This window comes from Lichenihabitans sp. Uapishka_5 (assembly GCF_033947565.1).
In the GTDB taxonomy this organism is placed as follows: Bacteria; Pseudomonadota; Alphaproteobacteria; order Rhizobiales; family Beijerinckiaceae; genus Lichenihabitans.
Window position 1 is genome coordinate 1 of the sequence record NZ_JARPVX010000015.1, and the last position, 55,800, is coordinate 55,800.

General features: G+C 64.9%; 53 protein-coding genes, 1 tRNA gene and 3 pseudogenes (1 of these 57 only partly in view). 30 read left to right on the top strand and 27 right to left on the bottom strand.

Features of this window, described 5'->3' with window-relative positions:
* Positions 1-181 (top strand): hypothetical protein (locus P7D22_RS08495; protein ID WP_319933796.1); only part of this gene is annotated, 181 nt, incomplete at its 5' end.
* Between the two features lie 125 nt (positions 182-306).
* Positions 307-396, top strand: a tRNA-Ser gene (locus tag P7D22_RS08500).
* A gap of 139 nt (positions 397-535) precedes the next feature.
* Here the strand turns inward: P7D22_RS08500 and P7D22_RS08505 are convergent.
* Positions 536-2,080 (bottom strand): sensor domain-containing diguanylate cyclase, encoded by a 1,545-nt coding sequence (locus P7D22_RS08505; RefSeq protein ID WP_319933797.1) that lies wholly within the window; start codon positions 2,078-2,080, stop codon positions 536-538.
* Positions 2,081-2,211: 131 nt separating this feature from the next.
* Here P7D22_RS08505 and P7D22_RS08510 point away from each other — a divergent pair, with 131 nt between their 5' ends.
* Positions 2,212-2,538, top strand: coding sequence for a hypothetical protein (locus P7D22_RS08510; RefSeq protein WP_319933798.1), 327 nt, complete (start codon positions 2,212-2,214; stop codon positions 2,536-2,538).
* Between the two features lie 177 nt (positions 2,539-2,715).
* Here P7D22_RS08510 and P7D22_RS08515 read toward each other — a convergent pair whose 3' ends face one another.
* Positions 2,716-3,414 carry a FadR/GntR family transcriptional regulator gene (locus tag P7D22_RS08515; RefSeq protein ID WP_319933799.1) on the bottom strand — a complete coding sequence of 233 codons (699 nt, stop codon included), beginning with the start codon at positions 3,412-3,414 and terminating at the stop codon, positions 2,716-2,718.
* A gap of 109 nt (positions 3,415-3,523) precedes the next feature.
* Here P7D22_RS08515 and P7D22_RS08520 point away from each other — a divergent pair, with 109 nt between their 5' ends.
* The 6 genes from P7D22_RS08520 to P7D22_RS08545 all read left to right on the top strand — a co-directional run bounded on the left by P7D22_RS08520 (position 3,524) and on the right by P7D22_RS08545 (position 10,095).
* Positions 3,524-4,534: a zinc-binding alcohol dehydrogenase family protein gene (locus P7D22_RS08520; RefSeq protein ID WP_319933800.1), complete on the top strand. Its 1,011-nt coding sequence runs from the start codon at positions 3,524-3,526 to the stop codon at positions 4,532-4,534.
* Between the two features lie 109 nt (positions 4,535-4,643).
* Entirely contained in the window at positions 4,644-5,630 is a 987-nt protein-coding gene (locus P7D22_RS08525) for an ABC transporter substrate-binding protein (RefSeq protein ID WP_319933851.1), read from the top strand.
* An 11-nt stretch (positions 5,631-5,641) separates the two neighbouring features.
* A complete protein-coding gene (locus P7D22_RS08530) occupies positions 5,642-7,120 on the top strand; it encodes a sugar ABC transporter ATP-binding protein (RefSeq protein WP_319933801.1) in 1,479 nt (492 codons plus the stop codon).
* The gene (locus tag P7D22_RS08535) at positions 7,117-8,058 is read left to right on the top strand and encodes an ABC transporter permease (protein ID WP_319933802.1); all 942 of its coding nucleotides are present in this window, start codon (positions 7,117-7,119) and stop codon (positions 8,056-8,058) included. Before P7D22_RS08530 ends, P7D22_RS08535 begins: the two co-directional genes overlap by 4 nt.
* Complete coding sequence (locus P7D22_RS08540) at positions 8,058-9,008, top strand: ABC transporter permease (RefSeq protein ID WP_319933852.1); 951 nt, start codon at positions 8,058-8,060, stop codon at positions 9,006-9,008. The genes P7D22_RS08535 and P7D22_RS08540 overlap by 1 nt, the downstream gene beginning before the upstream one ends.
* A 76-nt stretch (positions 9,009-9,084) precedes the next feature.
* A complete protein-coding gene (locus P7D22_RS08545; RefSeq protein ID WP_319933803.1) occupies positions 9,085-10,095 on the top strand; it encodes an alpha/beta fold hydrolase in 1,011 nt (336 codons plus the stop codon).
* A gap of 19 nt (positions 10,096-10,114) precedes the next feature.
* On the opposite strand, the gene P7D22_RS08550 is transcribed toward P7D22_RS08545, so the two are convergent.
* On the bottom strand, positions 10,115-12,154 hold the full coding sequence (locus P7D22_RS08550; protein ID WP_442916058.1) for an oxidoreductase: 2,040 nt from the start codon (positions 12,152-12,154) through the stop codon (positions 10,115-10,117).
* A 126-nt stretch (positions 12,155-12,280) separates the two neighbouring features.
* Here P7D22_RS08550 and P7D22_RS08555 point away from each other — a divergent pair, with 126 nt between their 5' ends.
* The 10 genes from P7D22_RS08555 to P7D22_RS23435 all read left to right on the top strand — a co-directional run bounded on the left by P7D22_RS08555 (position 12,281) and on the right by P7D22_RS23435 (position 23,742).
* On the top strand, positions 12,281-12,931 hold the full coding sequence (locus P7D22_RS08555) for a TetR/AcrR family transcriptional regulator (protein ID WP_319933854.1): 651 nt from the start codon (positions 12,281-12,283) through the stop codon (positions 12,929-12,931).
* 270 nt (positions 12,932-13,201) lie between these two features.
* Positions 13,202-15,163 (top strand): response regulator, encoded by a 1,962-nt coding sequence (locus P7D22_RS08560; protein ID WP_319933804.1) that lies wholly within the window; start codon positions 13,202-13,204, stop codon positions 15,161-15,163.
* On the top strand, positions 15,160-17,376 hold the full coding sequence (locus P7D22_RS08565) for an ATP-binding protein (protein WP_319933805.1): 2,217 nt from the start codon (positions 15,160-15,162) through the stop codon (positions 17,374-17,376). The genes P7D22_RS08560 and P7D22_RS08565 overlap by 4 nt, the downstream gene beginning before the upstream one ends.
* Positions 17,366-18,871 (top strand): PAS domain S-box protein, encoded by a 1,506-nt coding sequence (locus P7D22_RS08570; protein ID WP_319933806.1) that lies wholly within the window; start codon positions 17,366-17,368, stop codon positions 18,869-18,871. The genes P7D22_RS08565 and P7D22_RS08570 overlap by 11 nt, the downstream gene beginning before the upstream one ends.
* Positions 18,872-19,162: 291 nt before the next feature.
* Positions 19,163-19,537 carry a response regulator gene (locus tag P7D22_RS08575; protein WP_442916059.1) on the top strand — a complete coding sequence of 125 codons (375 nt, stop codon included), beginning with the start codon at positions 19,163-19,165 and terminating at the stop codon, positions 19,535-19,537.
* 338 nt (positions 19,538-19,875) lie between these two features.
* On the top strand, positions 19,876-21,036 hold the full coding sequence (locus P7D22_RS08580; protein WP_319933808.1) for a DUF2171 domain-containing protein: 1,161 nt from the start codon (positions 19,876-19,878) through the stop codon (positions 21,034-21,036).
* Positions 21,037-21,361: 325 nt separating this feature from the next.
* Positions 21,362-21,841, top strand: coding sequence for a YsnF/AvaK domain-containing protein (locus tag P7D22_RS08585; protein ID WP_319933809.1), 480 nt, complete (start codon positions 21,362-21,364; stop codon positions 21,839-21,841).
* On the top strand, positions 21,828-22,250 hold the full coding sequence (locus P7D22_RS08590) for a YidB family protein (RefSeq protein WP_319933810.1): 423 nt from the start codon (positions 21,828-21,830) through the stop codon (positions 22,248-22,250). The genes P7D22_RS08585 and P7D22_RS08590 overlap by 14 nt, the downstream gene beginning before the upstream one ends.
* 54 nt (positions 22,251-22,304) lie before the next feature.
* Positions 22,305-22,889 (top strand): PDZ domain-containing protein, encoded by a 585-nt coding sequence (locus P7D22_RS08595; protein ID WP_319933811.1) that lies wholly within the window; start codon positions 22,305-22,307, stop codon positions 22,887-22,889.
* Between the two features lie 529 nt (positions 22,890-23,418).
* Positions 23,419-23,742 carry a GCG_CRPN prefix-to-repeats domain-containing protein gene (locus P7D22_RS23435; protein WP_442916060.1) on the top strand — a complete coding sequence of 108 codons (324 nt, stop codon included), beginning with the start codon at positions 23,419-23,421 and terminating at the stop codon, positions 23,740-23,742.
* A gap of 16 nt (positions 23,743-23,758) precedes the next feature.
* On the opposite strand, the gene P7D22_RS08600 is transcribed toward P7D22_RS23435, so the two are convergent.
* From P7D22_RS08600 to urtA, 4 genes are all read right to left on the bottom strand, one after another.
* On the bottom strand, positions 23,759-23,947 hold the full coding sequence (locus tag P7D22_RS08600) for a hypothetical protein (RefSeq protein ID WP_319933812.1): 189 nt from the start codon (positions 23,945-23,947) through the stop codon (positions 23,759-23,761).
* A 70-nt stretch (positions 23,948-24,017) separates the two neighbouring features.
* A complete protein-coding gene (locus tag P7D22_RS08605) occupies positions 24,018-24,287 on the bottom strand; it encodes a hypothetical protein (RefSeq protein WP_319933813.1) in 270 nt (89 codons plus the stop codon).
* 79 nt (positions 24,288-24,366) lie between these two features.
* Positions 24,367-24,582, bottom strand: a complete 216-nt coding sequence (locus tag P7D22_RS08610) for a PsiF family protein (protein ID WP_319933814.1) — start codon at positions 24,580-24,582, stop codon at positions 24,367-24,369.
* A 699-nt stretch (positions 24,583-25,281) separates the two neighbouring features.
* On the bottom strand, positions 25,282-26,562 hold the full coding sequence (gene urtA, locus P7D22_RS08615) for an urea ABC transporter substrate-binding protein (RefSeq protein ID WP_319933855.1): 1,281 nt from the start codon (positions 26,560-26,562) through the stop codon (positions 25,282-25,284).
* A gap of 366 nt (positions 26,563-26,928) precedes the next feature.
* Between urtA and pdxR the strand changes: the two genes are divergently transcribed.
* On the top strand, positions 26,929-29,565 hold the full coding sequence (gene pdxR / locus P7D22_RS08620) for a MocR-like pyridoxine biosynthesis transcription factor PdxR (RefSeq protein WP_442916061.1): 2,637 nt from the start codon (positions 26,929-26,931) through the stop codon (positions 29,563-29,565).
* 450 nt (positions 29,566-30,015) lie between these two features.
* Here pdxR and P7D22_RS08625 read toward each other — a convergent pair whose 3' ends face one another.
* The 3 genes and pseudogenes from P7D22_RS08625 to P7D22_RS23440 form a co-directional block, all read right to left on the bottom strand.
* Complete coding sequence (locus tag P7D22_RS08625; protein WP_442916062.1) at positions 30,016-30,573, bottom strand: hypothetical protein; 558 nt, start codon at positions 30,571-30,573, stop codon at positions 30,016-30,018.
* Complete coding sequence (locus P7D22_RS08630; protein WP_319933816.1) at positions 30,567-33,428, bottom strand: hypothetical protein; 2,862 nt, start codon at positions 33,426-33,428, stop codon at positions 30,567-30,569. The genes P7D22_RS08625 and P7D22_RS08630 overlap by 7 nt, the downstream gene beginning before the upstream one ends.
* A gap of 69 nt (positions 33,429-33,497) precedes the next feature.
* Positions 33,498-33,692, bottom strand: a pseudogene (locus tag P7D22_RS23440) (adhesin); the annotation flags it as partial.
* On the opposite strand from P7D22_RS23440, the gene P7D22_RS08635 reads away from it, so the two are divergent.
* Positions 33,649-33,828, top strand: coding sequence for a hypothetical protein (locus P7D22_RS08635; protein ID WP_319933817.1), 180 nt, complete (start codon positions 33,649-33,651; stop codon positions 33,826-33,828). The pseudogene P7D22_RS23440 and the gene P7D22_RS08635 overlap by 44 nt on opposite strands.
* Positions 33,829-33,914: 86 nt before the next feature.
* On the opposite strand, the pseudogene P7D22_RS23445 reads toward P7D22_RS08635, so the two are convergent.
* Positions 33,915-34,484: pseudogene (locus P7D22_RS23445) on the bottom strand (adhesin); the annotation flags it as partial.
* Between P7D22_RS23445 and P7D22_RS08640 the strand changes: the two are divergent.
* Positions 34,401-34,607 carry a hypothetical protein gene (locus P7D22_RS08640; protein WP_319933818.1) on the top strand — a complete coding sequence of 69 codons (207 nt, stop codon included), beginning with the start codon at positions 34,401-34,403 and terminating at the stop codon, positions 34,605-34,607. The pseudogene P7D22_RS23445 and the gene P7D22_RS08640 sit on opposite strands and share 84 nt — an antisense overlap.
* 306 nt (positions 34,608-34,913) lie before the next feature.
* Positions 34,914-35,729, top strand: coding sequence for a sulfotransferase family protein (locus P7D22_RS08645; RefSeq protein ID WP_319933819.1), 816 nt, complete (start codon positions 34,914-34,916; stop codon positions 35,727-35,729).
* A gap of 3 nt (positions 35,730-35,732) precedes the next feature.
* Here P7D22_RS08645 and P7D22_RS08650 read toward each other — a convergent pair whose 3' ends face one another.
* The 7 genes from P7D22_RS08650 to P7D22_RS08670 form a co-directional block, all read right to left on the bottom strand.
* Complete coding sequence (locus tag P7D22_RS08650) at positions 35,733-36,515, bottom strand: hypothetical protein (protein WP_319933820.1); 783 nt, start codon at positions 36,513-36,515, stop codon at positions 35,733-35,735.
* A gap of 49 nt (positions 36,516-36,564) precedes the next feature.
* Positions 36,565-36,993: a hypothetical protein gene (locus tag P7D22_RS08655; protein ID WP_319933821.1), complete on the bottom strand. Its 429-nt coding sequence runs from the start codon at positions 36,991-36,993 to the stop codon at positions 36,565-36,567.
* 367 nt (positions 36,994-37,360) lie between these two features.
* Positions 37,361-37,516, bottom strand: coding sequence for a transposase (locus P7D22_RS23450; RefSeq protein ID WP_442916063.1), 156 nt, complete (start codon positions 37,514-37,516; stop codon positions 37,361-37,363).
* Complete coding sequence (locus P7D22_RS23455) at positions 37,471-37,761, bottom strand: transposase (protein ID WP_442916064.1); 291 nt, start codon at positions 37,759-37,761, stop codon at positions 37,471-37,473. Before P7D22_RS23455 ends, P7D22_RS23450 begins: the two co-directional genes overlap by 46 nt.
* Positions 37,713-38,141 carry a transposase gene (locus P7D22_RS08660; protein WP_319933822.1) on the bottom strand — a complete coding sequence of 143 codons (429 nt, stop codon included), beginning with the start codon at positions 38,139-38,141 and terminating at the stop codon, positions 37,713-37,715. Before P7D22_RS08660 ends, P7D22_RS23455 begins: the two co-directional genes overlap by 49 nt.
* Positions 38,142-38,750: 609 nt before the next feature.
* Positions 38,751-41,633: a MobF family relaxase gene (gene mobF, locus P7D22_RS08665; protein ID WP_319933823.1), complete on the bottom strand. Its 2,883-nt coding sequence runs from the start codon at positions 41,631-41,633 to the stop codon at positions 38,751-38,753.
* Complete coding sequence (locus tag P7D22_RS08670) at positions 41,630-41,908, bottom strand: hypothetical protein (RefSeq protein ID WP_319933824.1); 279 nt, start codon at positions 41,906-41,908, stop codon at positions 41,630-41,632. Before P7D22_RS08670 ends, mobF begins: the two co-directional genes overlap by 4 nt.
* A gap of 370 nt (positions 41,909-42,278) precedes the next feature.
* Here P7D22_RS08670 and P7D22_RS08675 point away from each other — a divergent pair, with 370 nt between their 5' ends.
* The 3 genes from P7D22_RS08675 to P7D22_RS08685 are packed head-to-tail and all read left to right on the top strand — an operon-like array spanning position 42,279 to position 44,085.
* A complete protein-coding gene (locus P7D22_RS08675; RefSeq protein ID WP_319933825.1) occupies positions 42,279-42,674 on the top strand; it encodes a hypothetical protein in 396 nt (131 codons plus the stop codon).
* A 5-nt stretch (positions 42,675-42,679) separates the two neighbouring features.
* Positions 42,680-43,420 (top strand): hypothetical protein, encoded by a 741-nt coding sequence (locus P7D22_RS08680; RefSeq protein WP_319933826.1) that lies wholly within the window; start codon positions 42,680-42,682, stop codon positions 43,418-43,420.
* On the top strand, positions 43,417-44,085 hold the full coding sequence (locus P7D22_RS08685; RefSeq protein WP_319933827.1) for a hypothetical protein: 669 nt from the start codon (positions 43,417-43,419) through the stop codon (positions 44,083-44,085). Before P7D22_RS08680 ends, P7D22_RS08685 begins: the two co-directional genes overlap by 4 nt.
* On the opposite strand, the gene P7D22_RS08690 is transcribed toward P7D22_RS08685, so the two are convergent.
* The 6 genes from P7D22_RS08690 to P7D22_RS08715 form a co-directional block, all read right to left on the bottom strand.
* Positions 44,027-45,733 (bottom strand): type IV secretory system conjugative DNA transfer family protein, encoded by a 1,707-nt coding sequence (locus P7D22_RS08690; protein ID WP_319933828.1) that lies wholly within the window; start codon positions 45,731-45,733, stop codon positions 44,027-44,029. The two genes, P7D22_RS08685 and P7D22_RS08690, sit on opposite strands and share 59 nt — an antisense overlap.
* A 159-nt stretch (positions 45,734-45,892) precedes the next feature.
* The gene (locus P7D22_RS08695; RefSeq protein ID WP_319933829.1) at positions 45,893-46,762 is read right to left on the bottom strand and encodes a hypothetical protein; all 870 of its coding nucleotides are present in this window, start codon (positions 46,760-46,762) and stop codon (positions 45,893-45,895) included.
* A 186-nt stretch (positions 46,763-46,948) separates the two neighbouring features.
* Complete coding sequence (locus P7D22_RS08700; RefSeq protein WP_319933830.1) at positions 46,949-48,031, bottom strand: LuxR C-terminal-related transcriptional regulator; 1,083 nt, start codon at positions 48,029-48,031, stop codon at positions 46,949-46,951.
* A 606-nt stretch (positions 48,032-48,637) separates the two neighbouring features.
* A complete protein-coding gene (locus tag P7D22_RS08705) occupies positions 48,638-49,168 on the bottom strand; it encodes a hypothetical protein (RefSeq protein ID WP_319933831.1) in 531 nt (176 codons plus the stop codon).
* Entirely contained in the window at positions 49,156-49,434 is a 279-nt protein-coding gene (locus P7D22_RS08710) for a hypothetical protein (protein ID WP_319933832.1), read from the bottom strand. Before P7D22_RS08710 ends, P7D22_RS08705 begins: the two co-directional genes overlap by 13 nt.
* A 26-nt stretch (positions 49,435-49,460) precedes the next feature.
* Complete coding sequence (locus P7D22_RS08715; protein WP_319933833.1) at positions 49,461-49,883, bottom strand: hypothetical protein; 423 nt, start codon at positions 49,881-49,883, stop codon at positions 49,461-49,463.
* Between the two features lie 126 nt (positions 49,884-50,009).
* On the opposite strand from P7D22_RS08715, the gene P7D22_RS08720 reads away from it, so the two are divergent.
* Positions 50,010-50,243, top strand: coding sequence for a helix-turn-helix domain-containing protein (locus P7D22_RS08720; protein ID WP_319933834.1), 234 nt, complete (start codon positions 50,010-50,012; stop codon positions 50,241-50,243).
* A gap of 18 nt (positions 50,244-50,261) precedes the next feature.
* On the opposite strand, the gene P7D22_RS08725 is transcribed toward P7D22_RS08720, so the two are convergent.
* On the bottom strand, positions 50,262-50,840 hold the full coding sequence (locus P7D22_RS08725; protein WP_319933835.1) for a hypothetical protein: 579 nt from the start codon (positions 50,838-50,840) through the stop codon (positions 50,262-50,264).
* 946 nt (positions 50,841-51,786) lie between these two features.
* Between P7D22_RS08725 and P7D22_RS08730 the strand changes: the two genes are divergently transcribed.
* Positions 51,787-52,113: a hypothetical protein gene (locus P7D22_RS08730; protein ID WP_319933836.1), complete on the top strand. Its 327-nt coding sequence runs from the start codon at positions 51,787-51,789 to the stop codon at positions 52,111-52,113.
* Positions 52,110-53,219: an ImmA/IrrE family metallo-endopeptidase gene (locus P7D22_RS08735; RefSeq protein ID WP_319933837.1), complete on the top strand. Its 1,110-nt coding sequence runs from the start codon at positions 52,110-52,112 to the stop codon at positions 53,217-53,219. The genes P7D22_RS08730 and P7D22_RS08735 overlap by 4 nt, the downstream gene beginning before the upstream one ends.
* Here the strand turns inward: P7D22_RS08735 and P7D22_RS08740 are convergent.
* Together P7D22_RS08740 and P7D22_RS08745 are read right to left on the bottom strand one after the other, a co-directional pair.
* The gene (locus P7D22_RS08740) at positions 53,216-54,124 is read right to left on the bottom strand and encodes an alpha-glutamyl/putrescinyl thymine pyrophosphorylase clade 3 protein (protein WP_319933838.1); all 909 of its coding nucleotides are present in this window, start codon (positions 54,122-54,124) and stop codon (positions 53,216-53,218) included. The genes P7D22_RS08735 and P7D22_RS08740 overlap by 4 nt on opposite strands.
* Positions 54,124-55,143 carry a thymidylate synthase gene (locus P7D22_RS08745; protein WP_319933839.1) on the bottom strand — a complete coding sequence of 340 codons (1,020 nt, stop codon included), beginning with the start codon at positions 55,141-55,143 and terminating at the stop codon, positions 54,124-54,126. The genes P7D22_RS08740 and P7D22_RS08745 overlap by 1 nt, the downstream gene beginning before the upstream one ends.
* 353 nt (positions 55,144-55,496) lie before the next feature.
* Between P7D22_RS08745 and P7D22_RS08750 the strand changes: the two are divergent.
* Positions 55,497-55,800, top strand: a pseudogene (locus tag P7D22_RS08750) (AbiV family abortive infection protein); it runs 400 nt beyond the window's last position.

The window sequence follows — 55,800 nt, forward strand, 5'->3', positions numbered from 1 at the left end:
CCCCGGCGGCCCGCAGGGCCATCGCCCGCCGCCCCCGCCGCCGAGCCGCGCCGCCCATTTCCGCATTGAGCGCGGCGACACCGGCCTCGACGTCAAATGCGCCGACGACGAGCCCATGAAGAGCTGCGCCGATATCGCGCTTCAGCTGCTCGACAAGATCCAGGCCCTGCCGAAGCCCTGAAACACCATCGCGGCACCCCCCAGGGTGCCGCGACCACTGACGGCCCACCGCCGCACGCACCCGCTTGTCCGCCGCGACAGACCATGCTAGTTGCCCTAAACCACACGCCGGACGCCCGGCGGCCCGGAGAGGTGGCAGAGTGGTCGAATGCACCGCACTCGAAATGCGGCATAGGCGCAAGTCTATCGGGGGTTCAAATCCCTCCCTCTCCGCCATAATCCATTGATATGTCTTGCCGAGTGCCTGCTGCTGACCGCGGCACGGCGTGCGTGAGACACGTTAGATACGATGAACCTCCAGAATTGTTCGACGGTCCTGAACCAGCCTCCGGCTGCCTGAACCACCCGGTGTGCGTCACCCGTGGACGGCGCGCAGCATGTCTAGGTGCGCGGGCCGGGATGGCGCGGCCACGCGGGTCTGGTTGCGGCCGTTCGCTTTGGCGTCGTAGAGCGCCACGTCGGCGAGCCGGTAGAGTTCAGCTTCGGTGTCGGTCGCGGCATTGTCGAAGCAACTGACGCCGATGCTGACCGTGACATCCCCCGGTTCCAGTCCCGAGGGCCAGAGCGTGCAGGCGGCGATCTCCTTGTGGACGCGGTCGGCCACCTGCACGGCGCCGGCCCGGTCCGTGCCGGGGAGCAGCAGGGCAAATTCTTCGCCGCCGATGCGGCACGCGAGATCCGTGCCGCGCGCCGCCGCGGCTTTCAAGCAGAGCGCGATGGTTTTGAGCACCTGATCGCCCACCTGGTGGCCGAAGCGGTCGTTCAGCCGCTTGAAATGGTCGGCGTCGACGACCAACAGGGAAAACGGCCCACCGGACCGCCGCGCCTGAGCATGGATCATCGGCAGCGCATCTTCGAAGCGTCGCCGGTTCGGAAGCTCCGTGAGCACGTCGGTGACCGACAGGCGAGCCAGCTCGGATTGCAGCGCCAGGCGTCGCCGCGCTTCGCCGATGATGCTGACCACCAAGGCGATCGTCAGGATGCACAAACCGAGCGACGCGCTCCCGATCCACAGCGACTTGTTGAGCCAGGCCGAATCGATTTCGCGCGTCGACAAGGCGACATCGAGAACCAGGGGATAGTGCCCGACCCTGCAGAAGCTGTAGCGCCGCGTCACGCCGTCCCGCGCCGACAGCCCGGTAAAGGTGCCGGCTTCTTCCCTGACAAAGCGCTGGAACGTCGGTGTGCCGCCGATGGTGCCGCCGATGTCGCCGTCGGTTCGAGGATAACGGGCGATGCGGGTTCCATCCAGGCGGAACAGGTTGATGGCACCGTCCTGGCCAAGCCCGATCCGATCGAACAGGTGCTCGAAATAGGTCTGGCGCACGGTACCCACCACGACGCCGCCAAACGACCCATCCGGATTGTTGATGCGCCGGCTCAGGGCAACGATCGGCAGCCCGGTCAATTGCGACACCAGGGGTTTGCTGATGACCAAGCCGGCATCCGACCGCGCTTGTTGGGCCTGGAAATAGTCCCGGTCGGCGTAGTTGCCCTTCGGCGGCGGCTCGCTCCCCATCGCCCGGACAATGTCGCCCTTCTGGTCGAGCACCAGTAACATGCCCTTGTCGCTGGCCGTGGCGGCACGGTCGAACAGGATCAGCTGCCGCAGGTCCGGACTATAGGAGTCGAGGTTGGGAACGTTCAGGTTCTCGACCACGGCCTGCAGCGAAAGATCGTAAAGCTCGATGTTGCGCTCGATATCGCGGGCCATCACCTGCAGCAGATTTTGCGACGTTTGATCGGCGGTCCGCCAGGTGTCGCGGCGCATGTCGATCAACATGAAGCTCAAGATCGCCAGCATGCCGAGCGGTGCGAGCACGCCGAGCGCCATCCATCCGCGATGGAGCCTCGACGCATGCACGGAAGGATTCGACACGGGAACTCTGCGGTCTGGCATCAGAGGTGCCACCTTGGTCGAGGGAGCTTAATGAAACCGACATGCCCTCCCGCAATCCGCGCGACTGTCGCCTGCGCCAAGACCGCCATTCACGCATGACAAGCTCGCAAACAAGGCCGCATGGACAAAGCATGACCCCGCTCACCACCCCGGACGGTCGCTACATCGTGGTGCGTGGACGCTTGTGGCGCCGGGTGAACCCGCATCTGGGCGAAGATCAACGCAAGGCGCTTGTGACCACGCTCATGGCGGCCCGACGCGCGGTGGCGACGGCCCGCCGCACCAAGGCCAGCGAGGTCGAGGCCCATGCGGCCGTCGACGCCGCTAAGATCGCGCTGGGCGAACGGGGGCCGGTGTGGTGGAGCGATGGCGCGCCCGACCTCAACCGCCACATGGCTCGCAACACCCCTTACGCAGACTGGTACCGCACCACCCTGCCGCAGGCTGACCCGACCTAGCCGCCACCGCGTGGAGGGATGCGGTGGCGGCCGCGTGTGCCGTCGCGGCAAGTCAACACGGGACACGTGGGGAGATACGCAAGACCGTCCTCTCGGATTCTCAAGAGCCAGGGAAATGCTGCCTGCGCTTACCGACGAGGAGCCCTGGCTAAGGGCGCAGCCCGTTTCGCTGCGATGCTATCGATCGACGATCCAGCGCTCGGCCGAGGCATAAAGGTGAGAGCGGAGGGCGCATTGCGCCCGCAGCGGATCGGCTGCCCGCAAGGCCACCAGGATGGCCTCGTGTTCGGCCAAGGCCGCCGTCCAGGTGTCGCGATCCTCGAACCGGGAACTGAACCCCCGGAACAAGCGGCTATGTCGTTCCTCGAACAGGTCGGCGACGATGCGGGCCAGCACGGCATTGCCAGCCTGCTGGGCGATGGTCTCGTGAAACAGCCGGTCCGCCCCGAGCGGGTCGCGCCCGTCGGCGACGGCGGCTCGCATGTCTCCGATGGCCTCGCTCAGGACATCGAGCGTCGCCGGCGTCATGCGGGCGCAGGCCTGCAGGATCAAGGTTCCCTCGATGATGACCCGCGCCTGCATCAGCTCTGAAGGGCTGTCGCCGAGCGCCAGCGTCAGGCTCACGGGCGGCTCGGGTGGCGTCCGCACATAAACGCCGGAGCCCATGCGGATCTCAACGCTGCCTTCGATTTCGAGGGCGATCAGGGCTTCGCGGAGCGAAGGGCGTGACACGCCCAACTGCTGGGCGAGTTCGCGCTCCGCCGGCAGGCGGGTGTCGACCCGGTAGGTGCCGGCGCCGATCAGAGCACGGATCTCGTCGGCAGTTTGCTGGTAGAGGCGCCGCACCTCGACCCGTCGCCCCCCGTCACCCGCCATGGCCGATCCTCCGCCGCCGAGTGCCGCGGCCGCTCAGGCAGGCTTGACACCCGCTGCCGATCTGCGATTGATTTTGCCAATTGGTCAAGCCAATCGAGCGCCCGAACCCATGCTGACCATCGTTTGCGAACAACCAGGGCGTTTGAACAGCCGGGACCGGCCGATGCCGGTGCGCCGCGACGGCGACGTGCTGGTGAAGATCGGACGTATCGGCGTTTGCGGCACCGATCTGCATATTTTTGCTGGTAATCAACCCTATCTGAACTACCCGCGGGTGATGGGGCACGAATTGTCCGGCACCGTCGAGGCGGTGCCGGATGGAAGCACCCTCGCGGTCGGCGATACGGTGTATGTGATCCCCTACCTGTCATGCGGGACATGCCGCGCTTGTCGCCGTGGTCAAACCAATTGTTGTGCCACACTCCAGGTCCTCGGCGTGCATTGCGATGGCGGCATGACGGAATACCTCAGTCTTCCCGAGCGCTTCGTGCGGGCGGCACCGGGTGTCAGCCTCGACGCCGCCGCGATGGTGGAATTCCTGGCCATCGGCGCTCATGCGGTGCGGCGCAGCCGTTGCGGGGAAGGTGATGGGGTGCTGGTGACGGGCGCCGGCCCGATCGGCATGGCGGTAGCGCTGTTCGCCGGGCTCCGCGGCGCGGAAGTCACGCTGCTGGACCCGAGGCAGGATCGGTTGCGCTTCTGCCAGGCGCATCTCCCTGTCGCAGCGACAGTGGCCGTGGGGGAGGGCGATGTGGCGGCCCTCGAGCGGATCACCGAGGGGGTGTCCTTCGACGTCGTTTTCGATGCGACCGGCAGCCCGGCCGCGATGGAGCGCGGCTTCGGCTTCGTGGGCCAGGGTGGCACCTATGTGCTGGTGTCGATCGTGGCGGGCGATATCCGCTTTTCGGATCCCGAGTTCCACAAGCGCGAAACGTCGTTGCTGGCCAGCCGCAATGCGACGCCGGAAGATTTCGATACGGTGTTGGACGCCATACGGGCCGGCCGCGTGCCGACCGACGCCTTCGCGACCCATCGCATGGCCTTGTCGGAGGTGCCGGACCATTTTCCGACGCTGCTCGACCCGTCTGCCGGCGTCATCAAGGCGCTGTTGCACGTGTAGGACCGCACCTTGCCCGACCGGCGCCGCCGGCCATAACCCATCACAGCAACGCTTCGCAGAAAGCGGAACACGGGAGAGACCCATGATGAAAACCACGCTCGCAACCTTGATGCTGCTGCCGCTGGCCCTGACCCGGCCCGCCTGGGCGGCCGACACCAAGGACATGAAGATAGCGCTTAGCAACAACTACGCCGGCAATTCCTGGCGCCAGTCGATGCTGCAATCTTGGGAAAAGGTCACCAAGCAGGCGGTCGCGGACGGACTCGTGGCCGAAGCGCCTGCCTTTACGACCGCGGAGAACCAGGCCACCGAACAGGCGGCGCAGATCCAGAACATGATCCTGCAGGGCTACAACGCCATCGTGATCGACGCGGCTTCGCCGAGCGCGGTGAACGGCGCCATCAAGCAGGCCTGCGACGCCGGGATCGTGGTGGTGACCTTCGACGGCATCGCCACGGAGCCTTGCGCCTATCGGATTGCGGTCGATTTCAAGAAGCTCGGCGGCATGCAGATCGACTACTTCAAGAGCCGCGGGCTGAAAGGCAACCTGCTCGAGGTGCGTGGGCTCGCTGGCGTTTTCGTCGACGACGAGATCCATGCCGGCATCGAGGCGGGCGTCAAAGCCGACGCCGACCTGAAGATCGTCGGCAGCGTGCATGGCGACTGGACCCAGACCGTGGCCCAGAAGGAGGTCGCCGGCGTGCTGCCGACGTTGCCGCCCGTCGCCGCAGTGGCGACCCAAGGAGGCGACGGCTTCGGGGTCGCCCAGGCCTTCAAGGACGCCGGTCGGACCACCCCGGTGATCTTCCTCGGCAATCGCGAAGACGAGCTCAGCTGGTGGAAGCAGCAACGCGACGCCAACGGTTACCAGACCATGTCGGCCTCGATCGCACCGGGTTCCTCGACCTTTGCATTCTGGGTGGCCCGCAAGATCCTGGCGGGCGAGACGCTGCCCAAGGACATGCTGCTGCCCATCACGGTCGTGACGCAGGACACGCTCGACGCACAGCTGAAGAACACCGAAAAGGGTGGCGTCACCAACGTTCTGTACGCCGACAAGGACGTGACCGACATCCTGGCCAAGGCCGGCCACTGACAGGCGATCGGGTGCCGGCCTTGCCGGACGCGGCCCGGCGGGAGCCGCTCGTCACCCTCACCGGTGTGTCGAAGAGTTTTGGGGCCGTTCAGGCGCTGCGGCCCGTCGATTTCAAGGTGGCGGTCGGCGAATGCGTCGGCCTTGTCGGCCACAATGGCGCCGGCAAGTCGACGCTGATGAACGTCGTGGCGGGCGTGTTGCAGGCGAGCGGCGGCACGCTGTCGCTTGGCGGCCACCGAACGCTTGGCGGACCCGCCTATGACATTCGGGCCGCCCATGAGGCGGGCGTCCGCTGCGTGTTCCAGGAACTGTCGCTCTGCCCCAACCTGACAGTGGCCGAGCAGGCCCGCATCGCGCATCCGAGCCTGCACGGGTTCGGCTGGCGCCGCAAGGCGGCCGCCATGATGGGCCAGGCGCTCGACGCGATCTTCCCCGGTCACGGGATCGCCATGGACGACACCGTCGGCCGGTTGACGATCGGCCGTCGCCAGATGGTGGAGATCGCCCGCGCCTTCACGGAATCGACCGGCCCGGCGCAGCTCGTCATCCTGGACGAGCCAACCTCCTCGCTCGATGCCGAGGTGGCCGAGCAGCTGGTGGCCCATATCCGCCGCTTCGTGGAATTGGGGCGCGGGGTCATCCTGATCTCTCACAAGATCAATGAAATTCTTGCTGCGAGCGACCGCGTCGTGGTGATGCGCGACGGCGGCATCGTGGCCGAGCGGCTGCGCCAGGGCACCACGCGTGAAGATCTGGTCGGCGCCATGGGCCATGTGGCCGAGCGTGCCCGCGCCGTGCGGATCAGTTCGGCGACAGCCGACCAGGTCGTCGCGATGGCATCGGGCGGCCCCGGCAGCCTCGGCCTCACGGCCGCACGCGGCGAGATTGTCGGCCTCGCGGGGCTCGCCGGGCATGGCCAGACCGAGGCGCTGCTGCGCATTCAGCAAGCGGCGGCACGCCGCGATCGCGCGGTGACGCTGCGGGCCACGGTGGCGCTGGTGGCGGGGGACCGCACCGCCGATGGCATTTTTCCGCTCTGGTCGATCGAGCGCAACATGTCAGCGCGCTGGCTGCCGCATATGACCCGTCACGGGTTGATCGATCGCGCGATCGAGCGAAGCGAGGCGGCCCGCTGGCGCGAGCGGCTGGCGCTGCGGACGCCCGACCTCCGCGATCCCATCCTGTCGCTGAGCGGCGGCAACCAGCAGAAGGCGCTCTTCGCCCGGGCGCTCGGCTCGCCGGCGCAGCTGATCCTGATGGACGACCCGATGCGCGGCGTCGACATCGGCACCAAGCAGGACGTTTATGCCATGATCGCCGACGAGGCCGGCCACGGCCGGAGCTTCCTGTGGTACACGACCGAGGTGGACGAGCTGTTCCACTGCGACCGCGTTTACGTATTCAACGCCGGTCGTATCGTGGCCGAGATCGCGGCCGCGGACCTGTCCGAGGACGCCGTTGTGCGGGCGTCGTTCCAGGAGCACGCATGACGTCCCGCCGCCTCCTGGTCCTGGCCGAGCGGCTGCTTCCTGCGCTGACATTGGCGCTGCTGCTCGCCGCCATCTTTCACCAGCAGCCGCGCGCCATGTCGTATTTCGGGCTGAACCTGCTGCTCAATCTGGCGGTGCCGATCGTCTTCGCCACCCTGGCCCAGATGGTTGTGATCGCCGTCAACGATCTCGACCTGTCGATCGGCGCTTATGTGTCGTTGGTGGCCTGTATTGGCGCGACCCTGTTGGTGCAGACGCCCTGGCTCGGTGTTCTGGCTCTGCTCGGCGCCGTGGTGCTCTATGCGGCCGTGGGCGCGTTGATCGCCTGGCGCGGTCTTCCCTCGATCGTGGTGACGCTGGGGCTGTCCTTTGTTTGGCTCGGCCTCGCCGTAACGGTGCTGCCGACCCCCGGTGGCCATGCCCCGGCCTGGCTTGCCACCACCATGGGGTGGAAACCGCCGCTGGCCCCACTGGCGCTCTGGATCGCGGCGGTCGTGTCGCTGGTCGGCTGGTTTGCGGTGACCCGCTCGTCGCTCGGCGTCGTCCTGCGTGGGGCGGGCGGCAACGCCCGCTCGGTGGCGCGGGCCGGCTGGTCGCTGATGGCGATCCGGGTCGCGGTCTACGCGACGGCCGGCATCCTGGGCCTCTTGTCGGGCCTCAGCCTTCTCGGCCTCACGACCTCGGGCGATGCCAACATCGCGTCGCGTTATACACTGATCTCCATCGCGTCGGTGATCCTCGGCGGCGCTTCTTTTGTGGGCGGCCGGGTGTTCCCGGTCGGGGCCGTGCTGGGCGCCATGACGCTGACGCTCGCGGCGTCCTTCCTGACCTTCATGCGCATCAGCCCAGACTGGCAGGTGGGCGCACAGGGCCTCATCCTCATCGCGGTGCTGGCGATCCGCGCCGTGCTGGCCCGCGGCAAGGAGGCGGCCCCATGATGGCGATCCTGAAGGCGCGCCTCGGCGGTGCGCCGTGGTTGTGGTCCTTTCTGGGCGCCGCGGCCGCCTGGGGTGCGACGCTCATCGCCGCGCATGGCCAGGGCGGCGGTCAGATCCTCACCGCCGCCTTCACGTTCTCGGCTTTCACGGTGCTGGTGTCGCTCGGCCAGATGCTGGTCATCACCACCGGGCCCGGCAATGTGGACCTGTCGATCCCCTCGGTTATCGCGCTGTCGGGCGCGGTCGCGATGCTGACCATGAACGAGCGTCCCGAGATGATGCTGCCTGGGCTCGTGGCCGCGATCGCGGCCGGGGCCGCGGTCGGCATCGCGAATTATGGGCTGATCCGGCTGCTGCGCATTCCGCCCATCATTGCGACCCTGTCGTCGAGCCTCGTCGTGACCTCGATCGCCATTACGGTGGGGCGCGGCCTTACGGTGAAGCCGCCCCAGTTGTTCGCCGATCTTGTGTCGTTCCGCTTCGCCGGTATCCCGCTGCTTGCCGTCGTGGCTTTAGCGGCGGCGGTGGTTGTGGCGCTGACACTGGAGCGCACCGTTTATGGCCGCAGCGTTTCGGCCATCGGCCAGAGCCGCAGGGTCGCCCAGCTGGCCGGGCTTTCGGTCGAGCGCACCCGGCTGCTCACCTATCTGATCTCGGGCGCCCTCGCGGGTCTCACCGGAGCGCTGATCGCCGGTTTCTCGGGGGGCAATGCCCTCGATCAGGGGCAGGAATACCTGCTGCTCACCATTGCGGTGGTGGTGATCGGCGGCACTGCGGTGTCGGGTGGCCGGGCCAGCGTGCCGGGTGTCTGGGGCGCGGCACTCTTCATGTTTCTGATCGTCACCATGTTGAATGCCGCCGGCACGGCACCCGGGCTGCGCACGCTCCTCACCGGTTTGATCATCATCGCCGTGATCGCCATCGGTGGCGGCGAGAAGCTACGTCCTTGATGGATGGCGGCGGCCCGCTACCATCCGCCGGTCATTGCCAGGGGCACGCATACCTATGTCTTCAAGCCGGACCCTGATGCTGCCGGCTGCCATCGTGGCGGCACTCCTGGCCAGCCTGACCCTGCGGGCCAGCGCCGAGACCGCGCCCGAAGCGCCCCGGTACGGCATGGAGCTCGAAGGCTTCGCCTATCCTTTTCCGGTGGAGCGCTATCGCTTCACCTCGCAGCGCCAGCCGCTGCAGATGGCCTATCTCGACGTCCGGCCGACGCGCGATACCGGTCAGGTCGCGGTGTTGCTGCATGGCAAGAATTTTTGTGCCGCCACCTGGGAGACAACGATCCGGGCTCTGGTCGGGGCCGGCTATCGGGTGATCGCGCCCGATCAGATCGGCTTCTGCAAATCGTCGAAGCCCGAAGGCTACCAGTTCACCTTCCGCCAGCTCGCGGAGAACACCCACGATCTGCTGGCCTCGCTCGGCGTCACCCAGCCGGTCATGGTCGGCCATTCGACCGGCGGCATGCTGGCCATGCATTACGCCTTGCTGTACCCGCATGACCTCGCGCGCCTCGTGCTGGTGAACCCGATCGGGCTGGAGGATTGGAGCGCCAAGGGCGTGCCGCCGATCTCGGTCGAGCGATGGTTCGCCCGTGAGCTGAAAACCAACGCCGACGCGATCCGCCGCTACGAGACCACCACCTATTATGCCGGCCATTGGGAGCCGCGCTTCGAGCCCTGGGTCGGGATGCTGGCCGGGCTGAACGACGGCCCCGGCAAGGTGCGGGTCGCCTGGAACTCTGCGCTCCTTTACGACATGATCCTCACCGAGCCGGTCGTGTACCGCCTGCCCGAGATTGCGGTGCCGACCCTGCTGATGATCGGCCAGAAGGACATCACGGCCATCGGCAAGGACATGGCGCCGCCCGAGGTGCAGGCGCGGCTCGGCCATTATCCGGAGCTCGGCCAGACGGCCGCAAAGGCCATCCCGGGCGCCAAGCTGATCACCTTCCCAAACCTCGGCCATGCGCCGCAGATGCAGGACCCCGACGGCTTCGACGCGGCGCTGATCCGCGAGCTCGGACCCCGCTAGCGCGCGCCGGCCAGCGGCTTCAAAGGTCCTTCACAAGCCGCAACGCGTCGTAGATGGCCGCATGGGTGTTGCGCGCCGCGACCGCATCGCCGATGCGGAACAGCTGGAAGGCGCCATCCGGATGTGGCGACAGCGCCTGCGGCCGTCCGGCGATCAGGTCGTCGTGATCGACCGCACCCTCGTTGCGCGACAAGGGTTTCAACTCGAAGTAGAGTTCGTCGAGCGGTCGCGTGCCGTGGTTGACGACGATCTGGTCGACAAGGCGGTGCTTCTCCACCCCACCGTAATCGCTGCCGACCGTGGCCCGGATCTGGTTGCCGGCGCGTTCGGCCGCGTCGAGCCGAAACGTCACCGTGAAGGTGACGTCGCGCTTTTGCAGTGACCGCATGTAGGGCACGAGGTTCATCGCCATCACCTCGGGCGAGAAGGCGCGGTCGGGCGTCATTATCTCGACCTTGGCACCCGTGGCGGCGATGATCTCGGCCGCCTGCAAGGCCGCATGGTCGCCGGCATCGTCGAAGATCAGCACGGTGCTGCCCGGCTTGACGTCGCCCGAGATGATGTCCCAGGCCGACACCACCAAGTCGTTGCCGCTTTGCAGGACGGCGGTATGGGGCAGCCCACCGGTCGCCACGATCACCACGTCCGGTTGCTCCGCCAGCACGTCGCTGGTCTCCGCGTAGGTGTTGAAACGGAAGCGTACGCCGAGCGCCTCGCACCGCGCCACGCGCCAGTCGACGATGCCGATCATCTCGCGCCGGCGCGCGCTGCGGGCCGTCAGCCGGATCTGGCCACCGGCCTCGCTGGCGGCCTCGAACACCGTCACGGCATGGCCGCGCTCCCCCGCCACCCTGGCGGCTTCGAGGCCCGCTGGGCCGGCGCCGATCACCACCACCTTGCGCCGGATTTCGGCCGGTGGGATGGCATGCGGCATCGTTTCCTCGCGGCCCGTCGCGGCATTGTGGATGCAGTAGGCGGCGCCGCCCTGGTAAATGCGGTCGAGGCAATAATTGGCCCCGACGCAGGGGCGGATGTCGTCCTCGCGGCGCGCCATGATCTTGCGGACGATGTCCGGGTCGGTCATGTGGGCCCGCGTCATGCCGACCATGTCGACCTTGCCGGACTGCACGGCGTGGCGCGCCGTGGGCACGTCCGGAATGCGGGCGGCGTGGAAGGTCGGGAAGTGCGTTTCGGCCCGGATCTCGCCGGCGAGGTCGAGGTGCGGCGCCGACGCCATGCCCTGGATCGGGATAAGGTCGGTCAGGCCCGGGTCCGTGTCGATGTGGCCCCGCACGATATTGAGGAAATCCACCAGGCCGCTGGCCTTCAGCCGACGGGATAGCTCGAGGCCGTCCGCCTTGTTGAGGCCGCCCTCCTGCGCCTCGTCGGCCGCATAGCGGATGCCGACGATGAAGGCCGACCCGACCCTGGCGCGGATCTCGCCCAGCACGTCGAAGATGAAGCGCAAGCGGTTGTCGACCGAGCCGCCATAGGGTGCCTCGAGTTCGTTGGTCAGCGGCGACCAGAACTGGTCGAGCAGGTGGCCGTAGGCTTCGAGTTCGATGCCGTCGACCCCGGCCGCCTTCATGCGTTCCGCGGCATCGCCGTAATCCTTGACGATCCGCGTCCGGTCCCAGTCTTCCAGCTTCTTCGGGAAGGCGCGATGGGCGGCCTCCCGGTGGTGGGACGGCGACACCACGGGCATCCAGTCGCCCTTGTCCCAGCGGGTGCGGCGGCCGAGGTGGCTCAGCTGGATCATCACGGCGGCGCCGTGCTCGTGGCAGGCATCGACGAGGTCCCGCATCCACGGCACCACCTCGTCCTTGTAGGCCAGCACGTTGTTGAACACCGGTGGGCTGTCGCGCGACGTCGAGGCCGACCCCGCCGTCATGGTCAGAGCGATGCCGCCCTTGGCACGCGCAACGTGATAAGCGCGGTAGCGCTCCTTGGGCAGCCCATCTTCCGCATAGGCCGGCTCATGTGCGGTCGTCAGGATCCTGTTCCTGAGCCTCAGGTGCTTGAGCTGGAAGGGCTGCAGCAGGGGGTCCATCGGGTCCATGCGGTGCGATCCTTAAAGGTCTGCAATCGCTTCACGATAGAAGGGTGTACACCCCTGTCAAGATTATGGACGGATCTGTACGGCGGTCTTGCGCTCCCGCCGTGACTCTGGTTGGCTATGCCGATGGTGGCGGACACGATCCTCGAAACCGGCCCGAAGGGCTCGCGCGCGCTGTGGCTCGAGGCCGCCCATGCTTTGTTGCTCGAATCCGGCGTCGATGCCGTGCGGATCCTGCCGCTCGGACGCAAGCTCGGCTTGTCGCGCACGAGCTTTTATTGGTTCTTCGCCGATCGCGGCGCCCTGCTGGCGGCGCTGCTCGAACAATGGCGCGACACCAACACCGGCGGCCTTGTCAGGCAGACGGCCGCCTATGCGGAAACCATCGCGGAGGCGGTCCTCAACCTGTTCGACTGCTGGCTCGACGCGACGCTGTTTGATGCCCGTTTCGAAGTCGCGGTACGCGGCTGGGGCCAGCATGTTCCGGAGGTCGGAGCCGCGCTTGCGGAAGCCGACGCGGCCCGCCTGGCAGCGCTCACGGCCATGTTTGTCCGCTTCGGCTTCGATGCGACCGCCGCTGATGTCCGGGCTCGCACCATCTACCTGACGCAGATCGGCTACATCTCGATGGACACGAGCGAAAGCCTGACCGACCGGCTGCAGCGCATTCCGCATTATGTCGAGATCTTCACCGGCACGCTGGCCCGGCCCGCAGAACTCGCCCGGTTCAGGGCCCGCCATGCCGACGCCGGCACCCTCCCTGCGGTCCGCGCCGCATGAAACGAACTTATGGCGAACTTGCCAGCCCGGGCCGCGTGGCTTGGATCGCGACAGGCGATCCCCGCATCACAGCGCCACGCCCGGGCTCTCGCACCCTTAACGGTGCGAAAGGCCAGCCGATCAGCCGCAAAATGCTCGCGCGACCGTCGGGGCGGCTCCACCGTCCCACGCTGATCGTGATCGCCGCCGCCGGTCCTACTACGCACCAGCCGGGCTGATCTGTTAGAACAAGCATGCCGGTCGCCGGTGGCCCACCGGTGGAGCGCGGCCATGCACGATTTTCTCAGGTTCCTGTCCCGTCAGGCTCTCCCCGTGTGGGCCCGATATGGCGGCACGATTGCCGTTGTGGTCATCATCACCACGTTTCGTCTGGTCGTGCCGCTCGATACCGCGCCTTACCTGCTCTACCTGCCGATCGTCTTTCTTGTGGCCCTCGCGCTCGGCCAGGGTTCCGGCGCTGCCGCGACGCTGGCCTCGGGCATCGCGGCAGCGAGCTTCTTCACCGGGCCGGAGAAGGGCTGGCGGCTCAGCGGGCCGCAGGAAATCTCCCTGCTCGAGTTCTTCATCGTTTGCAGCGCCATGATCATGGTCTGCACCGCCGTCAGACAAGTGATCCTCGACAACGAGGTCACGCTTGGCAATCTCAGCCGCGCCAATGCGGCGTTGAATGAGCGGGAAGCGACCCTCGCCCTCGCTAAGGAAGAGGCCGAGGTCGCTCGCGAAGCTGCCGAAGCGGCCAACCGGGCCAAGAGCACGTTTCTCGCCAATATGAGTCACGAGCTCCGCACGCCGCTGTCGGCCGTCATCGGCTATAGCGAGATGATGGAGGAGGAGGTCGAGGAGCTCGGCGAAACCGGCCTGATCAACGACCTGCGCAAGATCAATGCGAACGCCAAGCACCTCCTCAGCCTCATCAACGACGTTCTCGACCTGTCGAAGATCGAGGCGAACCGGATGGACACCTTTGCGGAGGATGTCGACGTGTCCCATCTCTTGAAGGAGGTCGCGGCCACGGTCGGGTCGCTGATGCATCAGAAGAACAACACGCTGGTGATCGAGGCCGCCGAAGCTGTCGGCGCCATGCACACCGATGTGGTTAAGCTGCGCCAATGCTTGTTCAACCTGCTCAGCAACGCGGCCAAGTTCACCGATGGCGGCCGCATCACCTTGGCGGTCGCGCGTTCCGGAGAGGGCGCCCAGGCAGAGATCGAGTTCCGCGTCAGCGACACCGGCATCGGCATGACGGCCGAGCAACTCGGCCGGCTGTTCCAACGGTTTTCGCAGGCCGACGAGACGACCACCCGCAAGTTCGGCGGCACGGGCCTGGGGCTCGCCATCACGCGCGCGTTCAGCCGGCTGCTGGGCGGCGACATCGCGGTCACCAGCGTCCACGGCGCGGGAACGACCTTCACGCTGCGCCTTCCAGCCACCATGCCCGAGCGCGACATGGACGGCGATCAGGAGGATAGCGGCCTTCCCGTCCGAACCCAGGAGGATGCCCGCCAAACCGTGCTGGTCATCGACGACGACGCGGCCCAGCGCGACCTGATGGTCAAGTTCCTGGAACGGCAGGGCTTCGCCGTGCGTACGGCTGCGAACGGGCCGAGCGGCCTCGAGATCGCCCGCATGGTCAAGCCGCGCGCCATCACGCTCGATGTGATGATGCCGCATGTCGACGGCTGGGCGGTGCTGACGGAACTCAAGGCGGATCCCGAACTGGCCAAGATCCCCGTGGTGATGGTGACCTTCACCAACGACAAGGGGTTGAGCGCCACGCTCGGGGCCGCCGACCACATCGACAAGCCCGTGGCCTGGGACAGGCTGAAGACCGTGATGGAGCGGTTCCGCGATGCGGAGGGCGACGTGCTGGTGGTGGACGACGACCCCGATGTGCGCGAGCGGGTGCGGACCGCGCTGGAGCGCCAGGGCTGGAGCGTGATCGAGGCCAGCAACGGCAAGGAGGCTTTGGAAAAGGTGATGCACGGCCCACCGCGCGCCGTGCTGCTCGATCTCACCATGCCGGTGATGGATGGGTTCGCATTCCTGCACGCGCTGCGGGAAAAACCGGGCTGTGCCGACCTGCCCGTGCTGGTGTTCAGCGCGCGAGACCTGTCGGCGGCCGATCGGGCACGGCTGCGGGAGGCCGATGGCATCGTCAGCAAGACGGCCAGCCTCGGGACCTTGACCGGGCAGTTGCGTGGGCTCGTTCCACCGGCCAAGGTCGACGGATGACCGAACCCGCAACCCCGGCGATGGCCGAATCCGCCCGGCTGGGCGTGCTGGCCGATTATGCCATTCTAGACACCCCGGCCGAAACCGGCTTCGACGACATCGTGCAGGTGGCGAAGGCGCTCTGTCAAACGCCTGTGGCGCTCGTCAGCCTGGTCGACGCGGAGCGGCAATGGTTCAAGGCGCGCGTCGGCTTCGCGCCGAGCCAGACCCCCATCTCCCAATCCGTATGCGCCCATGCGCTGCGCCAGGACGATATTCTGATCATCCCGGACCTGGCGCTCGACCAGCGCACCCGGGACAACACGCTGGTGATTGGCGAGCCCCACATCAGGTTCTATGCCGGTGCCCTGCTGCAGACCCCAGCCGGCACCAAGCTCGGCACGCTCTGCGTGATCGACACCCGCCCCCGCCCGGCAGGCCTCAGCGACGAACAGGCCACCGGCCTTCGGGCGCTGGCCCGGCAGGTCATGGCCCAGATGGAGCTGCGCCGCACGCTCCGGCAACGCGACGCCGCGCTGCAGGATCGCGCACGCATCGAGAGCTTCCTCCGCCGCGATGCTGAACGCCAGCGGGCGATGGTCGGCATGCAACACGGGATCGGCTCGGCGGGCGACGACCTCGAGACCGTGTTGGACGCCGTGGTTACCGGTGCCATGAACGTCATCGGCAACGCCGATGGCGCGGTGGTCGAACTGCGCGAGGGCGAGGAGCTTGTCTACAAGGCCGTGGCGGGCGACCTGACCCCGTTTCTCGGGTTGCGGCTGGCCCTGGCCGACACGCTCTCGGGGCGCTGCCTGCGCGAGGGACGGGCGCTCGCCACGGGCGATGCCGAGAACGACGAGCGGGTCGATCCCACGCTGGCCCGGCGTCTGGGCATACGCTCGATGAGCATTGCGCCTGTGGTGCGCCAGGGCAAAGTGGTCGGGGTGCTCAAACTGCAGTCGGCCAAGACGGATGCGTTCACGGAGGCCGATGAGACTGTCGTGCAGCTCCTGGCCGGCGTCGTGGCGGCCGGGCTTGGCAGCGTCGCCGAGGCTGAAATCATCCGCGACCTTCGGGCTAGCGAAGAAACCTTGCGGCTGGCCCAGGAGGCGGGTCGCGTCGGTACGTTCGAAACCGACGTGGAGCGCAGCATCACCCGGGGGTCGGATCTGTTCTGGCGGTTGTTCGGCTTGGAGCCGCAGGCCAGCGCGCCCACGACCATGTTGGAAGCCTTGGTGCACGAGGACGATCGCCAGCATACGACCAACGAGGCGCGCCGCCGGGCCGGACATGACGCCCGGTCGGTCGAGTACCGCATCAGGCGGGCCGATACCGGCGAGGTGCGCTGGCTGACGCGCCGGGCCGACTATGTGACGGATCGGCGGGGTCGCCGGCGCCTGATCGGGACCGCCCTCGACATCACCGATCGCAAGACGGCCGAACAGGATCTGCGCGACGCCAAGGAGGCGGCCGAGGGCGCGAACCGCGCCAAGAGCGACTTCATCGCCAACATGAGCCACGAACTGCGCACGCCGCTGTCGGCCATCATCGGTTACAGCGAGATGATGCGGGAGTTCATCCTGGATGGCGCCTCGGCGGGCGAACTGGTCGGCGATGTGGTCAAGATCGAGTCGAACGCCCGCCATCTGCTCGGCCTCATCAACGACGTCCTCGACCTCGCCAAGGTCGAGAGCGGCAGGATGGAGGTTTTCGCCGAAAGCTTCGAGGTGGAAGCGATCGTGCGCGGCGTCGCCGCCACGGTGGAGAGTCTCGTCGCCAAGAAGAACAACACGCTGGTCGTGCGGGTCGGGGACGGCTTGGGCGTCATGCGCTCGGACGTGACGAAGCTCCGCCAGATGCTGCTCAACCTGCTCAGCAACGCTGCCAAATTCACCGATCGCGGCGCCATCACGCTGTCGGTGACCCGCATGGCCCGGCCCGGATCAGAGGCATGGCTGGACTTCAAGGTCGAGGATACCGGCATCGGCATGACGGCCGAGCAGCTTGGCAAGGTGTTCACCCGCTTCACCCAGGCGGATGCCTCCACCACGCGGCGGTTCGGCGGGACCGGCTTGGGCCTTTCCCTCACCAAGGCCTTCGTCACGATGCTGGGCGGCGACGTCGCGGTGAACAGCGTGCCTGGCCAAGGCAGCGCCTTCACGCTCTCGCTGCCGGCCACGATGCCGCCCCCCCGCACGCCGTCCGCACCGGAGGCCGGCGATGACCGATGATCTTCCGCGCCATCACCTGGGTATGCGGCACCTCCGTCAGATCGTGGCCGGGGTCAGTGACGGCGTGATCCTGATCGGCACCGACCAGACCATCCAATGGGCCAACAAACCCGCGCTCGACATGCACGGGGTGACCGAGCTGGACGCGCTGGGCGGCGACGTCGCCGAATACCGCCGGCGCTTCGAGCTGCGTTACCGCAACAGGCACCGCCTCGCCGAAGGCACCTACCCGATGGAGCGCGTGCTGGCCGGCGAGGCCTTCGACGAGGTCGTGGTCGAGGTTGCGCCCGCCGGTGCGATCGAGCCGCAATGGACCCACCGCATCCGCAGCCTGGTGCTGCTCGACGAACAGGGCGTCCCCGATTGCCTGGTTCTGATCCTCGACGACGAAACGGAGCGCTACCACGCCGAGGAGCGCTTCGAGCGGGCCTTCAACGCCAATCCGGCGCCTGCGCTGATCGTCCGGCTCGAAGACCTTCGCCACATGAGGGTCAACCGCGGCTTCCTGGAAATGACCGGTTACGACGAGAACAAGGTCGTAGGTCGATCCATCTACGAGGTCGACGTGCTGGAGGGCGCGGCACGGCGCGAGTTGGCCATCGAGCGATTGAAGGAAGGCCGCACCATTCCTCAGATGGAGGCCATGCTCCAGCTGCCGAACGGCGGCGAAAAATGCGTCATGGTGGCTGGCCAGCCCATCGAGGTGGGGGTCACGCGATGCATGTTGTTCACCTTCGCGGACCTCGACGATCGACGTCAGGCGGAAACCGCCCTGAAGCAGAGCGAGGAACGCTTCGCGGTGGCGTTCCGTTTGACACCGGTCCCGACCTTCTTGGCACTTCGCCATGAACGCAAGGTGCTGCTGATCAACGACGCCTTCACGGAAGAAACAGGCTACCTCGTGGCCGACATCGTGGGGCGCGCCGCCGTCGACCTGCCGCTGTGGTCGGATGCAAAGGCCGATGGCGAGATCGAGCGGCTGCTGCGCAAGGATGGTCGTGCCCGCAACCTCGAACTGCGCCTGAAGACGAAGACGGGCGATGTTTTGGCCTGCCTGGTTTCGGCCGAAGCCGTGACGATCCGACAACAAAACTGCATGCTGGTTGCGGCGCAGAACGTGTCGAACTACGACCGCACCCATGTCGAGGTCGCGGGCGCCATCGAAGCCGTGATGCGGGACACTGCGTGGTTCACGGATGCGGTGATGGAGAAGCTCGCGCGGCAGGCCGACGACGGGCCAGACGCCGCCACCCACGCCTTCTCGGAACTGGGCGAATTGCCGCCCCGGGCGCGCGAAATCCTGACGCTCGTCTGCCAAGGCCTCGAAGACCCCGCCATCGCGGCCAAGCTTTCGTTATCGGCCAACACCGTGCGCAACCATGTCGCGTCGCTGTTCCGCAAGACGGGGGTTCGCACCCGCGCGCGATTGATCGTGTGGGGGCGGGAGCGGGGCGTAACGGGACGACGGATTGCAAGGGGCAGCCCGCAGTCCTGAAGGTGCTGGCACACCATCGTGCCTGATGCGGCAATACCAGTGCCGCTTTACGCCTCAGATGGCGGCGAGGGCGCGATGGTTTAAGCGGCTTTCGAACCTGCCGACGCCGAGGTCTGGACACCAAGGACTTGGTGAAAGGGCCTGGGCACGCTGACGGCCGATCGCGAATCGGATCGCCAGGGCGGAGGCAACAGGGTTTGCGGCCAGTGCAGGATGCCGCCGCAGCGCCCAGAACACGGTCCGCGATGGTGCTGGACGGTGCAAGCAACAGTGCCGGGAATGGAAGGAACGATGAAGATCCTGCTGGTCGAAGATCATGAAGAGATCTGGGATTTTCTGTCCCGACGCCTGAAACGCCGGAACTTCGACGTGGTGGTGGCCACCGACGGCAAGGCCGGTTTCGACCAGGCCATCACGGTTGCGCCCGACATCATCCTGTTGGACATGAACCTGCCCGTCCTGGATGGCTGGACCGTCGCCTCCATGCTGCGGGCCGACGAACGGACCGCGACCCTGCCCATCATCGCCCTCACGGCACATGCCATGTCGGGCGACAAGGAGAAGGCACTGGCGGCCGGTTGCACGGATTATCATTCCAAACCTGTCGACTTCGCGCGCCTGCTCGGGCAGATCGAAAGCTTGACCAGCACCTCCGCCGCGAGCTGATGTAAGAACCGACATTTTGTTGGTTCGACGAACGGAACCTTGGCGTCCATGCCGTGGTTCATCCATCGCAAAGACCTCTTTGGGAGGACCCGGCCGCTGCCAAGCAGCCGGGAAGCAGTCCAGCCTCGCGTCGCGAGGTGAATGTGGTGTTTCGATGCCTTCCTACGCCTGACCGGAGGCGTGGACGAGGTAGCACCCATCCCCGGTCTCAGTCGCCGCCCTGGCGACAATCGATGAAGCCGAACGGTTTGGCTCGCGCGGTGTTGTTCCACGCGTGCTCGACGTCGCTCGATTGCGTTCGCGCAGCCGAGCGTTCCGGCTCATCGGAGGAGCACATCATGTCCAAGCACACGATCACTGCGTTCTACGATAGCCGCGAATACGCCAACAATGCCGTGCTGATGCTGCGGCAAGCCGGTATTCCCGATGGCGAGCTGACGGTTTCGCCCGAGTCGGCCGCAACGGCCTATTCCGGCGCTGCGGAGCCGCAGACGAAAGGGTTCTGGGCCTCGCTCGAAGAAGCGTTCGGCGGTTCGGACGATCATCACGCCTATGCCGAAGGCGTCCGTCGCGGCGCCATCATGGTGACGGCGCGGGTCGACGATGCAAAGGTCGACGAAGCCATCGAAATTCTCGACCAGCACGGCACCGTCGATCTCGATGAGCGCGAAGCGACATGGCGTAGCGAAGGTTGGCGTGGCGGGGCTACCGTCACAGGTGGAGGCGTTGCCGATCAAGGCGCGAGGCCCCTGCGCTCGATGACGCCGGCCACGCAGGTTCATGCCGATACAGCGGCCGCAGGCGTGTTGTCGACGCCCTCATCGCAGCAGGCCTACCGCGCCTCGACGCCCGTGGCGGCGGCTGGCGTCTCCGGTGGCGACGACGTGATCCAGGTGGCCGAGGAGTCGATCACGGTCGGCAAGCGCGCCGTCAACCGGGGCAAGGTCCGCATCCATAGCTCCGTGGTCGAGACCCCGTTTTCGCAGCAGGTCAACCTGCGGGACGAAACGGTCAGCGTCGAGCGTCGCCCGGTCGACCGTCCGCTCGGGGCGGCGGCCCTCGGTGCCGACCTGTTTCAGGACCGCACGGTCGAGGTCGAGGAGATGAAGGAAGAAGCGGTGGTGGCCAAGACGGCGCGAGTCGTCGAGGAAATTGGCATTCGCAAGGTTGTCGCCGACCGCGCCGAAACCGTCACCGACACCCTGCGTAAGACCCACGTTGACATCGAGGACACCCGCGCCGCTGCCCCATCGGTCTCGCTGTTCGCCGATACCGATGCGATCCAGCGGGCAAAGGACATGAAGGTGATCGGGTCCGATGGCCAGCATGTCGGCGTCGTCGATCACGTGGACGGGACCACCATCAAGCTCAAGCGTACGGACCCGGTGTCGGGTGGCTCGCATCACCTGATCCCGACCGACTGGGTGCAGTCCGTCGACAGCACGGTCGTGCTGAAGATCTCCGCCGCAGAGGCCAAAAGCCGGTGGACCGCGGCGTGAGGTCCGCCGGTCAAGGGTGTTCATAGGATGACGACGCCGTCGGTCCGGCAAACCGAAGGGCCCTAGCGGCGGCAAATGCAGTCGCATTGGCGTTTTTACGTCGAGTTTTGTTCGGACCTAGGACGTTGCTGCTGGAAGCCTTTGTGGGCTGGTTCGACGGACGATGTGGTGTGGTCAGGATAAGGCCCGGCGCGGATCGCACCGCGCCGGTCTGACAAACGATACGGGCCGCGCCTCGTGCGGCTCGCATGCCCTCCCATCGGGACGCGCTATGAACGATCACAATCCCGACCTCCTGACAGACCGCTCTGGCGAGCCTGCCGGCGTGGCGGCGTTGCCGAGGGAGGAGGCGCCCGATGTGATCCTCGTCGCCGAAGAAGCCCTCGAGCTTTCGAAGCGGCAGATCGTGACCGGGAAGGTCCGGGTTTCGACGCGGACCGAAACGTACGACCATATTGCCGAGATCGCCCTCGACCGCGCCGTGGTCGACGTCACACGGGTGCCGATCGATCGCGTCGTCGAGGTCGCGCCTGCCGTGCGGACAGAGGGCGATACGGTCATCGTTCCGGTGCTCGAGGAGCGATCCGTGGTCGTCAAGCAACTCGTCCTCAAGGAAGAGCTGCATATCCGCCGACGCGTCGAGCACAAGGTGTCGCACATCCCGGTCGCGCTCCGTCGCCAAGTGGCGACTGTGGACCATATCGATCGGGAAGGGCGGATCATCCCTGACGATCGTCTCGTCCAAGCCGATCACAATCACGCCGAAGACGGCGTCCATCGAGGAGAAACACATGGGCATTCTTGATTCCGTTTTGGGGAACCTGCTGGGTGGCGCATCCGGCGGGACCTCCTCGCCGATGGGGGCTGTATTATCGAGCATCCTCGGCGGGGGCGGCGCGCAGCAAGGCGGTATGGCGTCTTCCGGCCTGGGTGGCGCCCTCGGCGGCGGTGGGCTTGGCGGTTTGCTGTCACAGTTCCAGAATGCCGGCCTCGGCCATGTGGCCGATTCGTGGGTGGGCAATGGGTCGAACCATCCCGTTTCCCCCGACCAGCTCCAAAACGTTTTCGGCGCGGACCGGGTCAACGACATGGCCAACCAGGCCGGCATGCAGCCAGGGGATTTCCTGTCCCAACTGAGCCAGCATCTGCCGGCCGCCGTGAACGGCATGACGCCGAATGGCCAGCTGCCGGACGAAGGTTCGGTCTCGGTCTGATCCATCCGGCCGGTGCCCTCCTCGGCGCCGGCTTTCTCTCGACGGAGATTTTTCATGGTCAACCGCATCGCCGCGGCGTTTGTGACGGCGTCGTTGCTCGGATCGCAGCTTCTTCCCAGCGTCGCGCTCGCCGACAATCAAATGGGCTACCAGTCGTTCACAGCCGACCAAGCCAATGCCCTGCCGAAAGGCGGTGGGAAGCTGGGGCTGAACGTCGGGCGGGCGCAGCACATCACGAGCGGCGGCATGACCTTCGAGCTGTTGCGCGTCAACGGAGTGACGTCCGGCTCCCCAGGTGACAAGGCCGGCTTCCGGGTCGGCGATCAGATCATCGCCGTCGACGGCAAGGTGTTCACCAATGTCGCCGCCTTTGCGGCCTACATCGGCTCGAAGCGCCCCGACGACCGGATTTCGGTCGACTATATGCCACCGAAAGGCGGCCCCAAGGACGCGCAGCGGGTAGACGTTACGCTGACGGGGAGTGGGGCGACCTCGGCCAGCAAGCCGAGTGAGCCGCAATCAGCCGGCCTGTCGACAGGCACGAAGCTTGCCATCGGGGTTGGGGCGGCGGCTCTCTTCGGCTGTTACAAGCTGGGCTGTTTCTCCCATCGCGGGACGCCAGCCCCTTCGACACGCTAGGTCACGCGCGTTGATCCGGGCTCAACGAGATGGCCCAAGAATGTTGTCGCATTCATGGGACCAGCCCTTACTGCGTGTGGCACTTGTGCGTGGAGTCTCCGAAGCACCGGATGGGGGCGATGCAAGGTGGTCGTCGTCCATGCAAATGGTTACGATGCCAATCGCATCGGTGATGCCCTGTGAAGGAAAGGGCCGCTCGAGACGGTACGCGAGACCTCACTTTAAGAACGTTTCGACCGAGCAACCGTGGTGAGTTTACTGGCAAGCGTCAATTATGACCTTCTTGGCGCGTTGAGGCTGGGCATCATCTCTGGTAGCGATCACGTCCTTCGCCGCTTGGACTTCCCAACTGTCAACGCTGCAGTTGCCGTTGTCCGCCGCTAAAGCGTGATCATGGGTCGGGCAGATGATCTACAAACGCCCCTCGAGACTACGATGGTGGGCTGAAATCGACTCTGAGCCTTCTTTCGACATGCCCTGTTCATCCAGCCGGAGATAAAAGGCAGTACGGCTTACGGGAGTCCTGGGAATGCGCGTGTTGTGCTTGGCGGTTGCCGCTTTGGCGGTCGTGTCTGTTGGTTTGCCGGCGCAAGCCGTGCCCTTGCGGGCGGTCCCCGGAGCCGACGGGGGTCTCACCTTGGCCAGCGATGGGTGTGGGCCCTTTGGCCATCGGTCGCATTACGGCTATTGCAAAGATAACGAGAACCCGGACTACGCCTACGTGCCGCACCCTTACCATGGCGGAGGGTATAGCTATGGCCCTGGCCCGGGTTTCTATGAGGATGGCGGGTACCGACCACGCCACTGCTTTATCCGAGAAACCTATGACGGCCCCGTCCGCATCTGCCGATAAGACGCCGGCAGATGCTTTAAGGAACGCTCGAGGCCGACACGGAACTGCCGCGCACCTTGATCTTGTTCTCGACGATGGTGGCTGCGATCGCCAGATCCATGGCGTGGCGCAGCCGGTCAGTGTCGAGCGAGGTCTCAGGCGAGGCGTGATGCTCGAGAAGGATGCGTTCGATCTCGTCCTCCGCCTTCACGCGGATCTCGTGCATTCTGGCAGCGTTCGATTCCATTGGCAGACCTGTTACGCTTCATCAGCCAAGCCGCTGACTAGCTCGATTCCTAGTTGAGACCGCTTTCCGCCGACTCGATCAACAAATCGTGGAAGTGATCGGCGACCTTGTCGTTCATTTCGGTTTCGGCTTCGTCGCCGGCCTCGAGGCGCTGGATCGCCTTCAGGTGGCCGACCGCAAGCTCCTTGAACTGATCCTCGCCGACCATCTGGGCCACCAAGCCGACCAGAACCTTGATCGCCAGATCTCGCGCAATGCCTTGCGCGACCTGATCCCGCACGACCTCGGCGAGATCAGCCAATTCTTCTGCGACGCTCATCTGTCAGCCCTCGTTGAGGGATAATTCTATCGGATACCGGCTTCGGGGTAAAACGCTGGCCCGCGACGCCTGCAACCCTTCAGGCCTTTTTGCAGCTCGACATGAAGTGCTTGCGCGGCTTGCCGTGCAGGCTCTTGGCGTCGGCTTCCTTCGAGCAGTCGAGCGACTTCGCGGTGCGGACCACGGGCGCCTTGGCGGGAACGGTCGGGGCGGCAGCAGGCGCCGCCGGCGTCTGCGCCAGGGCTGAGCCCGTCAGCAGCGACACAGCGACCAGCGCGAAGAAAGCGGATTTCATGACGGCACTCCGATACGGGCCTCGATTGAGAACACTCTGGAGAGGAACGTCAAGAGGCAGAACTCGTTCGTCACTTCAGTCTCGCCCTCGATCCGTACACCTCGCCCACGGCCATGCCGACCAGTCGGACTGCCTTCAGGGCATCGAGGGCGCGGACGGGGTCACAAGCGTGGCTGTACCGAAGACCATTCGACCCGATACACGGACAGGATTCGGGGTGAAATCATCGGCTACACTCTGGTATGTAGCGCTTCTCGGGGGACACAGTCGCTCGCAGAGCAAGCCTGCCTTCTACGCTGGCTTTCGATCCGACGCGCTCGCAAGCCATTTGCAATCGCCATTCAGGCGAGATGCCAATTCTAGGCCTTCAGATCCAGTTGGGCGAACCCTGGCAGCGCGACGCCTAGCTGTCAACTAAGAGACAAAGGGAATGGCGCGCCCGACAAGGCATAGATGGGCACTGCGATCGTTGGCGAATTTCGATTCATCATCCGGCAGCCCCGCAATCTACCCACACAGAAGCGATTGGGCGCTCAATCTGAGAGGATCAGCCGTGCTGAACACAGGCATGCCGATTTCCGAATGGCGAGAACTGGCCGAAAGGAGAACGGCGGCTTCCGAGAGGATATCTCAGAACCCGCCGTTCGGGGCGAAGCCGACGGACGGCTATTCAGCCTTGGTGTCGGTCAAGTTGCATTATCAGAAGGTCGAAAACTTCGGCGTCGTGCAACCACCGCACACGTTTGGCCACGACCAGTCGGCCACTTTCCCCTTGTTGGCATCCACATAAGGGCTCCAGGGTTTCGGGGGAAGCGCTGCGCTTTGATAGACGATGCTGAACTGGCCGTTGCCCTGGATCTCGCCGATCATCACGGGCTTAGCCATGTGATGGTTCGGCAGCATGGTCACCTCCACCCCCGATGGAGACCTGAACTTCTGCCCGACCATGGCCTGGCGAACGGCATCGACGTCCGTCGTTCCAGCTTGCTGCACGGCTTGGGCCCACATGTGGAAAAGGATGTAGGCCGACTCCATGGGGTCATTGGTGACGTTGTCGGGCTTCTTGGAATAGGCTCGCCATTTGGCAATGAAGGCTTTGTTCTCGGGCGTATCGACAGACTGGAAATAGCTCCATGCCGCAAGATGGCCGACGAGCGGCTTGGTATCGACGCCGGCGAGTTCCTCCTCGCCCACCGAGAAGGCGATCACCGGGATGTCGGTGGCCTTCACGCCCTGATTGCCGAGTTCCTTGTAGAACGGAACATTGGCGTCACCGTTGACGGTGGAGACCACGGCGGTCTTCTTGCCGGCCGACCCAAAAGCCTTGATCTTGGTGACCTCGGTTTGCCAATCCGCGAAGCCAAACGGCGTGTAGTTCTCGAAAATGTCGTCGTCCGCCACGCCTTTGGACTTGAGAAAGGCTCGAATGATCTTGTTGCTTGTGCGGGGGTAGACGTAGTCGGTTCCCTCGAGCACGAAGCGTTTCACGTTGCCACCGTCCGGACTCATCAGATACTCGACAGCCGGGATCGCCTTGTTGTCGGGCACGGAGCTGCCGTAGAAAACGTTATAGGAGTCTTCCTCACCCTCGTATTCGAGCGGGTAGAACAGGAGGCCGTTGAGTTCCTCGAACACCGGCAGCACGGATTTGCGGGACACGGAGGTCCAGCACCCGAAAACGGCTGCGACCTTGTCCTTGCTGATCAGCTCGCGCGCCTTTTCGGCGAACAAGGGCCAGTTGGAAGCGGGGTCGACGACCACGGGTTCGATCTTCTTGCCCAGCAATCCACCCTTGGCGTTGAGGTCGGCGATCTGCATCAGCATGACATCTTTCAGGATGGTCTCGCTGATCGCCATCGTGCCCGATAAGGAGTGGAGAACGCCCACCTTGATCGTATCGTCGGCCGCGACGGCATAGCCCGCTGTCGTCCACACCATGGCCGAGGCGACAAGCCCCTTCAGCCAAGCTCTGCGTTTCATCGCCATTGTCCGCTCCTTCTGCCGCCATGAACGGAGCCCGCAGCAAGGCGGCAAACTCGTCAGGGTGCCAGAGGCTGGCACGGCAGTGCAACGTCGTAGAGAGCCAAGCCGGGCGAATTCGATGGGTCCATCTCGGCCCGAACACTGCGATAGGCGCGGTGCTTCGTTGCCCGCCGAAAAGGCATCCGATCGAAGATCGAACATCACACGTGCTCGAACGCTGCACTGAGGTGCGTGCGGCCCGGCCAGCATGGGTCCAGTTGCAGCAGAAACAATAGAACCAGCAACGCCGTCTGATTGCACTCGTGTGGCTTGGGACTACGATCAAGCCCTTGAACGCGCGCACAATGTCCTCTGGGGCGGTCAATGCAAGTTCCTGTGCTCTTGGACCGGTCCAGCGGCGAGGCTTTATCGGACCAGATCGTCAAGCAGTTGCGGCACGCCATTGCGCATGCACGACTGCCCGCCGGAACACGACTGCCCTCGTCGCGCCACCTGTCGGAGCAATTGACCGTGGCCCGCAACACCGTTGTGCGCGCCTATGAAGCCTTGATGATGGAAGGGCTGGTCGAGTCCCGTCCGGCGTCGGGCATCTTCGTGTCGGCGCTGCATCCAGCGGACCCGACACCTGGTTCGAGCAATCCCCTGGGCGTGTGCGAGCCCTCTTGGTCGATGCCGCTGCCATCCTTTCCGGTGCGGTTGCCCCATCGTTCGGCCGCCCCCCACGGCCGTCTGTCTTTCGACTTCTACCCCGGACGAGCCCATCCGGCGCTGTTTCCGCTGAAGATCTGGCGGCGTCACCTCCAGAAGAATCTCACAAACGGCGGAGCCCGAGGCTTAACGGAAGGCAGCGAGGCGGCGGGGCTCCCCGCATTGCGCTCGGCGATTGCGCTGCATGTCGCCACAACACGCGGCATCGCGGCCGACCCCAGCCGTATCGTGATCGTCTCCGGGGTACAGGAGGGTCTTAGCTTGGCGAGTCGCCTGTTTTTGCATCGCGGCACCCTTGCAGCCTTGGAGGATCCCGGCTCTCAGGCGGCCCTCTACGCTTTCGAGGCGACGGGAAGCGAGACCCTCGGGGTCGCGGTCGACGATGAAGGCCTCGTTCCGGACGACCTGCCGCTCCGGGCGACGGCGCTGCTCTACGTCACGCCATCGCACCAGTTTCCAACGGGCGTCGTGCTTTCGGCGAGGCGTCGCGACAGCATTGCGGCCTGGGCGCGTCGCTGCGGCTGCTACATCCTGGAGGACGACGCCGATGCGGAGTTGCGCTTCGAGGGATCAAACCCGCCCGCCCTTGCGGCAAGCGCGCCGGACTGCACGATCTATCTCGGCTCATTCGGGCGGACGCTTGGGGCAGGCCTTGGGCTGGGTTTCATGGTCGTGCCACCGCGCCTCGCGGGGGCCGTGATCGCGGCCAAGGACCTGCTCGATCATGGCAATGCCTGGCTTGAACAGGCCACGCTTGCGGACTTGATGAGAGGCAGCAGCTACACCACCCACGTGTCCCGCGTGCGAGCGCACTATCGTGAGAACCGCGACTGTCTGCTGGGTGCCCTTCGCCGCAACTTCGGCGACGTCAGCATCAGCGGTGAGACGGGGGGCCTCCACCTTTTGTGGCACCTTCCCGCGGGCGTGCCCGACGCTTCGATTGTCGAGACCCTCGCCCGGCGATCCCGCATCGGCGTTTACTCAATCGTCTCGGGAGGCGCGATCACGATCCACCCGTCCCTCCTGGGCCGCCGCGCCCTTCTGCTTGGCTTCGGGGCCCTGCTTCCCAAGCAGATCGAGCAGGCCATCGACCGCCTGTCGGAGGCGATCGACGATACGGTGGACAACCTGAAAGCCGATGTCACCACTTACCTTGTGGGTGCGCCGCAGACCTCGCCCTCCATCCAGCACCGGTTGCGGCGCACGCCGACCCATCTGGACTCCCGCTTTCGCCAGCAACCGGCTCTACCAAAGCCACGGCGCACCCGTGCACCCTCGGGGACGAGGATCGCACAAGGACCAAGGCCCATCATGGCGAGCGTCAGCAGCATCTACCGGTACCCGGTCAAGGGATTAAGCGCGCAGCCCCTCGCGCGAGTCGACACCGAAGTGGGCAAGCCTCTTCCGTTCGACCGTATCTTTGCGCTTGCGCGACCCACGGCCCCCATCGACCGCGACAATCCGAAATGGGCCAAGAAGGGGCTTTTCGCCATGCTGATGCTGGATGAAGGGCTGGCTCAGGTCGCAACTGATCTCGACGTGGACACGATGTGGCTCACGGCGCGGCGGGGCGGCCGACAGGTTGCCGCTGGCTGCCTGAACGATCCTGCGGATCGCGAAACGCTGGAGCGCTTTTTTCAAACGCTCCTGCCGAGCTTCAAAGACCCGCCGGCGTTGGTCCGCTCCCGCGGCGGGCACTTCATGGACAAGCCCGATAGCGTCATCTCGCTCATCAACCTGGCCACGCTCCGGAGCCTGGAAGAGCGCTGGGGCGTTGCGCTGGATCCGCTTCGCTTCCGCGCCAACATCTACATCGATGGTGCGAAAGCCTGGGAGGAAGTCGACTGGGTCGGCAGCGAGATTACGATCGGTGACACGGCCTTCCTGGTCGACCGGGTGAACGGTCGATGCGGGGCCACCAACGTCAACCCGGACACGGGACGTCGGGACCTCGACATTCCGACCTCGTTACGAACCGCCTTCGGGCACAAGAACCTCGGCGTCTACCTGATCGCCCGCCAGAACGGCGCCATCGCGGTGGGGGATACTGTTGCGGCGAACGAAACTGGCGAGGACATCGCCGTCCGCCCCGAACCAGCACCCAGGTCGATCGGCACGCGTCGACGATACATCTGCCGGGGCTGCTATTACATCTACGACGAAAGCGCGGGCGTGCCCCAGCAAAACATCTCGCCAGGAACCACGTTCGCGACCTTGCCGCCGGAGTGGCGCTGCCCCGACTGCGGTAGCGAGAAGCTGTTGTTCTCGCCGCACCTTGAAGGCGCCCTGTGAAATGCGCGCCGGCCTGGAATGGCTGCCGTTCAGGTAATCTTTGACTTAATTTTGATAGAGGCTGTAGCGGCTTAGGACGATGCGATCGGATAGCTGTGCGGCGCAAGTTCTTCGACCTCCATGCCGCGCCAACTCAGCGAGCGCTTACAACGCGACAACGCATAAAGCGGACCAACCTTGGCAACCTAGGCGCGCAGCATCGCTTTGGTGACATAGCTGTTGTTGTTGGCGCGAATTGACAGCAAGATCGCAGACTTCTGGCACCTGCCTACTGCTGGTACTACGCTCTGCCGCAAAGAACTCTCGGTCATCTTGGCTCAGCACATTTTAAACTCGCAAAGTCCGGTCGGATGCTAAAGCTTCAACGACCATTCCTTTTTGGGACCTTAAATATGGCGATTGGTTGCAATCGGTCTGCCCTACCTCGCGTAGGCTGTTCCGGGTGTCGCCTCAAGGCTTCCGCTTCGAGCCGACGGGCTCCTTCAGAGCCGTCGGGGGCGCGATCGGCGCGGGAGGAGCGACGGGCGTTGAGGAGTCGAGCCCGACCGAGATGCCCGATAGACGCCATCGGCCTGCCACGGGCGCATAGGCGAGTTCGAAATTGATCTGGACTGGTACTGAGGGGAAGAAGCCCTTCATGTGCATGTCGCCGCTGCTCTCGATCTGCGGCAGCAGGGTCAACTGGGGATCCAGCACGGCGACGCCGGACAGATCGAGCTTCTGGGCGCGCAGGGTAGCGAAGATCTCGCCCAGGCGCGCCGCAGTGTTGGTCTGCTGAAAGGCCGTCGCGCCGAGGTCGCGCATGACCGTGTAGTTGCCGGTCTCGTTTGCCTGCTGGAGGGCGAGGAGGGTCGATCGAACCAGGATCAGCACCCCGTTCCGGTCGATCTGCGCCGCAGGGCGCGGGGCTGGCACAGGGGGCACCTGAGCACCTGCCGTGCCTCCCAGGATCGAGAAGATGAGCGCGACGGCCGCTAAACAGTGCCGCGCCAGCCTGAGCCCTACCACGCGTAGGTCATGCCGACGCGTCCACCGACCCCGCCTCGCTGGAAGCCGACTCCGACGCCGCCGTTGAGCACGAGGTTCTCCGTGGCACGGACCTGCAGCACGCCGCCGAAGGCGGCTTCGCCTCGAAATGCCCCGATATTGGCCGACAGGGCGTAACGCTTGTTGTCCGGCAGCGCGGAGCCGGCTAACGCGATGGCGATGGCCGTACCCTCGTAGCCGCGCTTCACATCCCTTTGCAACTGGTTGACGCTCTGGGTAAGCCCGTTCACGCGGCCGTCCAGCGCCGCAACGCTTGAAGCGGTCGCGACGTCGTTGGTGGTCGCGAGGTTTCCGTTGGCGTCGGACGTAACGACCTGTACGGCACCACTCTGCGCCGCGAGGCTTGCCGCAGAGGTGACTCCGGGCAGCGAGTAGGTGTTGGTCGCGGTTCCCAGCAGCACCTGGTTGACGCGGGTCGTCGCCACGCCTTGTCCTATGGCGACGCTGTTGGCGTATCCTGCCCTCGAGGCCTGGCCGACCGCCACCGCGCCGCTGGCGGATGCTGTCGCGTTAGCGCCGAGCGCGACGGAGTTGTCACCGCTCGCCGTCGAATTGTTGCCCACCGCTGTCGCGGGATCACCGCTCGCTACCGCGCCGGCCCCGAAGGCCGTATCGCCCGCCTGCACGGCGATTGCTCCGAAGCCGACCGCCGAGCTGTCGGTGCCCGACGCGACGGCTCCGAAGCCGCCCGCCACAGCGTTGCTCCCTGTCGCGGAAGCCTTCGGCGCGCCGGCGGTGTTGTTGGCGCGGAACAGTCCCTCGGTGCCGTTCTGGATGGCCGCCACGTTCAGGTTCGTCTCGTAGAGCTGGCCGCCGGTGGCCGCGTCCGTCGACCCCGAGGCCAGCGTGCCCGCCGCGACGTTGACGATCTTGCGCTCCGCCCCCGCGGCACCGACCGACACGGTATTAGCTTGGTCGGCGACCGAGCCCTGGCCAAGCGCCACGGCATTGGCCGCCGTCGCGGACGCGTCGTTCCCCAGTGCAGTCGCATTGTTGCCCGTCGCCGCCGAGCCGTTGCCCAAGGCGGTCGTGTTGTCGGCCGTCGCTTTGGCTCCGAAGCCGGTCGCGGACGCGTTCGAGCCGGAGGCGACCGAGTTAGGGGCGCCCGCGGCGTTGTTCGACGTCGAGGGGCCACCTTGTCCGGTTTGCAGGGAGGCGATCGCCGTGGCGTTAGCTGAGGTGGCAGTGTCGAGCTCGCTTAGGGCGCCGCCCACATTGTTGAAGGTGCTGCCTTGGACGGTATAGGACGGTGCAGTGATTGCGCCGCTGCTGTCCACGGTCGATCCCCCGCCCAGCGCCGACGCGACAGTCTGGTTGGTGGCGTAGAGCTGGCCTCCGGTAGCCGCGTCCGTCGACCCCGAGGCCAGCGTGCCCGCCGCGACGTTGACGATCCGGCGCTCGGCCCCGGCGGCGCCGACCGACAGCGTGTTGGCCTGGTTGGCCACGGAGCCGCTGCCAAGCGCCACGGCATTGGCCGCCGTCGCGGACGAGCCCTTGCCGAATGCGGATGCATTCGCGGCACTTGCGGTCGCGCCGTTGCCAAGCGCCGTCGCGCCCGATGCGCTAGCGCTGGCGCCAAAGCCGCCGGCGGTCGCGTCAGAGCCCCCCGCGCTCGGTGCCGCTGCGCCCGCCGTATTGTTCGAGACGACCGCGCCAGACGTGCCCTGCTGCAACCCCGTCAAGGACGTGTTGACCGCGCTGAGGGCCGAGCCGACGTTGGCGTAAGCCGTGCTCCCCACCGTATAGCTGGGACTAGTGAAGGTGCCGGTGGTTGGATTGAAGGCCGCCGCCCCACCCAGAGCAGTCGCGACGTTGCTGCCGACGTACTGCAGCTGACGCAGGTTAACGGCGTCGGTCGCCGACGTGCCGCCAGCCACGTTAGTGATCTGGCGTTCGCCGCCGACAGTGCCCACCGAGACCGCGCCGTTGGACGATCCGGTGCCAATGCCTGTGAACACCTCGGCCGTTGGCGCGCCACGACTGGCGACCGCGCCTTGGCCGAGCGCGACGGCTCCGTTCGCCGTGGCAGAGGCGCCCTGGCCGATAGCTGAGGCGTTGGCCACGATTGCGCTCGAGCCCTGGCCCACCGCAGTGGCGTTCAGGCCCGTGGCATTGGCCGTCGCGCCGAAGGCGCTCGCGGTGTCGCCGTTCGCATTGGCCTGGGCGCCCGTCGCAGTGGCGTTAGCTCCTGAGGCGTTTGAAGTTTCGCCTATAGCCAAGGCGTTCGCGCCGGTGGCAGCGGCATAGTGGCCGATGGCCGTCGCGCGCGCGCCAGTGGCGAAGGCATAGTCGCCAAGGGCTAGCGCAGTCGCGCCCTGTGCCTTTGCGTAATGGCCAATCGCTGTCGCCCCAACGCCGTTAGCATTTGAATACAAGCCTTCAGCAATCGCGTAAGCGCCGTTTGCTCTTGCAAGGTTGCCGGTTGCGGTGGCGTAGGCGCCGAGGGCCTTAGCACTCGTGCCCAGTGCAGTTGCAGACTTACCAATTGCGTTTGCGTTTTGACCTATCGCGGTCGCATAGTTGCCGACTGCGTTCGAACTGGCTCCGACAGCCGTCGCGTTAGAGCCACCTGCGCTGGACGCAGAACCTAACGCGGTCGCATTTAAACCATTCGCCTTAGCCGCGAAGCCAAATGCAGTGGCACTGGCACCGGTCGCGTTCGCATAGGCACCCACCGTCGTCGCGTTCCTGCCGATGGCGTTAGCATAGGCGCCTGTGGCGATCGCGTAGGCGCCGTTCGCCTGGGCACCATTGCCGGTCGCAGTGGCGTACTTCCCCGTGGCGTTGGCGCGAGCACCCGTTGCGGTGGCGCCCAACCCCGAGGCGTTGGCGCGAGTACCTGTCGCGGTCGCCTCGGACCCATTAGCCCTGGCAAGTCGACCCAATGCAATCGAAGAATTGCCTGTCGCATTGGAGTTTGCGCCAACGGCTGTAGCGTATGAGCCATTCCCAAGAGAGTTTTGGCCCAACGCGGTCGCACTTGAGCCGTTCGCATTAGCCGCGGAGCCAAACGCGCTGGCGGTTGAGCCGTTTGCATTGGCCGCGAAGCCGAACGCGCTGGCGGTGGTGCCATTGGCCATGGTCGAAGAGCCGAACGCGCTGGCGCTTGAGCCGGTCGCATTGGCTGAGCGGCCGAACGCGCTGGCGCTTGTGCCGTTCGCCTGGGCTGAGCGGCCAAACGCGCTGGCGCTTGAGCCGGTCGCATTGGCCGAGTAGCCGAATGCGCTGGCATAGGCGCCAGTGGCGCGGGACTTGTAGCCGACCGCAGCAGCCGCAAGGCCGGTCGCAGAGGAGGAGTTGCCGATCGCCGTAGCCGAAGCGCCAGACGCATTCGCATTGCCCCCGACTGCGATAGCGGAACTGCCGGTCGCATTGGACGCGTGGCCAAACGCGCTGGCGTTGTCGCCGGCGGCGACGGAACTCGCGCCGGTTGCCGTCGCGTTGGCACCGGTCGCGTGGGAGCTTGTACCGACGGCCGTCGCGTAGTCGCCGGTAGCGTTGGCAAGGGAGCCAGTCGCCGTCGCGCGAACTCCGTTTGCGACTGAAGAGGCTCCGGTGGCGGTCGCGTAGTCACCGTTCGCCGCTGCGCCATGGCCCGTCGCCGTAGCGCTGGCTAGATCGCCGCCGCCAAATGCATACGCCCCAGCGCCTGTGGCTGTAGAATAACCACCGATCGCCGATGATCCGGTTCCGACGGCGGTCGCGGAGTCGCCGGTCGCGTTAGCCGTCGAGCCAAAGGCACTTGCATTGTTCCCGTCGGCGATTGATCCGGGCCCGACCGCGCTCGCATGGGCACCCGTGGCGGTCTGCGCGAGGGCGGGAGCACTCGATCCCACGACGCCGATCCCCAGCGTGGCAAGGGCGGCCGCCACCGCCGCACCGCGCCCGAGCGCGCCGACCTGTCGCTTCTTGCCTTTGATGAGAACCCGGAAGGCAATGCGCAGCAGCGCCGTAATCCGCTGCCGTTGTGCCCTGCTGAAAACATTGCCGCCTAACCCTCGACGGCCGCCTAAGAACTGGCTGTGAAAAAGATCCACGCCCGCGGCCTCGCGACAAACAGTTCGATTCCTGACGCGCACAGTCACACCGAATCCTTGAGACAGCGATGCCCGACGACGGCATCATGTACTTGTGACAGCGAACCGTCCGACTCAGCGAAGATATCAGGTGGAACTCTATTTATGCATGCATATGAAAGGATCCAGTCGTTTGTTGGGAGGTGTGTTGCAAATGCCAGTTCAGCCCCATACCACGGGAGCCGGCATAGGTGCTGACCTAACCGGCCCTGCAAAGGAAGACGCGTGGACAAGGGCATTCACTTTATTTCCGGGCTGCCTCGTTCGGGATCGACGCTGCTGGCGGCCCTCCTACGGCAGAATCCGTCGCTACACGCGAACATTACCAGCCCGGTCGGCTCACTTATGGTGGGTGCGCTTCACACAATGAGCGCCGCGCACGAGGGATCGGTGTTCATTGACGACAGCAGGCGCACGGCGGTGTTGCGCGGCCTGTTCGAAGGATATTACCATGACGTTCATCCCGACAAGACCGTGCTGGATACCAACCGGCTGTGGTGCAGCAAGCTGCCCACGCTGAAGACGCTCTACCCCCAGGCGAAGCTGGTGTGCTGCGTTCGTCACGTGCCGTGGATTTACGACTCGATGGAGCAGCTCGTGCAGCGCAACGCGCTAACGCCCTCGAAGGTCTTCGGCTTCGAGGCGAGCGGCACTGTCTACGACCGTTTCGAGACCCTGAACCGTTCGAACGGCATGGTTGGCTTTGCCTGGACGGGGTTGCGGCAAGCATTCTACGGCAGCGATCCGGAGCGCCTGCTCCTTGTCCGGTTCGAGACCCTAACAATCAATCCAGCGTTCGCTCTGCGCCACATCTACGCGTTTCTAGGATTCCCGCCTTTCGAGCACGACACGGAGAACATTGATTTTGACGTGTCCGAGTTCGACAACTATCTTGGAACGCCAGGGCTGCATACGGTGGGCAGGTCGGTCAAAGCCGCACCGCGCCGCACGATACTGCCGCCCGAACTCTTTAACCGCGTCGCGGTGGACACCTTCTGGAACGACCCCGCCCTCAACCCGAACGGCGTCAAGGTGATCTAAGGCTCACCAGCGTTCCTGGAGACGCAGGCTTTCCGCGAGGTCGCCGCGGAAGTTGTATTGGCCGAGGTGGACGAGCTTGGTTCGCATGTCGGCCCAGACTTTCCCGCCTATGTCGCGCCAGCGACGACAGAACGCGTAGTCCTCCGATAGGTAGCGTCCGGTATCAGGATCGACCATCGTGTCGAACAACAGCCAGTAGAGGTGCGCCTCCGGGTTGTTCGGAGGACCATCGGGCACGTAATTGAGAGTTGGATATTTTCGCATCATTCTAAGGATGACATCGCGTTTAATGCACATGAAGCCGGTCGGCGCTTCGGCAACCTCGATGAAGCCGTCATCATCGGCATAAGCACTGACCTTTGTGCTGCCATGGCCGATAGGGTTGAACGGGTACTCGGTATAGCGGTCCTCGAATTGCTTCCTAGTCGTGCCGGCCGGCATCCCATCGGCCGGCCAGTTGAAGCTCTTCATAGGGTAGATGCCCGCCACGACGTCGCGGTCGGCCAGCAATAGCCGGCACACGGCCTGCGGGGTAAACGATAAATCAGAGTCGATCCAGAATAGATGCGTCAGCGTCTCATCTTGGAGGAAGCGGATCAGCATCTTGTTGCGCGATCGCGTAATCAGGCTTTCCGAATGCATGTGGAGGATGGATTCGAGCCCGAACCGTTGCGTATGAAGCGCCGTTTCGTAGATGCTGGTGACGTAGTTCATACTCACGGCCGAGATGTAACACGGCGTCGCAAACATCGCCTTCATGGACCTCAGGGCGGCGTCAGGCAGCATCGTAATGTCTCGGCAGGTTGACGGTTCTTAGAGCGGAGACGTTTCACACTCAGTATTCGGAATGGAAGCTGACCACCACGCAGCCGTTCCCTCCAGCCGCGGGCATCAAAGCTATCTGCCCTGTGGCATTTCGTAGCAGCGGAAACCCGGCCAGGTCCGCGACGGCGCTGCCGCTTTTCAGGATATCGTCCTGAATGTCCTTGCACGCCAAGGGGCTCGGCATGACTTGAAATTGATAGCCTTCGCATCTACTTCCGCCAGGCCCTGGGGCTGCTACGATACTAGTTAGCCCGTGCGAGACTTTTGCGTCCGATCCGAACGACTGGCCGATCACGACTGAGACCATGTGCTTGTTGGGTTCGTTCCGGTTGAAGCCGGAAACCGGAACAAACACTTTTGTACCTACCAGGGACTCATGCGCAATAGCCTCGACGCGACCCGTACAGCCGGCCCCCGCCTCGATCAGCTTCTGAGACACGATAACATCCAGGGGGGCAGCTACTGCCGGCATTACTGGAGACGAAGGCGTGGTCGCCAGCGCCTGAGGCGCCGCCGCTACGGGAGTAGCGACACGATGAACAGGTTTGGGCCGGGCCGGCTTTCTTCGGTGGCTTGGTGCGCCGGGTGCGGGAACTTGGTTCGTTGCCGGGGCGGGCGCGGCAGGGTCCTCGGCCTGGGCCAACGATGCGCAGCTACCCCAGGCGAAGCAAAAGGCACCGGCAGCAATCAGCGTTGATATCAGCCCGTAAGTGGGGGCATTCGAAAAACGACTCAAGACGGACTCCCAACCGTTGGCTACCTGCGTTAACTTTCAAGCGGATGGTTAGCAAGACTGTCATCTTTGACTAGGCCGTGTGGACGGATTTGATCAAGATGAAGCCAAGCGCCAGTGAGACGATGCTTGAGAAGCTCTTGGCTGTTTTCTCGCAGCGGAGCGCGACGCGTTTGAAGCGCTTCAGCTTGCCGAAGGCCTGCTCGATGCGCGCACGACCCTTGTACATGATTTAGGAAAGAACTTCGGCCTGTTCTTCGCGTTCGATTTTGTCGGGATCGCCGGGCAGATGCCGCGAGCCCGAGCGGCGGCCCGGTTCGCTTTGGAATCGTAGCCTTTGTCGGCGAGCGCTGCTCGCGGAGTCACGTCTGGCCCGAGATCGAGCAGCACGGGGAAGACAGGACTGTCGCCAGCCTCTCCGCCGGTCAGGTGGAAGGCGAGTGGAGCGCCGTCGAAATCGGTCTTGAGGTGGATCTTGGTGGAGAAGCCACCGCCCGAGCGCCCAAGCGCCTGACCGTTCTGCCCCCCTTTGCACCCGCGGCCGAAACGTGTGCGCGGACCACGGTCGAATCAAACATCTGCACCAGGTGGGCGCTGCCGCTCAGGTCGGCGAGCGCTTCGAAGAACGCCTCGAACACCCCGGCCTCACGCAGCCGCCAGAACCGCTTCCACACCGAATTCCAAGGACCAAACTCCCTCGGCAAAGCGCGCCATGCGATGGTGTTCAACGTGAAATAATGCATCGCTTCGAGGAACTTGCGATCGTCGCGCCCCTTGTCGCCCCTGCGTGAGCGAACCGCGCGAAACACTGTCAGAGCCATCGCCCAATCGTCGTCCGTCATCCGTGTCAGCATGGTCGATCCCGCAATACCGACCCGCTATGAATCACCGATCAGATCATTTGGGAATCCATCGACCCCGTTCTTTGCCGATTCCGTCCACACGGCCTAGAAGGCGAGATCGACACCCCCTTAAAGAGAGGCTGTCGGGCGCGTAAAGCACTCGGGCACGAACCTTCGCTGGAAGGGACATTTCAATGGGTTCGCCCAGCGTCCGCGGGTCCAGGCCTTTGCCGAGCGCACGTTCAATCCCAGCTAGCTGGAACTGGGAGTTCTGCCGCCGGCTTTCACGCGCGAGAGGCCGGGCCGGGCCACCCCCCTCGCAGCCCCTTCGGAGAGCGACCTTGTCCCACGCTGGAGGGATCGGCATCAATGTTCGTGACGATTAGCGAGCCTCGGTACCTGCTCTAATGTCTGACCCGCGATGCGGTCGGGGGCAAAAGCCGCGATGATCGTGCTCGGATGCAATCTGTCGTTGAACTTGGCACTTTTTGCGAATCTGATGCGCTTTAGTTAGGTCAGTGACCGCTTTCAGGAGCGCAGACAGTACCTCGAATGGCCTGGATGGGCGCAATCCGGTCGGGCTGCTTACGTGCAATGCTGATGGACCACACGGGTGGCCTGTCACCGCTCAGGCGAGCGATCTCGGTTCAGTCCATGCTCAGGTCGGGAACCTCGGTTCTTCCGTGCTCGGTATACCGCGTCGCGTAATGCACTTGGTAGCGGCGCCAGGAGCCGCCTTCCATTCTCCACAAGCCGCCAAGCTGACACGGTAAGCTCGATACGGGCGAGGTCCTGCATCGCAATACGCAGGGCGCGAGCTGCCTGCATCAGCCGGGCGGTGCTTCGCCGTGGGCGAGTGTCCGGCTTCGTCACCAACCCGGTCGCGATAAAGGTCTGGCGGTCGGCCACGTAGTCAACGACGTTGCCCTTCTCGCCGTACTGGCTCGCCTCCCTGAACAGGTGCTCATCGAGGTCCGCTGAAAGCGGTTCCATTCGTGGATCGGCTTGGCGGACGCGGCACGCAGCATCGAGACGATCACGTTCCACGACGATGCGCACGTCAAGCCGATGCCGGGTCAATGCGACGTAAGTCTCCCGTGCATCCGGCGCCGCGCCGACATAGTGCACTGAGGCAGCTGCCGTGCGCCCCTGAGCCGAGTAAGCCGTTCCCGCATAAGCGTGCACCATGCGGGGCGGTTGTGGTGCTCGGCGGGGTAGGCGGCGAGCGAATGCCCCCCAGGGCTGTTCGACAGTACGGCCGTCTTCCAGCCTGAAGCGCAGGATCGGGTTCGTCTCGCCGTCCTGCATTGCCTCGAGCGTCCCCCGTGTTCCGTTCCATATCTGCAGGTCGGGCAGGGTCTCACCGAAACGGACGCGGTCGCCGATCGCGAGACGAAGCTCGGCCTTCTTGTTCTCTCGGTCGATCGAGGGCAACCTGACACCGTCACCGGTCAGACGGCCCTCGCTGCGCAGAACATCACGCGCCAACCGGTTTAGGACGGTCGCATCGGCGTTTCGACGCGTCATGATGAGGACGTCATCGCCATGGACCTTCCGGAGCGCACACCATTGCTCCATGGCGCGCTGCATCGCGGTATCGCGTCCGGCGACCATCTCCAGATGACCGCGCTCGGTATAGGCGCGCAGCCCAGCCTCGGCATCGCCGCGGGCCATGACAACGGATGCCGCACGCTGCCAGTCTACCTCCTGCCGTCGCACCGCTTCCATGACGGCGTTCTGCCGCACCACTTCGGTGATCGCACGCAAGGCGCTGCCACCGGGCACACTGGCAAGTTGCCGCGAGTCGCCGAGCAGGATGACCTTGGCTCCGGCTTCCTTCGCCGCCGTGACGATCGCCGCCATGTCGCGCATGGACACCATGCCGGCCTCGTCGACGAGCAGCAGGGTGTGGTCATCGAGCGCCGGCGCCGACCCGTGTTCGCGATCGGTGCGCCACTTTGCAATGGCCTGTGCCTCAACCCCGATCGACCGGCTAAGCTCGTTGGCCGCGACCCAGCTCGGTGACAATCCAACGACCCGCAGGCCAGACCGGTCAGCTGCGTCGCGAATGGCTTTGGCCGCCGTTGTCTTGCCTGTCCCGGCGCCTGCCTCGATGATGCTGATGCCGTCCTGGCTCGCGGCCAGCCGCACGGCCTTCTGCTGTTCTTCCGCCAGGTGCGCGGCAGCGCGCAGTGCGAACTCGACTGCGTCTGGCTTGAACCATTGCCGTTCAGCAGGCCGGTTCGCGGCGCGCAGCATCGCAGCCTCGATGTTGGCGATGGTTGGCGTCGTCCAAGCTTGGCCATCCTGAGCCTCGTCCCCGAGCCGAAGCAGGTGGCCGTCCTGCTCGAGCTGGGCGACTTCATTGTAAACGGGTTCGATGCCGATGCCTTGCAGGCCCGCCTCGACGAGAGCTCGTTCGAGCAGCGCCGCGCGGGTGATGACGCTCTCGTGGCGGAACAGCGCCGAGGCCGCGATGGCGACCGGCGTGGAGCCCGGCAGCTCCGGCGGGTCGAGTTCGATCCTGCGCCCTTCGTCCTCCTGGTCACGACCGGGTGCGGGGGCGCGTTCCTGCATGGGTGCAAGCGCTAGACGCCAGGGGTCGAGGTTCTGCGCGGCTAGCTCACGATGCCAGCGCGCCTCCAACTCGTCCCCACTGGGGACGGTGTCCTTGCTGCTGCGTGTCACTAGCGCCGCGATCTCCCTTTGCGCGGCGGTGGCGCTAGGCCCCACGAATGCATCGATCTGGTGAGAGCGCTTCGAGAAGGTTGCGATTGCTTGCTCAGGGATGCCGACGATCTCCCATTGGCCTTGTCCAGCTTCGCGGAAGGTGAAGCCATGACGGGCCAGTCGTTCCGCCGCAGCAGCGCGATATGCAGCTCCGGCCCCTTTCACCTGCTGGAAAAGGCGGAGCGGATCGATCGTGAGATGCTGGTGGCGGTAGCGCGTGCCCCCATGCCCTGACCCCGCAACGTTCATGAAAACGCAGTGCGTGTGGCAGTTCGGGTCGCCTGCCCGTGTCGTATAATGGTCGAAGCGGGCCGCGATGATGTCGGTCGGGCGTGCCCGGTGCTTGCCGCCTGCACCGGAGCGCACCTCGATCAGGCCTTCGCGCTCAACGAAGCGGAGAGCCTCGTTGACCGCTTCACGATGCGCCGTCTCGATGATGGTGCGCTGCTCGGCCGTTCCTGCCGCCCAAAGTATCGAAGCCGACTTCCCTATTGTAAACGTTAAATCGACGCCGGCCCAATGGTCCGCGCCGGCCTTCCGCACGAGGGCACCGCCAGTTCGTGGATCAAAGCCGGCGCAGAGATCACGAAAACTCGCAAGATCAACGGAGGCGCCGTGGCGGACGACCGACTCGCCGGACGACCACCACACCCCGTCCCCATCCCGTGCGTAGTACTCGTCCCGGTTCCGTGGCTTGGCTTCGCGCTGCGCGCCATTGGTGTAGTAGGCGCCAGCTTCTCGTCCGCTGCCGAGTCGGTGGATGGAGGCGGTCACTGATCTTTCGGGTAGCGGCAGATCCGAAACAGGTCCACGGGATCGAGGCCGCCGCCGGAACTCGCCTTCTCGACGAAACGCGCGATAGCATCGATCTGGGCATCGACGGTTTCCATACGTTCGACCAACACCGCATGCCGGAGCGCCACCTCGAGCTGCTGCTCGATGCAGGCCGCGACGATGGTGTCGGCGGACTTGCCTTGTGCCGCCACAGCAGCTGTGACACGGCTCGCGAGCGCATCGTCAAGAGTGATGGTCAGGGTTGTTAAAGGCATGATGGTCGGCGCGGCGGGATGTCACGAACAGCTCCTATGCCACGTCGGCTACGCCATTGACAGGCTCGCGTCGAGCTTTGGTGAACGGATCCGCACTTCAGTGCGTGTGGTGTGGGGGTTCTTCCTTTGTGGGTCTGTTACCGGGGATCCCGGTGGGCTTCGCGGGGATCCTGCGGGCCGTGTGGGCGGTTAACGCGGGCTGGCGCCCGTGACGGGCATTCGAGGCGTTCCGCGGCCGGTTCCGCAACCGGCCTCATGCTATCCCACGCCGATGCCGAGCCTCGACCGCAAGCGCTTCCGCCAGGACCTCAAGGCAGCCCGATCGCGCCGTCAGGCAGGCGCGTCCGTGCGGGCGAATGCGACCGGCGCCATGGCGCTGGTGCGCGAGAACCTCGTCCTGTTCGATAGCATGCGGAGGGAGGACCCGGGCCTGACCTGGGCCGACATCGCGACCTCGCTCGGGCAGCAGGGTGTCGTCATGCGCGATGGGCAGCCGATCACGGCGAAGCGCCTTTGCGCGCTGATCTCCACCATTCGCAAGGAGCAGCAGGAGCAAGACGAGCGGGCCGAGGCGCGGACACGCCGTGCCGATGTCGCATTCGAACGGGCGCCCGCCGATGATCCGGCGCCAGCACCGACGAGGCTGGCGCTGGCTCCAGAACTGAACAAGACGGCCCCTGTGGCCGCACCCGACCTGCCTACGGAAGAAACTATCCGGACCGGGCGCTACGCCCAGCACGACAAGCTGTTCAAGCGGAAAGACTGATCTCCATGGCACGCATCCTCTTCGTTGCCCAGGATAAGGGCGGCTCAGGCAAGTCGACGGCGGTGCGCGCGCTCGCCGAAGCGGTGCCCGGCATTGCCATCGTCGAGATCGACAGCACCCATCGGCTGATCGAGTTCGATGCCGGTCGTGGCAAGGCACCCCGCCAGGTCCAGTTCTTCCCCATGCGGGCCAGCCGGGTCGCCATCGAGGCTTCGGGTGGCGCGGCCGCGCGGGCCGAATTTGACCCGGTGATCGAGGCCATCGCCAAGGCCTCTGGTCCGACGGTGGTCGACATCGGCGCCAACACCTCGGCAAGCTTGTTAGAGCTTGTTAGCGATCTCGCGGCCGACCTGAAGGGCGACGGCCATATCCTTGGCGTCCAGGTGGTGGTGACGAGCGAGCCCGGCGCAGTGGCTGAGGTGCCGCGGCTTCTCGGTCTCGCTAAACCGTGGGCCGACGCCTTGTTCCTACTCGAAAACCAGAAAGCCGGTGCCCTCGATGCTCGCCAGTTCGCTGCGCTGGGCGAGGGAACGACGGTCAGTCGCTTCCGGGCGCAAGCCATGGAGGCTAAAGCGACGGAGATCCTGCAAGGGCGCGGGCTGCACGACATCCCGGATCTCGACTATGGCGCCCTGAAGACCGAGTTCGGCTTGGCGCTGGCGTCGCGCATCCGCGCCGATCTCCTGCGCTTCCGGATGGAAGCCATGGAAGCGGTGCGTGACGCCGCGACCTGGCTCGTGTCATGAAGCGCCCTGGCCCACCCCGTAGCCCGGGCGCTGCGGGGCCACCACCGGGTGACCCCGACGCGCAGATCGTGGAGGCGCGGAACGCCCTGACGAGGGCTGCAGCCGAGGTGGAGCGGATCAGCCGGGACCGGCTCACCCACCTGCTCGAGCAAGATGTGCGGCAGCGCTTCCGTCATTTCGACGATCCCGACCTTGTGCCCAGCGACCGTGTCCGCCTCCGCGCGTCCGTCCTCGACACGGCGCGCGCGCGTGGCAGCCGCTGGGCTTCGGTGGTGAGCGGCGCGGAGGATGTCGCAAGCCGCTTCGTTCGACACCCGAAAACGATCGCGGCCGTGCTGGCGGTTTGTTTCGGCGTACCCACGGCGCTGCATGTTATGACAAGGCACGATGCCGATCGTGCGACCGTGATCCGCATGACCCGCGTCACGACACGCAACCCGGATGGCTCGACCACCATGGTCCCGCTTGCTCCGGGTGCTCGTCTTGTCATGAGCGGGGAGGGGCCGACGCTGCAGGCGCGCGTCTGGAACACCGGCGTTGGTTACAAGATCTACGATGTCGATGCCCGCGATGTCGCCAGAGACCACCATTCGCCCTGGCAGGCCGTCACGGCCTTCGCGGCCGCGGTCCACGCCGGATGGGCCCGACCGGCCGCACGCTCGTAAGATCCAGCAGGCGGCGCAACCGCCTGTCCCGATGCGCGAGGCGACGCCGGCATAGGATCGGGAAGGGCGTCAGGCGGGTGTTGTTGATGAACAGGACGGTGTTGCGCTGCAGGAGCTGCGGCAGATCGCTCGCGGGAACGAGACGCTGTTCCACGGGCTCGTCGGGTTCGCCCTTCTTGCCCGGTCGCACTGCGGTCCAGGTACCGAGGGCGCGGGACCAGTGCTCCCGCTCATCGGGTGAGGCCATCGACAGGTTGAACAGGGTCACGACTTCTGCGGTGTCCATCAGCACCTGGGCGCCATGCTCGCCATAGTGCTCAGCCATCTGGGCCCGGGTTTGCCAGATTGTCCAAAGCGAGCAGCCATAGCCGGGAAGTTCGCCGACCCCACGCAAGATAGCGTCGTAGCGGCCGAGCACCGCGGCCTCGTCGATGAACACCACGACGCGCTCGACCGGTTTGTTGCGCCGGATCGTCTCGAATAAATCGCCCAGCACCCATCGCAGATAGGGAGCGAGAGTATCTCGGCGTTGGTCGGCGGGCGTAACGATGAAGAGATCGGCCGTGCCGGCGCAAATGTCGGCCAGACGGACCGTCGAACCTGCGACGGAGCGTTGGGCCTTTGGGTCGAGCGCCCAGGCGAAAGCAAGCTGCACGGTGCTGAGGATCGGATCGCGGGTCTTTGCATCGGCCTCGAGCAGCTTGCGCACAGCCTCGGCTACGGCATCGGTGCGGCCTCTCAGTGCGTGCTGCAGCGCATCCGTGTTACGCGTCAATGCCGCCGCGGTCGCGGCATTCGGTGTGGGGCTGAGAATGGCGGCCTGCATTGTTGCGACGATCACGGTTGCGGCTGTGGTCTGGAAATACTGCTCGGACGGGCTTGCGTTGCCAGCGGGTGGCAGCAGCATGCTAGCGATGCCCTGCAGGCGAGACACGTCATCGGCATCGATGGCCTCGAGCGGGTTCCACTGGTCGGCGCCGCCGATCAGGGCATAGGGATCGAGGCAGTGCACCGTCCGACCGAGCGCCGCCCGGCGCCGCCCTGCGGCCCGATAGGCGTCGCCCTTCGGGTCGATGACCACCGCGGTTCCATGCCAGGCGTCGACATTCGGATCGAGGAGATTTGGCAGGATGAAGGCGGCCGTCTTGCCGGTTCGCGGCGGGGCGATGGTGAGCAGGTTGCCCTCAACCGGCACGCGGAGGTTTTGGCGCGTCAACGGATCCCTACCGAGTTCCAGACCGTGGCGCAGCTTGGCGCGCTCCGATGTTGTGGCCCAGCGTGCCCGGCCGAAGCGGCCGGAGTGGTGGCGCTGGATGCCGCGGCTACAGGTGGCGAACATAAAAGCGACGAGACAGACGACGGTGCCGAAGATCACGGTCAGCTCTGTGCTACCACCGCCGCCGAAAATTGGTGAAACGCTCTCATACATGGCGATGTAGGTGGCGATGATGAGGTCGGCGCGGCCCGTATGCCATGCCTGTGCCCAGGCGTCGGGCGGCATGGCTTGCGCGATCTGGCGGCCGTCAAGGTCCAGAAGGCGCGGCCAGCCATCAGGGTTCAGGCCGTGTACCAGCACGAAAGCGATCGGATAGCCGAACACGACGGCTGCGACCAAGGTCACAACCGTCAGGAGCATGCGCACGAACATGGATAACGCTCTGTAACAATAGACCGAGGACCTCAGCAACGCCTTGCCGATGGTTTACCGTCACGAATGACTCGCCCAACGTCTCATCATGTTCCATCTATTGAGCTAAGACCGATGTATTAGATGTATATTTTATAAACATCACGAGACCATTTTAGTTTAGGAAAATACTTTCGCATAAAACATTCTGATTACATTAGATCTACGTATATTTACGGACTCTCTAAAGAATTCTACGATTTCAGGTCCGAGTGCATCATACTCGGCCTTCTGCTCAGCCGGCAGTGTCGACTCGAAATGACCAATGATGTGATCGAGACCCCAGGGTCGCTCATCAACCCCATCGAGAATGTGTGCCAGACTAGCTTCGCCGACGAGCTCTACGAAGATTCTGATTTCATTCGCAACGAGCCTTTCTAAATTCCTTTCTGCAAAGACGCGAGTGCGCAGGAGTTGCGGGTCAATCGACGGTGCGTGCTGATAGTGCAGGTATTCGAAAACGGCGTGAACCGCGAGACGCGGAAAAGATCCGACCTCGACATGCACAGTGAGGTCAGGGATCTGCTCGCGGGCCAGAATAGGGCGGTAGTGGGGTATCACTTGTAATTCTGATGGCGTGTAGGGACGTGGCAAGCGGCGGATCCATCTTTCCGCTTGTAGCTCGACAAGATCCCGCTCCGCTGCTGCAATGTCCTCTTGCGTGGCAGCGGGATTGCGAAATGCGAGAAGCCACGCACAGACAAGCGTCGTTGGCATGCCGTGATCGCGACAATACGCAAAAAACCGATGAACCATTGCTTCGTCGGCTTCGATTTGGGCACAGTCGGTAAAAATCCGGTGAAATATTCCCAACTCGCGAATGGCCGAGTCGATGAACTGATCGATCGGTTCTTCGTCGGGGAACCGGTCGAGATCGCCCATCAGGCCGATGTCGGCTTGATGATCGGCATGGAGGAGCTCTCCGAGTCGATCGTAGATCTCGGCTAATTCTACAAATTTGGCGTAGGGGCGCAAATAGATCTGTTGCATGACCGCTCCGTCGTCGGCCTCGCTTCCACGCCGTGGCGTTGAAAGGTGGGCTTAACAAAGGCGACCATGCGCGATGCCGCCTCGTTTGGTCCTACCCCAAACGTGGTAGGCCAGAGTCGTAACATGCGTCGACATGAACAAGACGCTGGCGCAAGACGAACCTCGGTCGTCTTTCGTCTAGGCCGCTCAGCTCAACCGCCGCAACAGGGCGGCGAGTTCCGCTTGACTGTGCACACCCAGCTTGCCCGTCGCTGAACGTAGGTGGACCCGCGCCGTCGCCTCACTCATGCCGAGCGCCTTCGCGATCTCGCGGGGCCGCTGCCCTTGTCCGATGAGCCGCACGACATCCGACTCACGGCCGGTCAGGTGGGCCGCCTCGCGCAGCAGGTCGAGCGCCTGCGTGTCCGGCATCGCAGGGCGGTCGACCGCAATGAAGGCAACCAGCACCGACACGGCCCGGAACACGTCGCGCGCGTGTCCCTGGATCGGCACCATCAACGCCATGACGCGGCCATCGCCCGAGAAGCGCGTCAGGGTGACGAGGGCCGGCCGGCCCGCCTCGCAGGCTTGCCTCAGCCCGCGGTCGAGCCGTGGCTGGTCGCCCGGACTGACCGAGGTGAGGCGGTGGCCGACGATATCGAACAGATCGCCTCTGGCGCTTTCGGCCGCTGTGTTGATGGCCATGATACGACCGCCAATGTCGAGAGACACCACTGGCTCGCCTCGCTGCTCGAACGGCCCCGCCTGACGTTTGGCCTCACCCTGCAACCCACACCGCGCCGCCATGGTGGCGGCGCGCATGTAGGGCAGCACCACCTGCAAGGCCTGGAGGTCGGCGGCTTCGAAGCGGCCCTGCGCTTCCGTTCGATAGATCATCGCTGTGACCGCCCCTGCATCGGTGTGGTCGAGAAAGGCCGAGACCTGATGAACGCAATGCCGGGAGCGCAGGAACTCCTGATAGAACGGATCGCGGCTGCGATGGGCGTGTTCCTGCGCCATGTAGTCCGCCAGAAAGCCATCGGCAGGGGTCGGGGTGAGGGGACTGAGCCGCGACAACGGCGGTGCCTTGCCGGCCTGGAAGTCGGCGAAAGGCTGGCGCACGCCGCCGCTTGGGAGGGCGAACATGTTGGGCGGCGTGGTGCGCGCCAAGCCGCCGCCAAGCACGTTCATCTCGGCCATGAGCGCCTCGAGCGCGGGAAACCAGCGCCCTTCGGCGACGACGTCGATCAGCAGGGTGGTGGCTGCTTGGTGTAGGGCCGCGGGGTTCATGATTGTGGGTCGCTGTCGTCTTGAAAAGGCGACGCGACGAAGCACGGCCGTGCTTAACGTCGGCTTGCGGGCGTGAGCGGGCGGTGCGCGATCTTGGGGCAGGAGCGGAGATCACCGAATGCATGTCGCCAGCGCTGTCGACCGCCTCCTGGCTCCCGAGTGAACACACCTTTGAAGGTGCGGTGCACGTTCACATAGGCCGCTGCCTTGCCCATTCGCGAAACCGCAATCTGGAAGCTGACTCGAATTGCGCTGTCTTTTCGCGACGTCGAGGCACGGTCTCAGCCGGCCAGCAAATGCCAAACTAGGGCGAGCCCCCCGTTCTCGAGCTGGCTGGCCTCCTCGCATGCCTTTAAGGTTTGGGCCCGCGTTTCCGAACGTCGATCGTTCATGACGCGTTCGCAATCATGTCCGTGGCGGGAATGCGTGTGGCCCCACGATTTTTCGTGGCCACATTCCGGATGAACATGGGCCCGAAGGGCTGCCGATTGGCGGCAGCCGTAGTCCATCGCCGTGGACCACGGTTGACGTCCTCGCGAGCGGAGCGGGTCGTCACGATCCCGGCGTAGCGAGCCTCGCCGATCAGGCGATGTCCGACGTTTCGGTTCATTGGTTTGAAGCCCGCATCACGCGCTCCAGGGTACCCCATTCGGTGCCCTTGCGACCGCCCGCGCATTCGGGCGATCCATGGCGGACGTAGCTGGTCCGGTCCCATGTGAACCGCAGTTCGCATCCCATCATCGCCGACACGTCAATCCGGGCGAACTGCGAACCGGTTTGACGCGAGATGCGGATCGGGCCGGGACCACCGAGGATGGATCGCCAGCGTCCATCCAGGTCCCGGACCAGCAGGTAGTCGTAAGTTCCCCACTGGCCGAGGCAGATCGGCTGTGTGAGAACGATGTGAACTCCCTTCACGCGGTCCGAAAGCGCCACCGGCGTCGCGGATACCGACACGGGTTCATTGCAGGAGCTGCGCACTTCGGCGATTTCCTTCGCCATGGACGACAGAGCGGCATCCACATCGCGGCCAGCAGCCGATGCCGGCACGGACACGACGGCCGCCGTGAGGATGGCGACGCCTAGCACCTTCGTCACGGGCAGTCCGAGCGTCAGCAAGGGCATCAGCGCACCCACAGCCACGTCCTGAACTGCCTCGACAGGGCGGCCGTACCCAGGCCAACCACGAAGAGGGTGACCATACCCATCTCGGGACTTCGGGTCTGCACGCCGACCAGGATCGCCGCGATCACACCGCATGGCAAGGCAGCCGCAAACAGGGCAAGCCCCAGAAGATTGACGCTCCCCGTCCAGGTCGCGCCGCAACCCTTGCACGTGATGAAGGCGGGATCGACGCCCGACCCGCAGAAAGGGCAGGTTCCGTCGTGTCTGCGTGTTGCCATGGTTTGTTCCCTGTGGGGCAAGAGGGTCAATCCGGCTTGCAGCGGCGGAAGGTGCCGCTCGGCGTGCCATTCATCAGGACGGTCAGCCCGCCGTAATGCAGTCGCGCCATCACGGTGGTCGGCGTGCGCGCGGACCCGTCCGAACAGGAGCCGTGCCACGTCACGACGTCGCCTCGCCGCGCAACGTCAGTGAAGGTGCAGCGCTCCTCATCGGCGGTGAGCGCCATGGGCTCGATGGAAATCATGCCCTCCGCTGGGGTGCAGGCGGCCGGATCGGGCGCCCAGGTGCCGACGATGGTCTGGGCGGCGGGAGCCGTGACGCTGACGGCGAGGAGGATCGCGGTTATGCCGGCGCATGCCGCCAGCGAGGCCAGCGACGTGCGGGAAAGGGTCGGCTTCGGTTCGGCATTCAGTGATGGCAGGGCGGCTTCGGTCGAGGAGGGAGGCATGGCACATCCGTCGCGGTTGGCTTGGCGGGTCGGCTTGCACGGGATCATGACGGCAAGGATCCAAATATCACTTAACGTGGATAGAGTAAGTCGACCGGACGTCGTCCATCGTCATCGATGGTGGCCTTGGACGAACACGCCCGCGAGGAACGGGCCCGGGCGGCGCGTATGCTGTTCGCCGCGAACCTGCGGCGGCTTCGGCGGGATCGCGGCCTGACCCAGGAAGGCCTAAGCCTGGAGAGCGGGCTCCGGCAGAGCTACCTGTCGGAAATCGAGGCCGGCAAGCGGAACGTCAGCATCGACAACATCGGGGTTCTTGCGCATGCCCTGGGCGTGACCATTGGGCGCCTGTTCGACTGAACCCCGGTGCCACACGCGTCACGCATATGCCGTCCAGGCTTTGGGCCTGCCATCCCACACGAAGGCGGTGCGCACGTCGTCGATGCGGATGGAGCGGCTCGCGCCGTTGACGCGACGCCTCAGGGTCGAGCCGGTGAAGGCGTCCAAAGCCGGCATGGCCTTGCCGGTCGCCCATGGCTCACGCCCGGTGCTGGCATCGCTCTGGGCAATCTTTCGTACTTCGACCATGCAGCGGCCCACGATGGCGGTGACCTGGTAGAAGTCGATGTTGGTCTGCTCGTAGCCCCACGATGCGACCAAGACGTGGCCGACCTCGAGACCATGCGGCTTGTTGATGGCAGCACGACGCTCGGCCGTGTCGGCCGCCCTGCGTCGGCAGCGCTGGAAGAAGTCGATCACGGCCTTCTCGCGCGCGTTCTCTGTCGCAAATACGTGATGCCAGATGGGTTTGGCGGCGCGACCACGAAACACCATGGCTGCGGGTCGGCCCATCGAGGCCGTATACACGAAGGCCACCGCATCCGATCCCTTGTCACTGATCCTCGTGGCGCCGCGCGGGATGAAGGTCTCTCGGGTGGTGGTGAAACGATGTGCCATGATGCTGTTCCCCGGATCGCCGGCAGGGCGACAGGCCCCGTCCTGTCCCTTGCCACGTGGCGAACAGCGGAGCGGGAGGGGGCAAGGTGCCGGTCGGGCGGGGGATCGCCCGCCAGGAGGCGTCAGCCGAAGGGCCGCATCAGCGGGTCTGCACGTGGGGCGGCGCAGCCGAACGGCGGAAGACCGGGGAGGGACCCGAGCGGGGCCTTGCTGGGAGGGAGGGCCGCGCGCCACCCTCCCGCATCAACGAGAAATCGTGCTGGTAAGCACGCGGGTAGGCATCACCATTCACTGAGTGCCAATGCGTAAGTCTGACCCAAAGCAGTCCTTCGCAAGGTCCGCTTCCGGGCATTCTGTTCAGCGGCACAACCTATTGAAGATGGCGCGATAGAGACACTGCTGTCTTGGTTGCCCATCGATCTGACCAGGGGCGCTCATCGCAACACTTCTAATGGGCGAGAGTCGATCAGATTCTGCCTCTAGGCGGCGAATTCAATCGCGTTAGCCCATCTCGAAGGCCGGTGATGTCTAATTTGAGCACTCCGGTGATCGAGAAGGTCGACGAGTGCTATCACCTGTTTCAAGGCGGCTTCTGGTCGAACGCAGAAGCCAAGAGATGGATGCCGCGGGCCGGGTCCACGTTCGACATTGTGTGCCACGCTACCAGTGCGGAACTCTGGCGCCGCGCGGCATGGCTCGCGGAGTGCGAAGAGACTTTCCCGCCCCTGTCCTGAGCAGACCTGGATGGTCACAAGGCGCCATAGCTTGGTTTTCGGCGTTGGCGGGATGCGGAGTTGACTGGGAGCGATCGGACCACCTTGTTCCATCGACGAGAACCGGGCATGGTTCTTCCTTAAACGCTAGGTCGAGTGCCCTTTCGATCCGCGCCGCCGCCGGATCCCGATGATCGCCTCGGACCAGCCCATCTGCCTCGCAGCAACCTGACGTGGTCGTCTCGTTCGAAACCACTGCCCTGCGCGCATTGTGCGCCAGTTTGGAATCCGCCGAGCGCGAACTCGGGGCGGCCGAGGCGCGCGTGCTCCTCACGACCCTCTCAGACATCGAGGCTTTGGATACCGCGAATGAGTTCCTGGAACTGGCGGCAGACGATGCTAGAGTCTTATCGTGCAACGCCATCGAGGTGACCATGGGACGCGAACATCGTGCGATCCTCGTACCGGTCGGCGTGCGGTATCGAAAACAATCCGACGGGAGCCCCGATTGGTCAACCGTCAGATATCTCAAACTGACGGCATTGGCGCCGCACCCATGATGCACGAGCCTGCCTTCGACCGAGACTGGTTTTCGAAGCCCGCCGATTCGCTGCTGGCCATGATGCAGCGAAGGCGGCTGACCCCCTCCGATGTCGCGCGTGAGTTGCCGGGCGGCCTCGCCACACTTCGCGGCCTACTGATAGGCGACGTCGCGATCGACGAAGCAGTCGCCGGGGGGCTCGCGGCTACCGTGGGCGGCACGACGACGTTCTGGTTGCGCCGACAAGGGTTGTACGAGGCCTGCCTCGGGCGCGTGGTCGACGCGGTGCTAGCATCCGATAGCAATGCGTGGCTGGCGACGGTTCCAGTGCCAGCATCGGCCGGACCTACCACCCGGGGGCGAACGGCCGACGACCGCCGCCGTGCCGCCGTCGAGCGGCGCCTCGTGTTCTTTGACGTCAACGGCGCGGAGGCATGGTCCCGCCGTTACGGCACCTTGCGCTGCGAAACGCGATTTCGGGAATCAGCGGCCTTCGAGGTGCATCCGGGCGCCACGGCTATGTGGCTGCGGCAAGGTGAGCTTGAGGCGGCGCTAGTCTCGACGGACGTCTGGGATCCCAATGGCCTGAGCGCGTCGATTGGCGAGATCGTCAAACTCAGCCGGATCGGCCAGCCCGTGCGCTTCCTCCCGCGCCTGAGGGTGATGCTGGCTCGGTTTGGCGTTGCGCTCGTGGTCGTGAGGGCGCCCGAGGGCTGCCGGGCGAGCGGCGCGGCGCGGATGTTGTCCCCGACCAAGGCGATGGTCCTGGCAAGCTTCAGGCACCGCTCGGACGACCATTTCTGGTTCACGCTGCTCCACGAGATCGGCCATCTGCTCCTCCACGGGGGGCGCACGTTCATCGACGAGGAGGGCGCGAGCGACGACGAGCCCGAAAATGAGGCGAATGCGTTCGCCGCCGACCACATCATCCCGCAGGACCTGCAACAGGAACTCGCGAGCCTCCATCCAGACTACGCTTCGGTCATCCGGTTCAGCCTCAAGCTGCGGATAGCCCCGGGGCTCACGGTGGGCCAGATGCAGCACAGGGGTCTGATCCAGCGCAACTGGCTCAACAAGCTCCGACGGACCTGGACCTGGGATGAGATCGACCCGGCCCTGGATTAGCCCTTGAAGTGCACGAACCTCGTCGGGCTCTTCTGCCAGTTGCAGAGCGCGTCCTCCATCACCGCCATCCCAACGCCGATGTCTCCGTCCAGCGCGTCGAGGTCCGCCTGCAGCCGCTCGATCGACGAAGGGCCGTCTCGTCGGCCGTCGAGGAGGAGGCGGGCGCCGTTCGCTGGGCCGGTGGCTCCTTTTAGGTAGGCGGAGCCCGCCGCGATCGGGGCGATGCCGTACCGGCCGATCAAGGACAGGTAATCGAATTTCGCGAGCCTGCCGAAGGTCGGGAGGCGGAGGTCGAAATAGAAGGCATCGAAGATGGTGTGGGGATCATTGCCCGTGCGCCTGACTGCGTCGGCGTAGAAGCGGGCGTGGCCGCCCGGTCCGATCCAGCGAACATAGGCGGCTACGACCGCGGCCATCGGCCGGTTCGAGTCGGGTCTGAGGCTCTCGTACTTTCTGTGGTTCCCGAACTTACCGCCGACCGACATCCAGTTCTCGGCGAGCCACGCCTCGAACGCCCCGGGATCCGCGCTCACCGTGACCCAATCCCAACGGCCCTTGCCAAGGCGGCCGTACACGTCTTGCAAGCGTCGCCAGCCACTGTCGGGAGGCCGCGCGAAATATGTCATGAGAAAGATGAGCCATCCCGCCTCGTCCGCGTCACCTTGACCGACGTGGTATGCGACCGCCCGTTCGGCGTTGAAGCTCGGGTCGTTCGGGTCGGCCCGCTCCGCCGACACGGACTTTGCCTGCACCTGCCTGTAATAGCTCTCGCGCCGCAGGCTCGCCACGAACTGCCATGCCAGGACGTCGAGGGCGCGGGGGTCGGCCAGCCCCGGGAGTGGGCCCGCATGCGTTCGGAGGGCATGGGTCAGACGCTTGTGTTCAGGGACCCAGCTTGGCCACATCAGAGCACGCCCCCCCTGATGAATTGCGTCTGGCGCGGCGCGGGTTGGCGCCTCGGCTTGTCGCGACGGCTGTCGACAAAAATCCGAAAGGCCGGCGCGATGTCCGCCCTAAGCGCATCGAGCTTGGCCTCGTCTCCGGACGCCCAGAAGGCCTGCAGGAGCCGGAGAAAATCGGCCCAGTAGGGGGAAAGTGCCATTTCGGCTGCCGAGCAGAGCTCTCCAGCACGGATCCTGCCCTCCGCCTCGAGCAGGGTCTCGGCGAGCCCGAACGGATCGCCAGGGGGCATCGGCGGCATTTCGACGATCTTCTGGTGGCCTTCCGTGACATAGCCGCGGATCTCGTCGAGGTCTGGTTCGTAGATGTGCATGCTGCCCGCGTAGTGGAGGTACTCACCCGGTTCTGCGCCCAAGCGCCTCGCCATCATCTCCTGGATCATCGTGAAGCAGAACACGTCGTGCGGGAGCCCCTTGTAGGCGTCGTTGGACCGCATGTTGACGGACAGGTGCAGCAACCCTTCGCGCAGGTGGAACTGCAGGCTGACGGTGCAGGGCACCTCGCGGTAGACGAAGCCCTCGCCCCGTGCGGCAGCGTAGTCGAGGGCGATATCCTCCGCATTGAAAAGCTGTATGACGGCACGCTTCGAGGTCGGTTTCCAGTCAAGGAGCTTCGTGACGTGGTCCAGCTGGTCGATGCCAGATCGCATGGAGAAGATGCGAGGGCCATAGGCGCCCGGGATCCTGCCGTCGATCGCCTCCTTCACATAGTCCGGGATGTAGGGCCGGATGAACTCTAGATCGCCCGAGCCGGAGAGATACCAAAGAAACTCAGCGAGCGCGCTGAAAGGCTTGCCCCGGTTCTCAGAGCGGCTGAGGCGCGCCCGAGGCCTTCGAAGCCGGATCGCGGTCCCCAGGACTTCATACGTAGAACCGCGAGAGCCGGTGTTCGGACGGCCTGATCCCAACAAAGATTGATACAATTCGATCAGGATATCATCTAAACTATCACCGCAGATTTCCATTGAACGTCACCGCGCGCATCCGGATCAAACGTGCCGCCGCTCCGGAATTGATCAACGACAGGAAGGGAACTCGATATCGGCTGGCTTGACGTTTTGTGCAAGCGTGCGTTGAGCAAGACGCCACCAATAACGGCCGTCAGCACCACGGCGATCCGGGGCGCTGTCTCTCATACTGCGAGGAAGGCGGAATCCTCATCTCAGCGGCTGCGATGGCGGTCATGAGACTCGCAGCCGGTTGGCTGACGTCGCCAAAGGCTGCAGGGTCTAAAGGTCGACGCGTCGGTGTGCTAGGTTTCTGAGATAATCGCTGCCTCATGCGACAAACTTCAATGAAAAAGCTGGCAAAAAGATCGATGAAGGACCTTAATCTTATAAGAATTTGCCAGGGTATTGTTGCCGTCAAAGACAATGCGCTTGAACTGTTGGACGACGCAAAAATTCTTCGCGCCAACAACAAGCTGGCCCGGGCTTATGCTGCGGCCTACATGGCTTGTGAGGAAAATGGCAAGCTTTCCATTCTGCTTGGCGCCGCCACGCAACCATTATTGGGCGCCCTGTTGATTGGAAATCGACGGCCAAGCGGTTTAGATCTCATGATTCCAAGGCCAGCCAGTTTATGGGCTTAGCGAATGCCGTTCCGATAATAGAGAGCGCTGT

What these genes read in the sequence shown, in the direction of transcription:
- P7D22_RS08505 (WP_319933797.1), bottom strand. Translation starts at nt 2,080, where the DNA reads ATGCCAGACCGCAGAGTTCCCGTGTCGAATCCTTCCGTGCATGCGTCG.
- P7D22_RS08510 (WP_319933798.1), top strand. Translation starts at nt 2,212, where the DNA reads ATGACCCCGCTCACCACCCCGGACGGTCGCTACATCGTGGTGCGTGGA.
- P7D22_RS08515 (WP_319933799.1), bottom strand. Translation starts at nt 3,414, where the DNA reads ATGGCGGGTGACGGGGGGCGACGGGTCGAGGTGCGGCGCCTCTACCAG.
- P7D22_RS08520 (WP_319933800.1), top strand. Translation starts at nt 3,524, where the DNA reads ATGCTGACCATCGTTTGCGAACAACCAGGGCGTTTGAACAGCCGGGAC.
- P7D22_RS08525 (WP_319933851.1), top strand. Translation starts at nt 4,644, where the DNA reads ATGCTGCTGCCGCTGGCCCTGACCCGGCCCGCCTGGGCGGCCGACACC.
- P7D22_RS08535 (WP_319933802.1), top strand. Translation starts at nt 7,117, where the DNA reads ATGACGTCCCGCCGCCTCCTGGTCCTGGCCGAGCGGCTGCTTCCTGCG.
- P7D22_RS08540 (WP_319933852.1), top strand. Translation starts at nt 8,058, where the DNA reads ATGGCGATCCTGAAGGCGCGCCTCGGCGGTGCGCCGTGGTTGTGGTCC.
- P7D22_RS08545 (WP_319933803.1), top strand. Translation starts at nt 9,085, where the DNA reads ATGCTGCCGGCTGCCATCGTGGCGGCACTCCTGGCCAGCCTGACCCTG.
- P7D22_RS08550 (WP_442916058.1), bottom strand. Translation starts at nt 12,154, where the DNA reads ATGGACCCGATGGACCCCCTGCTGCAGCCCTTCCAGCTCAAGCACCTG.
- P7D22_RS08560 (WP_319933804.1), top strand. Translation starts at nt 13,202, where the DNA reads ATGCACGATTTTCTCAGGTTCCTGTCCCGTCAGGCTCTCCCCGTGTGG.
- P7D22_RS08565 (WP_319933805.1), top strand. Translation starts at nt 15,160, where the DNA reads ATGACCGAACCCGCAACCCCGGCGATGGCCGAATCCGCCCGGCTGGGC.
- P7D22_RS08570 (WP_319933806.1), top strand. Translation starts at nt 17,366, where the DNA reads ATGACCGATGATCTTCCGCGCCATCACCTGGGTATGCGGCACCTCCGT.
- P7D22_RS08575 (WP_442916059.1), top strand. Translation starts at nt 19,163, where the DNA reads ATGAAGATCCTGCTGGTCGAAGATCATGAAGAGATCTGGGATTTTCTG.
- P7D22_RS08580 (WP_319933808.1), top strand. Translation starts at nt 19,876, where the DNA reads ATGTCCAAGCACACGATCACTGCGTTCTACGATAGCCGCGAATACGCC.
- P7D22_RS08590 (WP_319933810.1), top strand. Translation starts at nt 21,828, where the DNA reads ATGGGCATTCTTGATTCCGTTTTGGGGAACCTGCTGGGTGGCGCATCC.
- P7D22_RS08595 (WP_319933811.1), top strand. Translation starts at nt 22,305, where the DNA reads ATGGTCAACCGCATCGCCGCGGCGTTTGTGACGGCGTCGTTGCTCGGA.
- P7D22_RS23435 (WP_442916060.1), top strand. Translation starts at nt 23,419, where the DNA reads ATGCGCGTGTTGTGCTTGGCGGTTGCCGCTTTGGCGGTCGTGTCTGTT.
- P7D22_RS08600 (WP_319933812.1), bottom strand. Translation starts at nt 23,947, where the DNA reads ATGCACGAGATCCGCGTGAAGGCGGAGGACGAGATCGAACGCATCCTT.
- P7D22_RS08605 (WP_319933813.1), bottom strand. Translation starts at nt 24,287, where the DNA reads ATGAGCGTCGCAGAAGAATTGGCTGATCTCGCCGAGGTCGTGCGGGAT.
- P7D22_RS08610 (WP_319933814.1), bottom strand. Translation starts at nt 24,582, where the DNA reads ATGAAATCCGCTTTCTTCGCGCTGGTCGCTGTGTCGCTGCTGACGGGC.
- urtA (WP_319933855.1), bottom strand. Translation starts at nt 26,562, where the DNA reads ATGAAACGCAGAGCTTGGCTGAAGGGGCTTGTCGCCTCGGCCATGGTG.
- pdxR (WP_442916061.1), top strand. Translation starts at nt 26,929, where the DNA reads ATGCAAGTTCCTGTGCTCTTGGACCGGTCCAGCGGCGAGGCTTTATCG.
- P7D22_RS08640 (WP_319933818.1), top strand. Translation starts at nt 34,401, where the DNA reads ATGGGCACCCGTGGCGGTCTGCGCGAGGGCGGGAGCACTCGATCCCAC.
- P7D22_RS08650 (WP_319933820.1), bottom strand. Translation starts at nt 36,515, where the DNA reads ATGCTGCCTGACGCCGCCCTGAGGTCCATGAAGGCGATGTTTGCGACG.
- P7D22_RS23450 (WP_442916063.1), bottom strand. Translation starts at nt 37,516, where the DNA reads ATGTACAAGGGTCGTGCGCGCATCGAGCAGGCCTTCGGCAAGCTGAAG.
- P7D22_RS08660 (WP_319933822.1), bottom strand. Translation starts at nt 38,141, where the DNA reads ATGCTGACACGGATGACGGACGACGATTGGGCGATGGCTCTGACAGTG.
- P7D22_RS08670 (WP_319933824.1), bottom strand. Translation starts at nt 41,908, where the DNA reads ATGCCTTTAACAACCCTGACCATCACTCTTGACGATGCGCTCGCGAGC.
- P7D22_RS08675 (WP_319933825.1), top strand. Translation starts at nt 42,279, where the DNA reads ATGGCGCTGGTGCGCGAGAACCTCGTCCTGTTCGATAGCATGCGGAGG.
- P7D22_RS08680 (WP_319933826.1), top strand. Translation starts at nt 42,680, where the DNA reads ATGGCACGCATCCTCTTCGTTGCCCAGGATAAGGGCGGCTCAGGCAAG.
- P7D22_RS08685 (WP_319933827.1), top strand. Translation starts at nt 43,417, where the DNA reads ATGAAGCGCCCTGGCCCACCCCGTAGCCCGGGCGCTGCGGGGCCACCA.
- P7D22_RS08690 (WP_319933828.1), bottom strand. Translation starts at nt 45,733, where the DNA reads ATGTTCGTGCGCATGCTCCTGACGGTTGTGACCTTGGTCGCAGCCGTC.
- P7D22_RS08695 (WP_319933829.1), bottom strand. Translation starts at nt 46,762, where the DNA reads ATGCAACAGATCTATTTGCGCCCCTACGCCAAATTTGTAGAATTAGCC.
- P7D22_RS08700 (WP_319933830.1), bottom strand. Translation starts at nt 48,031, where the DNA reads ATGAACCCCGCGGCCCTACACCAAGCAGCCACCACCCTGCTGATCGAC.
- P7D22_RS08710 (WP_319933832.1), bottom strand. Translation starts at nt 49,434, where the DNA reads ATGGCAACACGCAGACACGACGGAACCTGCCCTTTCTGCGGGTCGGGC.
- P7D22_RS08715 (WP_319933833.1), bottom strand. Translation starts at nt 49,883, where the DNA reads ATGCCTCCCTCCTCGACCGAAGCCGCCCTGCCATCACTGAATGCCGAA.
- P7D22_RS08725 (WP_319933835.1), bottom strand. Translation starts at nt 50,840, where the DNA reads ATGGCACATCGTTTCACCACCACCCGAGAGACCTTCATCCCGCGCGGC.
- P7D22_RS08735 (WP_319933837.1), top strand. Translation starts at nt 52,110, where the DNA reads ATGATGCACGAGCCTGCCTTCGACCGAGACTGGTTTTCGAAGCCCGCC.
- P7D22_RS08740 (WP_319933838.1), bottom strand. Translation starts at nt 54,124, where the DNA reads ATGTGGCCAAGCTGGGTCCCTGAACACAAGCGTCTGACCCATGCCCTC.
- P7D22_RS08745 (WP_319933839.1), bottom strand. Translation starts at nt 55,143, where the DNA reads ATGGAAATCTGCGGTGATAGTTTAGATGATATCCTGATCGAATTGTAT.